The organism is Paracoccus homiensis, assembly GCF_900111675.1.
Classification (GTDB): Bacteria; Pseudomonadota; Alphaproteobacteria; order Rhodobacterales; family Rhodobacteraceae; genus Paracoccus; species Paracoccus homiensis.
Genome location: NZ_FOHO01000006.1, coordinates 1 through 56,230 on the forward strand (window position 1 = coordinate 1; position 56,230 = coordinate 56,230).

Below are 56,230 nucleotides of genomic sequence, written 5' to 3' on the forward strand. Positions count from 1 at the left end.
CCATGACCAGATCGAAGCCAAGATAGTCAAAGGTTTGCCCCGCAGTGATCTCGGTCCTCATGGGTAGCCCTGCAGCATTGACGAGGAGGTGGATCCTGGTCGTGAAGTGGGAGGTGGTCCAGAAAACGATCCGGTGGATCGTTTTCCCACCGGACGCTCTTGAGCGCCCGAAACCCTGTCGCCTTCGCCATGGTCTTGAACCAGTGGCGCCTCATGGCTCAGCCCCCTTTAGCGCCCGCTGCCTGATGGCGGGCGCGAACGACCGTGCCATCTATCATCTGGAGGGCGTGCTGCACTGCCCCGCTTTCGTTCAGGGCGTCCATGATCTTCTCCCAGAGCCACGCCAATGTCCGGCGCTGGAACTGTTGGTAAACGCTAGACCATCTCCCGAACTCTGCCGGGAGGTCCCGCCACGGGGCTCCGGTGCGCGCAATCCAGAAAACCCCAGCTAGAACAAGACGGTGGCTGGTAGGTCTGCGCCCGTTCGGGGCGCGGACTGTCAGGATGAACCGCTCAAAGAACGCCCATTCCTCGTCCGACATCAGGTCTCGTGCCAAGCTGGTCTCCATCGCAGATACCAGCTTGAATCACCCTCGCCAAGCAGTGTGAATCCCTTTCGTCAACATGGCCTAGGTCCCCTCTTGTCGCGTCAAGCTACATACATGTGGCGTAGCAGAAGTTGTTACAGGGCTTCGCGCTTCGCTCTTGGGTTGTCAGGTTCTTCTGCGTAAGGCAGGGATCACGCTTGCCCAAATGATATAGGAAACTCGACGCGGGCCGAAGGACTGAGACTCTACGGTATGCTAATGAATATCTGCTTTGCAATTTGCGTTTGCAGCGTTTGACACTCATGTTGTGTGGCAGCTTTGGGCCGAAACGCCCCCTCCAACCCTCCACCACCTCAGAACACCCTTGGCAGTGCATCGATGAGGGGCTTCAGGAGAGGCAGGGGTGTGCGCTGGCCGTAGCGGCGGTCTTTCTTGGAGCTGATGGCATGGCCCAGCAGGTGGTGGCGCGAGAGGTCGGGCACGTTCTGCCGGTAGCGCAGCTCGTCGGTGACGTAGTGCCGGAACGAGTGGAAGTTCTTCTTTGCGGCATCCTCGCCCAGCTGGGCGCGCAGCAGCTTGTGCCAGTTGAAGCTGATGGCGTCCGACAGCGTGCCGCGCCCCTTGCGGCGCTTCAGGTCGGGGAAGACCTGGCCGGTCTCGGTCTGCGCGACATGCTCCATGAAGCCCAGCTCCAGCAGGTGCGGGTGGATCGGCACCTTGCGCTGCGAGGGGCGGTTCTTCAGGCGCCGGATCTCGGTGGGGCGGAAGTGGAAGGCCGCGATGCCGTCCTCGGTGACGATATCCTCGCGCGCAAGGCCTGCGATCTCCTCGCGCCGCGCGCCGGTATAGGCCGCGATAAGCGGCAGCCAGTAGAGCGCGTCCTTGATGACGAGATCGCCGGGCCGGGTGCGGCGCCCCGCGCTCTGGCAGCCCTGCCAGACGGGGCCTGCGAAGATGCGCCGCAGGTCGTCGCGGCTGAAGGGGGCGACCTTGTCCTGGTCGTCCTCGGGGTCGGTCTCGCGCAGATCGCGCGTGTCCAGAAGCGGATCCAATGACAGACCTTCCGAGCGGGCGTGCTTGATGAGCTGCCCGACGAAGCCGAGATTGCGGTTGATCGTGGCGGCGGACAGGCCCTGTTTCCTGCCTGCGGTTTCCGCGGCCTCGATGATCTGAGGCAGCGTCATGTCCCGCTCCTTCGGCGTCTTGCGATAGGTCGGGGGCAGGGCGTGCATGATGTTGCTGAAGGCCATCAGGTGCTCCTGCCGCAGCTTGCGGATGTCCTCGATGCCGGTGGCCTCGTGCAGCAGTTCGGCGGTCTTGCGGATCTGGTAGGCGGTCTTGTCCGTGGCCCGCCCGCGCTTCTCCTTGCGGCTGGCGAGGCGGTCAGCGACGGCCTGGAGTGCGGGGTCGAAGGCGGGGGTAGGTTCGGGTGTAGGCGGCGGGGCATCCTCGGTCGCCGGCGGCTTCCCCTCCCGCAGCCTGCCCGCCATCGCAATGGCATCGTCGAAGCCCCGGTCCAGCCCCGCCTTGGACGACAGCAGCGCCGCCGCGCGGCCATTGAGCCAGATGCGCTTGGCGTCGAAGAACTCGTGCCCGCTGATGCGCTCCTTGCCCGCCAGATGGTCCTGATGCGCGCTCTCGACCGGGTTGCCTGTCTGCGGCAGGTGGAACGCGGCGCGGTCGCGCCTGGCGGATCGCTCCAGCTCTTCCCGGATGACGGTTTCCAGCCATTCATGCGCCACCTGCGGCGTCAGTCCTTCCATGCCCATTCGGTCGAACACCCTCTCGCTCTCAGCGGTCACGATGACGGCCAGCCTGCGCGCTGTCCACGGGCAAGCGGTCCGCAGCGAGACCTGGAGGTTCGCGGCGGCGGAGGAGGCGCGTTTGGGAATGCGGCGGCGCCAGGTGTAGATCGCGCCCCGGGGAAGACGAAGTTGGCAATGCCCATGGCAGGTCCCTCGATTGGGGACACAGGCTCCATGATGGACAGTGATGATGGACAATGGTCCAGATCGGCTGTCCGTCTTCGATAAGACGATCTTTCTCAACGACTTACTGGAAGTTGGCTGGGGCGGTAGGATTCGAACCTACGGTACACGGTACCAAAAACCGTTGCCTTACCACTTGGCTACGCCCCAACTGTGGAGGCGGATTTAGCCAATGCGGCCGGGGGGTGCAAGTCGAAAATCGAAGAAATCTTGCTGCTAGTGAAAAGCCTTTGTATGCGGGCGCCATGACGCAGGTAGATATCGCTATTCTTGGGGCCGGCGCGGCGGGGCTTTTCTGTGCAGGCAGTGCGCTGTCGCAAGGAAAGCGCGTTCTGGTGCTGGATCATGCCCGCAGGCCGGGGGAAAAAATCCGAATCTCGGGTGGGGGAAGGTGCAATTTCACGAACCTCGCCACAGCGCGGGACCGATTCCTGTCGCAGAACCCGCGGTTCGCAGCTTCGGCCCTGTCGCGATTCGCGCCGCAGGATTTCGTGGCGCTTGTGGACCGGGCGGGAATCGCCTGGCACGAAAAGGCCTTGGGGCAGCTTTTTTGCGACGGAAAGGCCACGCAGATCACGGATATGCTGTTGCGACGGATGGCGGGGGCCGAATTGTGGCTGGAAACCTCGGTCGCGGGTGTTGCGCGGGACGGCGATGGGTTCGTGGTGCAGACCGATCGCGGGATTGTCAGAGCTGGGCGCGTCGTTGTGGCGACTGGCGGCAAGTCGATCCCCAAGATGGGCGCGACGGGTATCGGTTACGAGATCGCGCGCGACTTTGGGCTTCGTCAGGTCGAGACGCGCGCCGGGCTGGTTCCGCTGACCTTCGCGGAGCAGGATCTGTCGCTGTGCAAGCCGCTGGCCGGGGTTTCGGTCGAGGCGGATGTCCGCTGCGGCAAGACCAGCTTTCGCGAACCATTGCTGTTTACGCATCGCGGGATCAGTGGCCCGTCGATCCTGCAGATTTCCAGTTTCTGGGAGGCGGGTGCCGAATTGCGCATCGACCTGTGCCCAGGCACGGATGTCGCCGCAGAGTTGAAACAGGCCCGATCGACTGCGGGTCGGGTGAATGTCGCGACCGCTTTGGGGCGGTTGTTGCCGGATCGCCTGTCGCAGGCGGTGATCGCCGAGATCGGGCTGTCGGACGCACGACTGGCGGATCAGCCGAACAAGCGGATCGAAGCACTTGGGGCCCGGGTCAATGGGTGGCAGGTTCGCCCGGTCGGGACCGAGGGCTATCGCACCGCAGAGGTGACCTTGGGCGGCGTGGACACCCGCGATCTGGATGCGCGGACGATGCAGGCGCGCGATGTGCCGGGCCTGTATTTCATCGGGGAATGTGTCGATGTGACCGGCTGGCTGGGGGGGTACAACTTCCAGTGGGCCTGGGCGTCGGCCCATGCGGCGGGGCTGGATCTGCGCTAACCGCCCGGCTTGGGGCGCGCCGGTTCCAGCAGGTCGCGGCCGTCATTGACGCGGCCGCGATCGACCAGCTGTTCGAAGGCCGCATCGGGGCTGAGGTCGGGTGCCCGTTCGCGTCGCTTGCTGGGGTTGGTATCCGGTTTGTCGGCATCGCGTTCGGTCTGATTTTCGACATGAATGCGATGAACCAGTTCGGGGATGGCAAAGCCCTCGGCGTCCAGTGCCTTGCGCAGCTGCCGATAGGCCTCGCCCCGGGCGAGGTCGAAATCGGTGCCTTCCTGCGACACCCAGCCGCCCGCGCGGATCACGATGAATTCGTTTCCGGATGCTTCGACCCAGGCAACGGGTTCAGGGCGTGCCAGAACGAAGCCCATCCGCGCCAGTTCGCGCAGGACCAGATCGCGCGCCCGGCCAAGATCGGCGGCGGGATCCACAGTCAGGTCGACCAGAAAACGGCGTTCGGGGTTGCGGGTGAAATTCGTCAGGACCGCCTTGTAGATGATCTGGTTGGGAAAACGGATATGGTTTCCGTCCAGCGTCAGAAGGGTTGTGCCGCGACTGGTGAGGCGGATGACGCGCCCGCGTTCGCCGTTGACCTCGATCAGGTCGTTGGGTCGGAAGGGCTGTCGCAGCGACAGAAGGATCGTCGCCACGAACCCTTCGATCGTGTCGCGTGCCGCAAAGCTGAGCGACAGGCCAAAGATGCCGGCCGCACCCAGAAGGGTGTTCAGCAGCGTCGTGGCCTCCATCAGGTCCAGCGCCACGACCAGCGCCACGATCCACGAGGTCAGGCGAATGGTCTGGCTTAGAAACTCGGCGATGAACGGGTTCGGCGCGATCCGGGCCATCGTCTTTTCGCGGCGCGAGATCCAGCCTCCGACAAGAACGATGAGGGCGCCGACGATCAGGCCCAACACCACGAAGGGAAGGCCCGCGACCACCTGATTCATCCGCGCCGCAAAACGCTCGCGTACGGATTCAAGCCGTGTCCCGATATCGGTCGACAGAAGGACGTGATCCTGAATCGCCACCACGCCGTCGATCCGTGCGATCAGCGATTTCAACCGTTCGGTTGCGGATTGTTCGGTGACTTCGCCGCTGAGAGAGACGATGCCGGCGTCGACCTGCACATCGACGCGGTCGAAATCATCGACCTGTCCCAGAATGCTGCCGATCCGGTTCAGGATCGCCAGGTCAGTGGCGGCGTTGTCCTGAACCGAAATCGCGCCGCTGGGGGCGCCTTCGCCTTCGCCATTCTCGCGCGCAAGCGCGGGCATGGCCGTCAGCGCGACAATCAGCAGCAGCCCGGCAAGCAGGCGCTGGATCATAGGGTGATCGGGTCGGCCTTGGCCAAGGCGTCGAACTTCATCAGCGAAGCGATCAGTGCGGGCATCTGATCCAGCGGGATCATGTTCGGCCCGTCCGAAGGGGCATTGTCCGGATCCTCGTGGGTTTCGATAAAGACACCCGCGACACCCAGCGACACCGCGGCTCGCGCCATCACCGGTGCAAATTCGCGCTGCCCGCCCGAGGAACCGCCCTGACCGCCGGGCTGCTGCACGGAATGCGTGGCATCCATGATTACCGGGTAGCCGGTCTTTGCCATTGTCGGCAGCGATCGCATATCCGCGACCAGCGCATTGTAGCCGAAACTGGCGCCACGTTCGGTCAGCAGGATGTTCTGATTGCCGGTCGAGGCGACCTTGTCGGCGACATTCGGCATGTCCCAGGGCGCCAGAAACTGACCTTTCTTGATGTTGACGACGGCGCCGGTCTTGCCTGCCGCCAGCAGCAGATCTGTCTGGCGGCACAGAAATGCCGGGATCTGGATGATGTCGACGACCTTCGCGGCAGCGATGGCCTGTTCGGCATCGTGGATATCGGTCAGGACCGGGCAACCCAGACGTTCGCGCACGGTTTCAAGGATTTTCAGGCCCTCGTCGATCCCGACGCCGCGCCGCCCGCCCAAAGACGTGCGGTTCGCCTTGTCATAGCTGGCCTTGAAGACATATTGCGCCCCGGCATCGGCACAGGCCTTGGCCATCGCCTGACCGATCATCAGGGCATGGTCCAGCGATTCCAGTTGGCAGGGACCGGCGATGACCGTCAGTGGAAGGTCGTTGCCGCAGGTCAGGCTGCCGATCTGGACGTGGCGGGCTTGGGTCATGTCGATACCTGTTCGCGTAGGATGGACGCTGTCAGCGACAGCATCAGATAAATCCCGGAAAAGATCAAAAGGGCGACCAGCGTGTTCTGAAACGCCTTCGGATAGGTCGGCTCGTCCGGGGGCACGGGCGCGACTGACAATGACAGGTAGCGGACCTGCTTGTTCGCTTCAATCCTTGCCGTCTCGACCTGTGCGGCGGCGGCTGAAAGCAGCTCTTGTCGGGTGGTCAGGTCGCTTTCTGCGATCCGCAGCTCGCCTGAAATGGCGGCCAGCGAACTGCGCGTTTCGTTTCCTTCGGTCAGTTCCAGCCGTGTCTGGGCGATCATCGCATTCAGGCGCGAGATGTCGCCGCGCACCGCGTCCACGCGGCTTTGCTGCGGGCGGGCATTCGCCAGCAGCTGCCCCAGCTCCAGTTCCTTTTCGTTCAGCTGGTTTTCCAGCGCGGCGATCTGGCTCATCACGACCGAGCCTTCGGCGACCGGGTCCAGAACGCCCAACCGCTGCTGCAGATCCTGCACCCGGCGTTGCGCGGCCAGCACGCGAGCCTCGGCGTCCTGATAGCTTTCGATCGCGCCCTTCATCTGATCGTCGCGCAGGCGCGAGGTCATCTGATCGACCTGACCTTCGGCATAGCGGATCAGGGCCAGCGAGAAATCGCGGCTGAGATCGGGATCGGGGGCGATGACCTCCAGATCGATCATCCCCTCGGTTGGGTCATAGCTGATCTTGACCGAATCCTGATAGACGCCATAGGCGGCCTCGTTGCTGGCATCGGGCGCAAGGCGCTTGATCTGGTCAAGCGCGGGGTCCTGAAACGCGGCGCGGAAACCCTCTTCGGCATCCAGACGCAACATCGCCTCGCGCGAGGAGAGATAGCTTTGGACCGCAACCGCGTCGGTGTTCGCCTGAATGCCCGACAGGGCATTGCCGGTCGGTGACAGGCCGGATGTGTCCGCGACCTGGATCTGAAACTGCGACTGCGTGGCGTAAAGCGGGGTCGCGACCTTGAAATAGTACCAGCCGGCCACTGCCGTCGGCCCGATCACGAACAGCAGCAGGCGCATCGCCAGCATCATCATCCGGCGGCGGCGGCGGCGGGCCATGTCGCGCTGAATGCGATAGATTTCTGCCGCGCGCCTGTCTTCGGTCAGGGCTTCGCGCGATGGCAGACTGGGTTGCGCAGCTTCCATCGCCGTGGATTTCGGGGCCGCGACAAGGGCGGGCGTGTTCTTTGCCGGCTCTGCCTGACTGCGCGTGCCCTCGGAGGACAGGATCTTTGCCAGCGCCGCCCGGTGTGAGGGGTCGATGCCCTGTTCGCGCAGGCGCAGCACGGCCTCTTCGTCGGATTCGACCTCGATCCGGTGCAATTGCGCGATACGCCGGGCGATGCGCAACTGACGCTCGCCCAAGTTCTCGGCCTTGATCGCGGCCAGCTTCGCGGCAAGATCGGCGTCGGGCGGCGTGCCGGTGGACGGGGTATCGGTGGGCGGTGGCGTCTTGTCGGCACTGCTGGCGGGTTCGGTCAGCCGAAAATCACCGAAACCGTCATCGGTGGGCCCGGTCTGCATCATCCGTTCGCGTGCTGAAACCTCGCGCGCGGCCACGTCGTCGCCGCCGGTTTCGGCCTTCTTCTGCAACTTCAATCGCACGCCGGAACCGCCCTGATCGTCGCGATTGTCGGTGGGTCGGACCGATTCATCGACCGAGGCGTGAAACCGGCGGGCCTTAGGCGGTGTAGTCATAATATTGCTTCGCCTCGTCCAGGGACTCGAACATATACAGTTTGCCGTCGCGCATGATGGCGGCCGAGCGGCAGAATTTCTCGATCGTGGCGGGCTGGTGCGACACGACGATCACGGTGGCGTTGCGCAGACGGTCGAACAGGACCGAACCCGCCTTGCGGTTGAATTCCGCATCGGTCGTCTGCGGCATCCCTTCGTCGATCAGGTAGATGTCGAATTCCAGCGCCAGCAGCAGCGAAAAGACGAACCTTGCGCGCATCCCGGCCGAGTAGGTGCCCACCGGCATGTCGAAATATTCGCTGATATCGGTCAGCCACCGCGCGAAGGCGGACACGTAATCGGGGTCCAGCCCATAGATGCGCGCGATGTGGCGCGAATTTTCATGCGCCGACAGCTTGCCCACGACGCCGCCCATGAAACCCAAGGGGAACGAGACGCGGCAATTGCTGCGAATCTGCCCCTCATCCGGCTTTTCAAGCCCGCACATCATGTTGATCAGTGTCGTCTTGCCCGTGCCGTTCGGGGCAAGGATGCCCAGTGAATGGCCCAGTTCGACCCGGAACGAAGCCTGATCCAGGATGACCTTGCGTCGCTGGCCGGTCCAGAAAGACTTCGAAACATTGTCGAATTCAAGCATGGTTCCTGCGCTAGTCCCTTCCGTTCAGGCGGCCACCATGCCTTAACCTGCTGGTCACAACCATAGGTGTGGGCCACAATGCTGTCCATAATCCAGAACATTATCTGAATATTGGGTGAATCTCGCGCTTCACCTGTCTCACATTTTCATTAGATTTCACTTATGCCCGCCGTGACCGATCAGATTGCCGCATGTCGCCTGTGCCGCGACCGCTTTGCCGCCACGGCAACGCGACATGCGCCGCGCCCCGTGGTGTGGTTTCGACCCGGTGCGCGGATCCTGATCGCGGGGCAGGCACCGGGGATGCGGGTCCATGAAAGCGGCCGGCCCTTCACCGACCGCTCGGGCGAGAGGCTGCGCGACTGGATGGGGGTCGACGAGGCCACTTTCTATGACCGGAACCGGATCGCCATCGTGCCGATGGCCTTCTGCTTTCCGGGATATGACGCCAAAGGGTCGGATCTGCCGCCGCCCCCGATCTGCGCGGAAACCTGGCGCAGCGAGGTCATGGCCCTTTTGCAGCCAAGGCTGACACTTCTGGTGGGCGGGCACGCGATCAGGTGGCATCTGGGACGGCAGTCGGTGACGCCGGCGGTCGAGGCATGGCGCGATCATGCGCCGACGGTCTTTCCGCTGCCCCATCCCTCGTGGCGAAACACTGGATGGTTGCGGCGAAATCCATGGTTCGAACAGCAGCTTTTGCCGGAGCTGCGGCAGGCCGTGGCCGACTGTCTGGCAGCAGAGCATCCGTAGTTCTACGGATTTATCGGAACTGGCGAATCGGAAACTTTCTTAGCTACTATTCATAACCTTCTGGTCTTAATGCTGATTCCAGACGGTTGGGTAATGGGGATTGCCAATCCACGGGACTGCGCTACCGTAATCGTGAACCTGCGCGGACAGCGCGGGGCGTGCGGAACCTATTCCGGACAAACATGGGAGAAAGTTGCATGAGCAAATTCAAACCGTTTCTTCTGACGACGGCCTTTGCGCTGACCGCCAGCACCGCCATGGCGCAGGAAGAACAATTCATCACCATCGGCACCGGTGGCCAGACCGGCGTCTACTATGTCGTGGGTCAGTCGATCTGCCGTCTGGTGAACCGCAATACTGCCGAAACCGGCATCAAATGCACCGCGCCCTCGACCGGGGGCTCGGTCGCCAATGTGAACGCGATCAAGGCGGGTGACATGACCATGGGTGTCGCGCAGTCCGACATTCAGTATCACGCCTATGAAGGCGATGTGCCCGATTTCGAAGGCGACAAGAAGGTCGAAAACCTGCGCGCCGTCTTTTCGGTCCATCCCGAACCGTTCACCGTGGTGGCCCGCAAGGATGCCAGCATCGCAGGGTTCGATGACCTGAAGGGCAAGCGCGTCAATGTCGGCAATCCGGGCTCGGGCCAGCTGGCCACGATGGAAGTCGTGCTGGACGCCAAGGGCTGGTCGATGGACGATTTCTCGCTGGCCTCGCAGCTGAAGCCGGCAGAACAGTCGGCCGCACTGGGTGACAACAAGGTCGACGCCATCGTCTATACCGTTGGCCACCCGAACGGCTCGATCCAGGAAGCCACCTCGACCGTCGAGGCGAATTTGGTGCCGGTCGAAGGCCCCGAGATCGACAAGCTGGTCGACGAAAACCCCTATTACGCCAAGGCGACGATTCCGGGCGGCATGTATGCCGGTACGGATGAGGATACCAACACCTTCGGCGTCAAGGCGACCTTCGTGACCTCGGCCGACGTGTCGGATGAGGTGGTCTATGAAGTCGTGAAAGCGGTCTTTGACAATTTCGACCGCTTCAAGGGCCTGCACCCGGCCTTTGCCAACCTGACCCCCGAAGAGATGGTCAGCGAAGGCAACAGCGCGCCGCTGCATCCGGGCGCCGAGAAATATTATAAGGAACAAGGCTGGGTCGAATAATCCGGCACTGAAAACGGGGCGGCCCTTGGCGGGGCCGCCCCTCGCTCTTGAATGACAAAGACAATAAGCCCGCAAGCAGGGAGAGACGTGATGAGCGAGACCGACAAGAACGAAAGCCGCAAACATGACCAGTTCGAGGCCAGCGCCGTCGAGATGGGCGGGTCCGGACATGGGGGCCTGTCGCAATCCGAACTGGACGAACTTGTCGCCTCGTCCGACACCGGGGCCCGGACCCCGCCCGGCTTTGTCGGCAAGCTGATCCTGACGGTCGCGCTGTGCTGGTCGCTGTTTCAGCTTTGGATCGCCTCGCCCATTCCGTTCATGGTCGGTTTCGGTGTCCTGAACGACACGGAAACCCGTTCGATCCACCTTGCCTTCGCGCTGTTTCTGGCCTTCATGGCCTATCCCGCGGAACGCACCAAGGTGCAGATCGGGCTGGGCGTCGGCATCCCCGCGCTGATGACGGTCCTGTTCATCGTCGGATCGAAAGCCGGGGTGCCGGTCTGGTGGATCCCGATCATCGGTCTTGCGGTCATTGCGGCGGTTCTGCTTGGCAGCCCCAAAAGCTGGGTCCCGCCATGGGAATGGGCGCTGGCGATTCTTGCAGCAATTGCGTCGCTTTACATCTATTTCTTCTACAATGACATCAGCAGCCGCGTGGGCGCGCCGATCCTGCAGGATTACGTTGTGTCAGTGATCGGCATTCTTCTGCTGCTAGAGGCGACGCGCCGCAGCCTTGGGCCTGCGCTGATGATCGTGGCCTCGGTCTTTCTGGTCTATACCTTCCTTGGCCCCTACATGCCGGGGATCATCGCCCACAAGGGCAACACCCTGTCCGAAGTCGTGAACCACCAGTGGATCACCACGGAGGGCGTGTTCGGCATCGCGCTTGGCGTTTCGACCAGCTTCGTCTTCCTGTTCGTCCTGTTCGGGGCGCTGTTGGATAAGGCGGGCGCGGGCAACTACTTTATCCAGGTTGCCTTTTCGCTGATGGGGCATATGCGCGGCGGTCCGGCAAAGGCCGCTGTCGTCAGCTCGGCCATGACGGGGCTGATCTCGGGCTCGTCCATCGCGAATGTGGTCACCACCGGCACCTTCACCATCCCGCTGATGAAGAAGGTGGGCTTCAGTTCCGAAAAGGCCGGCGCGGTCGAGGTCGCGTCCTCGGTCAACGGTCAGATCATGCCGCCCGTGATGGGGGCCGCGGCCTTCCTGATGGTCGAATATGTCGGCATCCCCTATTTCGACGTGGTCAAGCACGCCTTCCTGCCCGCGACGATCAGCTATATCGCGCTGGTCTATATCGTCCATCTTGAGGCGATGAAGGCCGGCATGAAGGGTCTGCCCCGCGCCTATGAACCAAGCCCGCTGATGCGCCGCATGATCGGTTTCCTGTTCGGCGTCGTGGCGATCGCGCTGCTGGGCTTCCTGATGAAATTCACCATGGGCTGGATCCGTCCCGCCTTCGGACCTGCCGCGCCCTACATCATCTTCGGCCTTCTGACCGCTGCCTATATCGGCCTGCTGTATGTCGCGTCGCGCGAAGAGCCGCTGGAACTGGATGATCCGAACGCCCCGGTGACCGAACTGCCCTTGCCGGGGCCGACCGTCCGTTCGGGCCTGCACTTCCTGCTGCCCGTGATCGTTCTGGTTTGGGCGCTGATGGTGGATCGCCTGTCGCCGGGCCTGTCGGCTTTCTGGGCGACGGCCTACATGATCTTCATCCTGCTGACCCAACGTCCGCTGATGGTGATGATGCGCGGCACCGATCGCACCGGCAATGCCAGCACCGGCGCGGCATTCGGCGCAGGTATTGCCGATCTGATCGACGGGTTGATCTCGGGCGCGCGGAACATGATCGGCATCGGCATCGCCACCGCGACCGCCGGTATCATCGTGGGGGCGGTCAGCCAGACCGGCGTCGGCTCCGCCCTTGCCGATGTGGTCGAGGTTCTGTCGGGCGGTCACCTACTGGCGATCCTGTTCCTGACGGCGGTGCTGTCGCTGATCCTGGGCATGGGTCTGCCGACCACGGCAAACTATATCGTCGTCTCCGCATTGCTGGCGCCCGTCATCGTGACGCTTGGCCAGCAGAACGGGCTGATCGTGCCGCTGATCGCGGTCCATCTGTTCGTGTTCTACTTCGGCATCATGGCGGATGTGACGCCGCCCGTGGGGCTTGCCAGCTTTGCGGCGGCGGCGGTTTCGGGTGGCGATCCGATCCGCACAGGGGTGGTCGCGTTTTTCTACAGCCTGCGGACCGCCGCGCTGCCGTTCCTGTTCATCTTCAACACCGATCTGCTGCTGATAAACGTGGACTGGATACACGGCATCTTTGTCTTCGTGACGGCGACATTGGCAATGCTTCTGTTCGCCGCGGCGACGCAGGGCTGGTTCCTGACCCGCAACAAGAGCTGGGAAACGCTGCTGCTGTTGCTGGTCGCCTTCGCGATCTTCCGGCCGGGCTTTTTCATGGACTACCTGTATCCGCCCTATGACGATCTGCCGCCCGCGCAGTTCCAGCAGGCCCTGGCCGAGTCGCGCCCGGGTGATCCGCTGCGCTTGCGCATCGCAGGTCTGAACGAGGTCGGTGACCCGGTCGAGTTCACCGCCCTGCTGGCCGTACCCGAAGGGGCCGATGGCGCCGAGCGTCAGGCCGCGCTGGGGATCGAGACGATCCAGAACGGCGATGAGGTGATGATCGACAACGTCGCCTTCGACAGCCCCGCGCAAGAGGCCGGGCTGGACTGGGATCAGCAGATCATGCTGGTCCGTGCGCCCGCGCCCGCGCCGTCGAAATACTGGATGTATATCCCGGCGGCACTGATCCTTGCGCTGGTCGTCTGGCTGCAACGCCGGCGTGCCGGGCCGGGGCAGGGCGCCACCGCCACCCGCAAGGAAGGGGTTCGCCATGCCTGATCAGGTTTTGTTTCCGATCGATCTTCAGCATCCGGAAAGCTGGGAAAAGGCCTTGCCCGCCGCCATGCGCATGGCGGGCAGCGAGGGCACGATCCATCTGTTGGGGATCGTGCCGGATATCGGCAGTTCGATGGTCGCGACCTTCCTGCCCAAGGGGTACGAGGTGCAGGCGCTTCAGGCGATGAAGGATGCGCTGGACGGTTTTGCCGAACAGCACCTGCCTGACACCCGGGTCAAGACCCATGTCGGTCACGGCCATGTTGCCGAAACGATCCTGAAGCTGGCGAAAAAGACCAAGGCGGATCTGATCGTCATGGCCAGCCACAAGCCTGATGAGTTGCGAAGCATCCTGATCAGCAGCCATGCGAATGCGGTCGTGCGCCATTCGCCCGTGTCCGTCATGGTCGTACGCTAGGCGTGCTGTCCGATATCGAGATCGCGCGCGGCGCCGACAAGCGCCCCATTCAGCAGATCGCGCAGAAGCTGGGGCTTGGGGCGAGGGATATCCTGCCCTACGGCCATGACAAGGCCAAGATCACGCATCGGGCGCTGGCCGGGCTGGCCGATCGGCCGCAGGGCAAGTTGATCCTTGTGACCGCGATCAACCCGACCCCGGCGGGTGAGGGCAAGACGACCACCACCGTCGGGCTGGGCGACGCGCTGAACCGGATCGGAAAGCAGGCGACGATCTGCATCCGCGAGGCCAGTTTGGGCCCGAATTTCGGCATGAAGGGCGGCGCGGCGGGCGGCGGACGCGCCCAGATCGTCCCCATGGAAGAAATGAACCTTCATTTCACCGGCGATTTTCACGCGATCACCAGCGCGCATAACCTGCTGGCCGCGATGATCGACAACCACATCTATTGGGGCAACGCGCTGGATCTGGACACGCGGCGCATCACGTGGCGGCGGGTCATGGACATGAATGACCGCGCCTTGCGCGACGTCGCGATGGGGCTGGGCGGTGTCAGCAATGGCTTTGTCCGGCAGTCGGGTTTCGACATCACCGTCGCGTCCGAGGTGATGGCCATCCTGTGCCTGGCAGACGATCTGGCGGATCTTCAGGACAGGTTGGGCCGGATCATCATCGGCTATACCCGTGACAAGAAACCCGTCACCGCGCATGATATTGGCGCCGCGGGCGCGATGACGGTGCTGTTGAAGGATGCACTGCAGCCCAACCTGGTGCAGACCCTGGAAAACAACCCGGCGCTGGTTCATGGTGGCCCCTTCGCGAATATCGCGCATGGCTGCAACAGCGTGATCGCGACCCGTGCGGCGCTGCGCATGTCGGATTATGTCGTGACCGAAGCGGGGTTCGGCGCCGATCTGGGGGCCGAAAAGTTTCTGAATATCAAATGCCGCATGGCCGGCCTGTCGCCCGCAGCCTGCGTGCTGGTGGCGACGATCCGGGCGCTGAAGATGAATGGCGGTGTCGACAAGCAGGATCTGGGCCGGGAAGATGTCGCGGCTGTCACGCGCGGCTGTGACAATTTGGGCCGTCACATCCAGAACCTGCGCGGCTTTGGCCTGCCGGTCATCGTGGCGGTGAACCATTTCGACGGCGACAGCGCCGCCGAGATCGAGGCGCTGCATGCCTATTGCGCTTCGCATGGCGTTCGCGCGGTTCTGGCCCGCCATTGGGCCGAAGGCGGCGCCGGTGCCGAGGAGCTGGCCCACGCGGTGAGCGAGATTGCCGATGCCGGTGCGGCTGATTTTCATACGCTTTATTCGGATTCGATGCCGCTGTGGCAGAAGATCGAAACGATCTGCACCCGTATCTATCGCGCCAGCCACGCGGAACCCGCAGCCGGCGTCATGCAGCAGCTTGCCGCGTGGGAGGCCGCGGATTTTGCCGATCTGCCGGTCTGCATCGCCAAGACGCCCTATTCCTTCACCACCGATCCCGCGCGTCGCGGTGCGCCCGAAGGTCATGTCGTGCCCGTGCGCGAGGTGCGGCTGTCTGCGGGTGCTGGCTTTGTGGTGGCAATCTGTGGCGAGGTCATGACTATGCCCGGCCTGCCCCGAACCCCCGCCGCCGAGCGCATAGGCCTTGGCCCTGAAGGCCAGATCAGGGGGCTGTTCTAGATCGGCCTGGCGCGGGTGCTGTCGCCCTCGAACACCCAGGCGATCAGGGACATGCGCGCCAGCCGCGCCGATTGGTCCTGCAGCGATTCGGTTGCATCCTCGATCGCGGCCAGATCGCGCAGCATCATCCGGCAGGCGGCGATGCGGATGGCAGGGGTGGTCTGGATCGACTGACAGGCAATGGCTTGGGCACAGCAGGCCAGAAACCCGGCCGGGTCGCCGGATCGGGCCGCGGCGTCCCACGTCTGGATCATCGCGGCATCCGCCGCTGCACCCAGCGTCACGGCAGAGCCGCGCAACCAGTTCAGTGCAGCCTGCATATGCGGGGGCTGTTCTGCATGGTTCAGCGCGGGCCAGGCCGCACCAAGATCAAGACAGGATCGTGCGTGGCGCGCGGCGGTGAAGCTGCCGAACATCAACGGCGCAATGGCAAGGATATCGCGGGCCTGTATTTTCTGGCCCGCCAGCCCCGCAAGCGAAAACCAATCCTCGCCCGTCGCGCAGGATAGGGTGGCCGCCATGCGCAGCCGATCCGGTTTGGGCAATTCGCGCAGATTGTCGCCGCGGCTGACGACGATCGCGGCGGCCATGTCGCGACATCCGTGCAGGGGTTGCGATGTGGGCGCGGCTTCCGCGCCGTTCCAGCGGCGATAGGTCGCCATGTGCAACGCGGCCACGGTCATCAAGGTGGCCCAGACCCCATCGTCCAGTTCCTGACATTCCGTGGAATAGGCGGATCGCGCCGGGAACGATCCGTCGGGCCGCTGATAGGGAATGACCTCGGCCAGCATCGGCGCAATGTCATGGTCGGGATCGATCAGTCGCAGGCAGAAGGCAAGCTGCACGGTCGCGATCAGCGATTGTTCCTTGCGCGCCCATTCGGCGTATCTGAGGCAATTTGCGAAAACCTGACCATAGACACGGGGATGCGAAAATTGCGGCCGACGTGCGCCAAAGCCGTAAAGCCGCATCAGCACCATCGTGAAGCGTTCCAGATAAGCCTGGCTCAGCGCCTCGGACGGCATGGGGGCGACAACGAATTCCTCGGCCAGACGCAGCAGTTCCTCGGCCGGCGGATGTTCGATCGCCAGCCGGTCGCTCAGCGCGTCGGGGGTTTCATCGGTCAGGATCTGCCGCGCCAATTGGTATCGCGGGTCATCGGCAAGAACCGCCTGCGCCGCAAAAACGGATTGCACCAGATCAGAGGACGGATCGGTTTCGCTTTCCGCGATCCGGCGCGCGATCCGCGACAGGATTTCCGGCGACAGCCTGCGTGCGACAATGACCTGAAGGGGCGATTTGCAACCGCGCAAACCCGACAAAATCTCGCCAACCCACGCGGCGGTAGAAAGATGGGGGATGGCAGGGTGTTGCGAGGGCAGGGGGTCGGGCAGTGCCTCGACATGCTGTCGAAGCCATTCAAGCCCCCGGCTGGCCAGCATTTTCAGCAATCGGTCATAGCTTGCATCCAAAGGTGTGCTGACACTCATCGCGGGGACCCTTCAACCTTCAGGAGTAAGTTACACTGACACCAAAGCAACACGAACTGCAAGTTTCTGTGATCATAAACTAATCAGGGCGGGTCAGCACAATCACATTTTCAGACGTTCTTAATAGGAAATTGATTATAAGTATATGCTTTTGATAATCGGAATCTGCGTTATGTGCAATATTAACTAGATATATGTAAATGTGATTGATGCTGCGCGGCAAATGCACAGCGCCACATATAACCGCTGTTGAGCTTCCAAAACAACGCACTGCTTGGCCAAGCTCGAATTTCCCGCCGCCATGCTGGACGGCCAGTCGCGGCGGTAGTGGACATAGTGTCACAAAGCGGGCAACTGCCCAATGCTGACGCAGCGTAGCAATCTTTTCCGGGCGCGGATGCGGCGCGGCAGGGCTGTCGCCTTGCGTTGGCTGCATCGGTATCGGGAATTGCACAGTCGCGCGCGGCAGGCTACATGCCCCAACATGACAAACCGCCCCGAACTTCCGCCCGAAATCGCACGCCGCCGGACCTTCGCGATCATCTCGCATCCGGATGCCGGCAAGACCACGCTGACCGAGAAATTCCTACTGTATGGCGGCGCCATCCAGATGGCCGGACAGGTTCGCGCCAAGGGCGAGGCGCGGCGCACGCGGTCGGACTTCATGAAGATGGAACAGGATCGCGGGATTTCGGTCTCGGCCTCGGCGATGTCCTTCGATTTCGACGGGTTCCGGTTCAACCTGGTGGACACGCCGGGTCACAGCGATTTTTCGGAAGACACCTATCGCACGCTGACGGCGGTGGATGCGGCGATCATGGTCATCGACGGCGCCAAGGGCGTCGAATCCCAGACGCGCAAGCTGTTCGAGGTGTGCCGCCTGCGAGATCTGCCGATCCTGACCTTCTGTAACAAGATGGATCGCGAATCCCGCGAGACCTTCGAGATCATCGACGAGATCCAGGAGAATCTGGCTATCGACGTGGCCCCCGCATCCTGGCCCATCGGGGTCGGCCGCGATTTCCTTGGCTGCTATGACATGCTCAACGACCGGTTGGAACTGATGGACCGCGCCGACCGCAACAAGGTCGCGGAATCCATCGCCATCGACGGTCTGGACGACCCCAAGCTGGCCCAGCACATCCCCGAACACCTGCTGACCCAGCTGCGCGAAGAAATCGAGATGGCGCGCGAGCTGCTGCCGAGCTTCGACCGCCAGTCCTTTCTGGAAGGGCACATGACGCCCATCTGGTTCGGCAGTGCGATCAACAGCTTTGGCGTGCGCGAGTTGATGAAGGGCATCAGCACCTACGGCCCCGAACCCCAGCCGCAGAACAGCGCCGACCGCGAGATCGCCCCCGAAGAAAAGAAGGTCACGGGCTTCGTCTTCAAGGTTCAGGCGAACATGGACCCCAAGCACCGCGACCGCGTGGCCTTCGTCCGTCTTGCCAGCGGGCATTTTGAACGCGGGATGAAGTTGACGCATGTGCGGTCCAAGAAGCCGATGGCCGTCAGCAACCCGGTGCTGTTCCTGGCCGCCGACCGCGAGCTAGCCGAAGAGGCATGGGCCGGCGATATCATCGGCATTCCGAACCACGGCCAGCTGCGCATCGGCGACGCCCTGACCGAGGGCGAGGCCCTGCGTTTCACCGGCATCCCCAGCTTTGCGCCGGAACTGCTGCAATCGGTTCGCGCGACCGACCCGATGAAGGCCAAGCATCTGGAAAAGGCGCTGATGCAATTCGCCGAAGAAGGCGCGGCCAAGGTCTTCAAGCCGATGATCGGCTCGGGCTTTATCGTTGGTGTCGTCGGCGCGCTGCAATTCGAGGTTCTGGCCAGCCGGATCGAGCTGGAATACGGCATCCCCGTCCGCTTCGAGGCCAGCCAGTTCACCAGCGCGCGTTGGGTGGCCGGACCGAAGGACAAGGTCGAGGCGTTCTCGAACGCGAACAAGCAGCACATGGCTCTGGACCATGATGGCGACCTGGTCTTCCTGACCCGCCTGCAATGGGACATCGACCGCGTGGGTCGCGACCATCCCGACCTGTCGCTGACCGCGACCAAGGAAATGATGGTCTGAAACGATGACGCCCGGTCCGACAGGACCGGGCGTTTCGCATTACGCCATCTTGGCGTCCATGGTGATCTCGGCGTTCAGCAGCTTCGAGATCGGGCAGCCGGCCTTGGCCTTGTCGGCGATCTCCATGACCTTGGCCTGATCGGCGTTGGCCTTGATCGAGGTCTTCAGATGGGCCTTCTTGACGGCGAAACCGTCGCCCTCCTTGTCCATCGAGATCTCCGAGGTCGTCTCGATCGCGACGCCCGAAATGCCTTCCTGTTCCAGCATCATCGCCAGCGCCATGGAAAAGCAGGAGGCGTGGGCCGCGCCGATCAGTTCCTCGGGGTTGGTGCCGGGCTTGTCCTCGAAGCGGGTGTTGAAGCCGTAGGGCTGATCGGCCAGGGCACCCGAATGTGTCGAGACCAGGCCCTTGCCCTCTTTCAGGCCGCCTTCCCATTTCGCGGAGCCGGTGCGGGTAATCATGTGAACCTCCTTTGCGTGGGTCAGCCCAGTGAACGCCACCAGTCGCCCGAAGGTTCACCGATTCCGGCGATTATTCCGGGGCGTCCGGGAACAGCCGCAGATGTTCTGCGATGGCATAGCGGTCGGTCATGCCCGCCACGTAGTCCAGCACGATCCGCGCACGTTCGTTCTGGTCGGGTGCCTGTTCGGCCGCACGCTGCCAGCTTGCCGGCATCATCGAGGGGTCGTTCAGGAACAGCGGGAACATCCGGTTCAGGATATCGGTCACGCGGTGGCGTTCATCGACGACCGAGGGCGCGCGATACATGCGGGTGAACAGGAAGGATTTGATCGCCTTGATGTTCTGATACAGCGGCTTGGAAAAGCGGATGATCGGCCCATCCATGTCGCGGATTTCCTGCGCGGATTGCGGTTGCAGGCTGGTCAGGCGATTCTGGGCGACGGCGATGACATCCTCGACCATGACGCCGAACACCCGGCGCAGCGCCTCGTGCCGGCGGCGCATACGGTCAAGATCCGGATACAGGCGATCCACCTCCGCAAAGGCGGGGCCGATGACCGGCAGTTCGGCCAGTTCTTCCTCGGTGAACAGTTCGGCCCGCAGCCCGTCATGCAGATCGTGGTGGTTATAAGCCACGTCATCGGCGACGGCCGCGACCTGCGCCTCGGCGCTGGCATTGGTGTGCAGTTCCAGATCCCAGGCGGCGTTTACCTCGGCCAGGGCATAGGGCAGGTCGGCGGCCACGGCGGCGCCCGTGATGTCCCGTTCCAAGACCGGACCATTGTGTTTGGCGATGCCTTCCAGCGTTTCCCAGGTCAGGTTCAGCCCGTCGAAATCGGCGTAGTGCCGTTCCAGCCGGGTCACGATGCGCAGTGCCTGCGCGTTGTGATCGAATCCGCCATAGGGCTGCATCAGGGCCGCCAGCGCGTCTTCGCCGGTATGGCCGAAGGGGGGATGGCCCAGATCGTGGGCCAGCGCCACGGATTCCGCCAGATCGGTATTCAGGCCAAGCGCGCCCGCGATCGTGCGGGCCACCTGTGCGACCTCGATCGTATGGGTCAGGCGGGTGCGGTAATAGTCGCCGCGATATGCCTCTCCGTCATGTTCGACAAAGACTTGGGTCTTGTGTTTCAGCCGCCGGAACGCGCTGGAATGAATGATCCGGTCGCGATCGCGCTGCCAGGGCGAACGAAAGGTCGAAAGCTGTTCGGGATGCAGACGGCCGCGGCTGTCTTGGGGCTGGCAGGCATATGGGGCTGTCATGTCACGTCCTTTTGGCGATCCTTGCGAGGGATGCGTGCCGACCCTATATTCTGTCGCAACGGACGAAAACGGGAACGCCCCATGAACTTGCCCCCGAAAGTGACCGAACGCGCCTTTGCCCGCCTGGCCGAGATCAACGCAAGCGGTGATGTGAAACCCTTGCGTGTGGCCGTTGCCGGTGGCGGCTGTTCGGGATTTCAGTATGAGATCCGGCTGGATCAGGCCGAAAGCGATGATCTGGTGTTGAAAGGCGGCGGCCAAAGCGTCGTCGTGGACCCTGTGTCCTTGCCCTATCTGGCGGGCGCGGTGATCGACTTCACCGATGAACTGATCGGCGCGCGCTTTACCATCGACAATCCCAACGCCACGTCCAGCTGCGGCTGCGGCACGTCCTTTTCGATCTGATCAGGCGCATAGCCTGTCATAGATCTGCACCTGCTGGTCCAGATAGCGCAGTTTCGGCGCGTCGCGATCGGTCGTGCCGGGCAAGTCCTTGGGATATTCGCGGATCTGGCTGCTGCGGCGCAGGGACTGACACCAGTCCTGCGGGGCGGCCTCGACGATTTTCATGCTGCCGTTTTCTTCGATCAGGGTGACCAGATAGCCGCTGCGCCGCGAGGTGCCGATGACGCGGAAATCCAGCGGTTTGTCGATCTGCGTCCAGCCGGTATCGGGACCGAACAGATCGTCCTGGCCCCGCCAATCGGTGCCATAAGCAAAGCGAAGCAGGTAATTGCCGGGCGGAACAAGCAGGCGAAAGAAGGTGCCGCCACGGATATAGCCTGCTATCGCCGGATCATCGGTGTCGGGATCAACCAGAAACACCACGTAGTCCTTGCCCGGCAGCGTCTTGACCTGCAACGGAAATGTCGCCGGCAGACCGCTTCGGTTCCACAGGATTCCGGCCCGTGGCCGATCCTCGGCCCATGCGGCAAGGGGCATCAGCAACAGACAGATGACGCGCAGCCAGAAATTCATCGCGGACTCCTTTCCTTCTGACAGCCTAGCGGCGCATTGCGTCGGTTGCCAATCACGGTGCCGCTGCTAAAGATGCGGGCATGAAAATCGCAAGCTTCAACATCAATGGCGTCAAGGCGCGGATCGAGGCGCTGACCGCTTGGCTGGCCGGTTCGGATGCCGATGTCGTCGTCCTTCAGGAAATCAAATCCGTGGACGAGGGGTTTCCCCGCGACCATTTCGCCGATCTGGGCTGGAATGTCGAAACCCATGGTCAAAAGGGTTTCAATGGCGTCGCGATCCTGTCCAAACTGCCGTTGGAGGATGTTGCCCGCGGCCTGCCCGGCGATGACAGCGACGAACAGGCCCGCTATATCGAGGCGACGGTCGTGGGCGACCGCGCCGTGCGCATTGCGGGGCTGTATCTGCCCAATGGCAACCCGGCACCGGGGCCGAAATACGACTACAAGCTGGCCTGGATGGAACGGCTGCGCCTGCGTGCCGCCGAACTGCTGACCACCGAAATGCCGGTCGTGATGCTGGGCGATTACAATATCATCCCCCAGCCGCGCGACGCTGCCCATCCGCAGAAATGGGTCGAGGATGCGCTGTTTCGCCCCGAAAGCCGCGCGGCATTTCGCGCGATCCAGTATCAGGGTTGGACCGATGCAATCCGCATCCGCGACCCGTGGTCGACACGCGGGCCCTTTACCTTCTGGGATTATCAGGCCGGGGCGTGGAACAAGGATGATGGCATCCGTATCGACCATCTGATGCTGTCGCCGCAGGCGGCCGATCTGATGGTCGAAACCGGGGTCGACCGCGAGGCGCGCGCCGGAGAAAAGCCAAGCGACCACGTTCCCGTCTGGATCAGACTGGCGGCCTGACGTTGACGTGATGCGATGTGAGAGGCGGCCATCTCGACCTGCGGGGCGTTTTCCGGGATTTTGCACCTCATGAAGACACTGCGCATCCTGATGATCCTGGCCCTGACCCTGGCGGTGCTGCCTTGGGGTGCCTATGCTGCGCATGGGCCGGGGCACCGCATCGATGCCGCTGTTCAGGTATCGCAGCTGGCTGATGTTGCCACACAGGGCGAGGCCGCGCAGATGCGTGCGGCGCGGCTGTGCAAGGGCGGAATGATGTCCGGTTGCGCCGCCGATCTGGCAGTGCTGCCAGCCGATGCCTTGCCACCTGCCGGCGGCAGCGCAGAGGCGCGGCGCCCTGCACCGGGGCGCGTATTGCAGGGAATTACGCCGCTGGGGTCAACCGACCCACCGCGCCGGGGATAGCAGTTTCGTTGCGCCTTGTGGTGCCGAATTTTGTCTCCATTTCAGGAATATGAAAATGAAACGTCGAAACTTTATGCTGGCCGTGTCGGCCGCGGCACTGGCGGCTTGCGCCAAGAAGGAAACCAAGCCGGTAGCCACGCTGCCCCCGACCACGGTCGAATTCCTGCCCGCCCATTACGGCGCGGTGACGGATGAACCCTTCCCGATTCCGGCCGTGCCGTCGGGCGTCGTATCGCCCGATCTGCTGCGTCAGGAGGTCGCCAATCCCTATCCCGATCAGCCCGCCGGAACGGTTGTGGTCGATCCCGACCGCGCCTTCATGCATCTGGTGCAGGGCGACGGCAAGGCGATCCGCTATGGCGTCGGTGTCGGCGCGGCGGGCTTTGGCTGGGACGGCGATGCCGTGATGCAGTTCAAGCGGAAATGGCCGCGCTGGACCCCCCCCGATGAGATGGTCGCCCGCCGCCCCGACCTGGAGCCCTATTCCATCGCGAATGGCGGCATGGATCCGGGGCCGGGCAACCCGCTGGGGTCGCGCGCGCTGTATCTGTTCCAGAACGGCAAGGACACGCTGTATCGCATCCACGGTGCTTGCGAGCCGCAGTTTCTGGGTCAGGCCGTGTCGTCGGGCTGTATCCGGCTGCTGGATCAGGATGCCATCGACATCTATGAGCGTGTGCCGAACGGGGCCAAGGTCGTCGTCCTGCCCTCGGTCTGGAAAGAGGGCGCGCGCGGGATCTTCTGATCGCCCGCGCGGCCAAGGCGGATCACAGGACCAGCACGCCCGAGTGTTTGGCCTTGTGGTCCGGTTCGACATGGATGGTGATTTCCACATCCCCCAGCGCCATGCGCAACGATTGCTCGATCCGGTCGCAGATGTCATGCGCGGCCTCGACCGTGATCGACCCGTCGACGACCAGATGAAAATCGATAAAGGTCTTGGTTCCGGCATGACGGGTGCGCAGGTCATGCGCCTCGATCGCGCCGGTGGCCTTGTCTGAAATGATCGCGCGGATCTGGTCCATGGTCCGGTCCGAGACCGCTTCGTCCATCAACCCGCTGAGCGAGGTTGCCATGACCTTCCATCCCGACCAGAGGATGTTGACGGCCACGACGCCCGCAAGGATCGGGTCCAGAATTGCCCAACCCGTCAACGCCGCCAGCGCCACCCCGATCACCACCCCGCCCGAGGTGATGACATCGGTCAACAGGTGGTGGCCGTCGGCCAGCAGGGCGGGCGATTTCAGCCGGCGCCCGCGCGTGATCAGCACCCAGCACCAGACCGCGTTGATGAGCCCGGCGAAGATGTTGATCGCCAGCCCGTCGAACGCCGCGTTCAGCGGCGCGGGGTCCAGAATGCCGTGCCAGGCCTCGCGCAGGATCACCAGCGCCGCGACGATGATCATCACGCCTTCCAGAACCGCGCTGAAGAATTCGGCCTTGTCATGACCATAGGGATGGCCCGCATCGGCGGGGCGCGCGGCGACGCGAATGGCGATCAGCGCGGCCAGCGCCGTCGCGACATTGACCGTGCTTTCCAGGGCGTCCGACAACAGCGCGACCGATCCTGTCAGCCACCATGCCAGCAGCTTCAATCCCAGAACCAGAAGCCCGACAAAGATGCTGCCGACAGCGATTTTCAGGGTAGGGGACATGCGGCGGGTTCCTGCTGGGGGTCAGGCGGCGGGACTTGTCAGATCAGCACCCAAAGCGCAAGCGCGACAGATCGGCATCCTGCCGGTCCTGCGGGCGGGCGCCCAAAGAAAAACGCCCGGCCTTACGGGGCCGGGCGTCGGGATCAGTCATCGTCCTCGTCGTCGCCATCATCGCCAAAGCGGGCGTCGTCGTTGAATTCGTCCTCGCCTTCATTGACGTATTTCGAACTCAGCTTGATCGAGTGGTTGTCATGGATCGGGTCCATGACGATGTCGGACGGGATCTCGCCGGCCAGCCATTCGCGTAGCTCGTCGCGGATCTCGGCGGCGTCCTGTTCCGTCACCTCGGCCAGATAGGCGATAAAGGCGCGCTGGTCGCCGTCGATCTCGTCCAGTTCGGCCTCGTCAACCTCGGGCCACTTGTCCTGGATCGCCTCGTAGAACGCGGGCCAGTTGTCCTGAACGTGGTGCCATTTCATCAGTAGGGGCTCCCTCCAATTCCTGCTTGGGCCCATCGCGCGGTGCCGGTGATATCCTCACCCACGCCTGCGACGGTATTGCATCCGCTCAGCAACGCACTGGCCAGCAGAATGGTTACAACTGCTCTCATTTTTTTGCCTCCTGCCACCAGACCTCGGGTAGAAACCCGGGCCAGTCTCCGTAAAGGGGAACGCGGTCAGGGTAATGCAGGTCGGATGAATGGGCCAGCCTCGAGACCGGCGAGAAACCCACTGGAATCACATATCTTCCTGCTGTGAGAACACGATCCAGTGCGCGGACGGCGGATGTGAACTGTTCATCGCCCTTCGCCGCCAGCATCGCGTCGATCATGGCATCCGCCGCAGGGCTTTTCATGCCCATCCAGTTGCGGCTGCCGGGCTGATCGGCGGCCTCGGTGCCCCAGTAAAGCCGCTGTTCATTGCCCGGCGACAGCGACAGGGCGCGTTCATACCAGGTCATGTCGAACTGAAAATTGTTGGTACGTTCGACGAATTGCGCCGAATCCAGCTGCGTGACGCGCGGCGTGATGCCCAGACGGCGCAGCGCCTCGATATAGATATCGACGATCTGTTGCGTTTCCGAGGCCGAGCGCATCGAGCTGCCCGACTGGTTCAGCAGGATCTCGAAGGCAAAGGGGCGCCCCTCGGCGTTCTTCAGGCTGCCATCCTGAACCGTCCAGCCGGCCTGTTCCAGCAGCTTCAGCGCCTTGCGCAGCCCCTGCCGGTCCAGCACGCGGTCGCTACCCTGAGGCAATTCATAGCCGTCCAGCGTGCCGGGCGGCAGATCATCGGCAAAGGGTTGCAGCAGGTCCCGGACCCGTCCCGTTGCGGCGCCGGGCTGCATCGCCAGCGTCGAGTTGGAAAAATAGCTTGTGATCCGCGGGTCCTTGCCACCGTTCAGGGTCGCGTTGATGAACTGATAGTTGAACGCCTCGATCAAAGCCTGCCGGACCCGCCAGTCGGCAAAGATCGGGTTGCGGGTGTTCATCACCAGCCCCATGATCCCCGACGGGCGCTGATTGGCGATCTGGGTCTTTTCGACCTGTCCGCCGGTCAACAGCGGGAAATTGTATTCGGTTTCCCATTTCTGGGCCGAAAGTTCGCGCCAGACATCGACCTCGCCCGCCTTGAAGGCCTGAAACATCGCGTTGCCGTCGCCGAAATAGTCAAAGCGGATCTCGTCGGCGTTATCCATTCCGCGCTTCAGCGGCAGATCCTTGCCCCAGTAATCCGGGTTGCGGCGGAAGGTGATCGCGCGACCCGGATCGACCTTGTCGACGATATAGGGGCCGGACCCGATGGGCGGTGTCAGGCTGGACTGGCTGAAATCCTGCCCCTGCCATTGTGCCTTTTGCAGGATGGGGCGCATCCCCATCAGCATCACCAGTTCGCGATCCGGTTCGACAAAGGTAAAGCGGATGCTGCGTGGGCCGGTCTGTTCCATCCGGTCGATCTTTTTCCAGGCCGACAGATAGCGGGGATGGCCCTGGGTGCCCAGGGTTTCATAGGACCACATCACATCCTCGACCGTGACCGGCGCGCCGTCGGAAAAGCGGGCATCCTCGCGCAGCGTGAATTCGACCCAGGATCGCGCGTCATCGGTTTCGATGGTTTCGGCCAGCAGACCATACAGTGAGAATGGCTCGTCAATCGACCGATACATCAGCGTTTCGGTCAGCAATCCGGGCTGAAACATGATCGGCCAGACGGGATTTCCCTTCAGAACCCAAGGTTTCAGGGAATCAAAGCTGCCCGGTTCGGCAAAGCGAATCGTGCCGCCTTTCGGGGCGCCGGGGTTGGCATAGGGCAGGTGGTCGAACCCGGCCGGCAGGGCAGGTTCTCCATACATTGCAATACCATGCACCGGTTCAGCGAGGGTTGCCAGCGGCATTGCTGCAACACCGCAAATCGCCAGCGCCGGAAGAACGCAGATGCGTTTGATCTCGCATTTGTTAAGGATTTTGAAGATTCGCATTGCCCGCCGCCTTGCCGTTTTTTCTTTGTCCATGACTTCAACAGGCTGACCGAAGGCCCGTCAATGCGGCCGGGAACTTCTATATTGGACTCGGGCGGGGAGTCGCGTATAAATAACTCACTGCTCGATAGGTTTCTTGCCTGTATGAAACCTGCCTCATGACTTGCGCCCGCCTTGTGCGGGCGCTTTTTTTTGCGATGATCGCGGTTTTGTTGCCCTTGCAGGGCTGCCATGCGGGAACGCGGTGATTTTGTCTTGCGTTCCAAGGGTGCTCGCTGCGATGCAGCAGAGGCAGAACGCGCCGGGGCTGTCCGGCGCGCGGCCAGCGGGCCGCCATCACGGGTTTGGAGGATCTTATGTTCGAGAAATTTCTGGCAGGCAAAACCGCCGTCGTGACCGGGTCGAATTCCGGCATCGGGCTGGGTGTGGCGCATCAGCTGGCCAAGGCGGGCGCCGATCTGGTTCTGAACAGTTTCACCGACCGCGACGAAGATCACGCGCTGGCCGCAGAGTTGGCGGAAACCCACGGTGTCAGCGTTCGTTATATCAAGGCCGACATGTCCAAGGGCGATGAATGCCGTGCGCTGATCGAACAGGCGGGCCGCTGCGACATTCTGGTGAACAATGCCGGCATTCAGCATGTCGCGCCGATCCCCGATTTCCCGGCCGAGAAATGGGACGCGATCATCGCGATCAACATGTCATCGGCCTTTCACACCACGGCCGCCGCACTGCCGATGATGCGCAAGGCGGGCTGGGGGCGCGTGGTCAATATCGCCTCGGCGCATGGTCTGACGGCAAGCCCGTTCAAATCGGCCTATGTCGCCGCCAAGCATGGCGTCGTCGGCCTGACCAAGGTCACCGCGCTGGAAACGGCCGAGGAAAAGATCACCAGCAACGCGATCTGTCCGGGCTATGTCCTGACCCCGCTGGTCGAGGCGCAGATCCCCGACACGATGAAGGAATACAACCTGTCGCGCGACGAGGTGGTACGCGATGTCCTGCTAAAGCGTCAGCCCTCGAAAGAATTCGCGACCGTGGATGAGATCGGGGACACCGCCGTTTTCCTGTGCAGCGACGCTGCCGCCCAGATCACCGGCACCACGATCAGCGTCGATGGCGGCTGGACCGCATTGTAGGTCGAACGATAGCCGGACATGCGAAACGCCGCCCATACGGGGCGGCGTTTTTCGTCAGTGGCAGCCCTCGCAGAAGGCGCGGATACGGTCGATCGCCTGCGTCAGCTGTGCGTCGCTGGTCGCATAGGAAATCCGGAAATGCGGGCTAAGGCCGAAGGCCGCCCCAAAGACCACCGCGACGCCCTGTTCGTCCAGCAGCGCATTGGCGAAGGCCTCGTCATTCTCGATCCGGGTGCCTGCCGCGCTTGTCGTGCCGATCAGATCGCGGATCGAGGGATAGACATAGAACGCGCCCTGCGGCGTGGGGCAGGTGATGCCGGGACATGCGTTCAGCCCCGCCACCACCAGATCGCGCCGCCGTTGAAAGACCGCGCGGCTGTCGGTGATATAGTCCTGCGGACCGGTCAACGCGGCCTCGGCGGCAAACTGGCTGATCGAGCAGGGGTTCGAGGTCGATTGCGATTGCAGCTTGGCCATCGCCCGGATCAGCGTTTCCGGCCCCGCACCATAGCCGATGCGCCAGCCGGTCATGGCATAGGCCTTGCTGACCCCGTTCATCGTCAGCACGCGATCCTTCAGGCGCGGCTCGATCTGGGCCGGGGTGACAAAGCGGAAGCCGTCAAAGACCAGGTGTTCGTAGATATCGTCCGACAGGATCCAGATATCGGGATGCTGCAACAGAACATCGGTCAGCGCCCGCATCTGATCGGCATCATAGCCCGCGCCCGACGGGTTCGAAGGGGAATTCAGAATCACCCATTTCGTGCGCGGGGTGATCGCCTGCGTCAGCGCCTCGGGGGTCAGCCGGAAGCCGCTGTCGATATCGCAGGGCACGATCACCGGGCTGCCGCCACCCAGCAGGACCATATCCGGATAGCTGACCCAGTAGGGCGCCGGGATGATGACCTCATCGCCGGGATTCAACGTGGCCAGCAGGGCGTTGAACAGGATCTGCTTGCCTCCGGTGCCGACGGTGATCTGGGCGGGCGTGTAGTCCAGCCCGTTTTCGCGCTGGAACTTGTCGCAGATCGCGCGTTTCAGGGACGGCGTGCCGTCCACCGCGGTATAGCGCGTACGCCCTGCGTCGATCGCGTCCTTGCCGGCCTGGCGGATATGGTCGGGCGTGTCGAAATCTGGCTCGCCGGCGGACAGGCCGATAATGTCATGGCCCTGCGCGCGCAGCTCGGCGGCGCGGTTCGTCATGGCGATGGTCGGCGAAGGTTTGACCCGTGCCAGATTGTCGGAAAGAAACGCCATGGCCATGCCCTCTGTTTGAACTGGTCTGCGGCATGGCTTACGCTGATGCGACGAAGGCCACAAGCGAGGCAGGAATGGCAGATCAGGGTTATGGCGATGACGAGGCCACATTGGGCGACCGGCTGACCGCCGCGCGCGAGGGTGCGGGCCTGTCACTGGATGATCTGGCCGACAAGCTTGGCGTCAGGGTCGAGAAGCTGTCCGAATGGGAAGGCGATCAGGACGAGCCCCGCGCCGTCTATATGGGGCGGCTGTCCGGGATGCTGGGGGTTTCCTTGCGCTGGCTGATGACGGGCGAAGGCAGCGGTCCCAGCGCAGGGGATGCGTTGCAGGCGGCACGGGCCGAAGCTGCCCGGTTGCAACAATTGCTGGCCGAGGCTACGCAGCGCCTGAACCGCCTAGAGGAGATTTTGGCCAATGGCTGATACCGTCGAAACCCCCGAAACCCGTCTGCGTCGCCTGCGCATGCGCAGCTGGCGCCGGGGGATGAAAGAGATGGACCTGATCCTTGGCCCCTTCGCGGACGGCCCCCTTGCCGATCTGAACGAGGCTGACTTCGCCGATTACGAGCGGTTGATGGAAGAAAACGATCAGGATCTGTATCGCTGGATCACCGCGCGGGTCACCGCATCCGATCAGGGCAGTCGTGGCCCCGATGATCTGTCGGCAATTCTGGACCGGATCGCGGGCCATGCGGGCGGACGTTTCGCGGAATTCGGGACCCGCTGACGCACGGGATTCGCCGGGATCCGAAAAAGACGAAAAAAATCTAACGAAATTAACGGAAGATTCGGATTGTTCGTGCAACGTTCCTGTCATGAGACGCAAGACAGGATCGGAACCCGACATGTTTCCGCACATCAAACAGATTGAACCGACGCGCCAGGATGCGCCGATTGGCGACTATATCTCGGACAAGACCGAGGCATATTTTGACGCGCTGCAATTGCTGGAACGGATGCACCGGCTGATGCTGGATCTGGTCAAGGACGAGTTCGAGCGTCTTGGCCGCAACGATTTGACCCCGGTACAGGTGCTGATCCTGTATAATCTGGGCGAGGCCGAGGTCAGCGCGGGCGAGCTGCGGTCCCGCGGCATGTATCAGGGCTCGAATGTCAGTTATAACCTGAAAAAGCTGGTCACCATGGGCTATGTCAGCCACGAACGCAGCGACATGGACCGGCGCTCGGTCAGGGTCAAACTGACGGATGAGGGGCTTGAGGTCCGCGAAATCGTGCAGCAGCTGTTTTTGCGTCATGCCGAGGGGCTGGCGATGTCGGGCGTGCTGGACGATCCGCCCCTTGAACAGGTCAACATGCAGAACCGCCGGATCGAGCGTTTCTGGTCGGAACAGATCCGCTATATCTATTGATCGGCGCGCGCCCACCGCGATACGGCGGGCGCGGCGACAGCTTTACCAATGGCCGGTGTTTTCCATGCTGGCCCAGGGTTCCTGCGGCGGCAGGTGATCGCCTTCCTGCAACAGCTCGATCGAGATGTTGTCGGGGCTGCGCACGAAAGCCATGTGGCCGTCACGCGGAGGGCGATTGATGGTGATGCCGGCATCCATCAGTTTCTGGCACATGTCGTAGATATTCTCGACGCGATAGGCCAGATGACCGAAATGGCGGCTGTCCGAGGGCAGGCCCTCGTCGCCGTCCCAGTTATAGGTCAGCTCGACCGGGCATTCCGGCTGGCCCGAAGGCGCCATGAAGATCAACGAGAAGCGGCCCTTGTCATTGTCGATGCGGCGGGTTTCTTCCAGACCCAGAAGACGAAAGAATTCCATCGTCTTGTCCAGATCCTTCACGCGCACCATCGTGTGCAGATAGCGGATATTCATGGGTATCTCCTGTGATTTCGCGGTCAGACTCGCATGCGTAACGCGGGCCTGCAAGCTTGCGATCCGTGCGATCATGCGGCAAATGAGAAGCCACAAGCTTGAAAGGATCGCCATGCCCCTGACACCGGAACAGCAGGCCGAAATCGATGCCCTGCGCGACGCCCCGCAACAAACGCTGCGTGCCACCGTTCCCGGCATGGAAAAGCATCTTTATGTCGCGCATCAGGTTCTGGATCACGGTCTGGTTCGGGTCATCGATTACATGGGTGACGATGCCGCGATCTGCCAGGCCGCCCGCGTCAGCTATGGCCGGGGCACGAAATCGGTGCAGAATGACGAAGGCCTGATCCGCTATCTGATGCGGCACTGGCACTCGACCCCGTTCGAGATGTGCGAGGTCAAGTTTCACGTCAAGCTGCCGGTTTTCGTCGCGCGCCAGTGGATCCGTCACCGGACCGCGAATGTGAACGAATATTCGGCGCGCTATTCGATTCTCGACCGCGAATTCTACATCCCCGCGCCCGAGCATCTGGCCGCGCAGTCCAGCCAGAACAATCAGGGCCGGGGCGAGATCCTGCAGGGCGAAGAGGCGCAGCGTGTCCTGCGTCTGCTGCAGGAAGACGCGATGCGAAGCTATGACCATTACGAAGACATGCTGAGCCAGGATGGCCAGCAGGGGTTGGCACGCGAATTGGCGCGGATGAACCTGCCCGCCAATGTCTATACGCAGTGGTACTGGAAGGTCGATCTGCACAATCTTCTGCATTTCCTGCGTCTGCGCGCCGATTCCCATGCCCAATACGAGATTCGCGCCTATGCCGACGCCATGTGCCAGATCGTGGCCGATTGGGTGCCGGCGGCCTTTGCCGCGTTCCGCGATTATCGGATGGATGCGGTCAGCCTGTCGGCGCAGGCGGTTGCCGTGCTGAAGCGGCGTCTTGCGGGCGAGGTCGTGACCAAGGACGATTCCGGCATGGGCGCCCGCGAATGGCGTGAATTCGAAGAGATCTGGGGCAACTGAACCTCTGCGATCGGGTCGCGCCGTCAACGTCGCGCGGCCCGATCTGACAGGCGATTGCACACGGCAAGCGACGCCAGCGATCAATCAACGATTTCAGGGAAAAGGGTGAGAGGCTGGACAGCGACCCAAACGGGACTCGTTGCGGCTGCTTCCTTCCGGACCTGACCGGGTTGGCGAGACGCTTGCCCGCGCCAACCTCTCGCGGCCTATTTATGTGGCATGGCGGTCAGATGCAACCCGTCAGAAACGCAAAGACAGTTGCAGATGGCCGCTATCGTCATGGCCTGCGATGGACGCGCGATACTGCGCGGGCAGCAGGTCAAGATGGCGCGCGGCGGCCGGACCGGTCGGATAGCTGACCTTGCTTTGGGGTGGGGCCAGCAGGCGCAGCCCAAGCCCGGGGTCCAGCGCGATTCGCCGGCGTCTGCGCACATATTGGCGCAGGACCTGACGCACCATCGGGCCTTCGCTGATCAGCGGGCGCATCTGGGTTGCCAGCGGCGCATAAAGGCCGCAGGTGGCCAGGCGATAGCTGCTGGTGGCCAGAATGAAGCGATCGTCCGGGCGCACAGGATTTCCCTGCAATCGCAGATCGCGGATGCGACCGGGGCCATGCTGCGCAGGCTCGCCCCACGGGTCGTAAAGCGCGGGGCGGGTCAGGTCGATCTGCCAGGTCAGCCCTTCGATCACGTCGAAGTTGTAGCCCGGAAAGTCCGGATTCATCAGCGGTTGACCATCCGACCTGTCGGTGATCTGGCAATAGGCGCCCGCCGCGCGTTCCAGCCAATCGGCCAGCTGCGCGCCGGTGGCCAGCAGGGCGCAGGCGTGATTGGGAAAGACATAGATATCGGCCAGCGCCCGCAGGGTCAGCGGGCCGGGCGCGACATCGGTAAAGGCGTTGGCCCCGGCGCGTCCGCCCGACCGGAACGGAGCCGCGGCCGCCAGTACGGGCAGGTCCCTCCAGGGCGTCTTGGCCAGTTGCTGCCGCACATGCCAGCGCTGGGCCATGTTCACCAGCCGCAGCCCGGCATCGACCCCAAGCGCGGTGAAATAGCTGTTCAGCGGTGTCTGGCTGTGCCCCACGCGCCGACGATAGTGACGCAGCGTGTGGCGATGGGCCGCCAATGCAGGGGCCGACAGATCAGGGCTGGACGTCGTGGTCCCCGACACGGGCACCGCCTTTGCCCCGAAATCGGCCAGCCGCCACGCGCCCGCGTGGTCGCGGTTTAGCCGCAGGTCGATCACCCCCAGATGCGAACCGCCATAGCCCGGCATGACCGCAGGCTTTCCCGCCAGCGTTCCACGTATCGGATCGACGCCCGGCGTGGCAGGGACATGCGGGCCGGGAAAGACATTATGCGTATGCCCTGCGATCACGGCGTCGATGCCGTCAATCGCGGCCAGCGCGGTCGCGGCATGTTCCATTCCGGGGCGATGGTCCAGCGGGCCGATGCCGCAATGTGCCAGCGCGATGATGATCTGCGCCCCCTGTGCTTGCATCCGCGGAATCAGGTGTCGCGCCGTCTCGACGATGTCGTGGCATTCGACATGCTGGCGCAGATCGCGGTCCCAATGGCTGGTCTGCGGGGGCAGCAGGCCGATGACGCCGACCCGGATCTGGAGGGTCTGCCCGCAGCGCGTCGTCACCTCGCGCGGCAGGATGACATAGTCGCCGAATTGCGGGCCGCTGCGCAGGCGCATATTCGCGGCAAGGCCGGGAAAATTTGCGTGGCGCAGCGTGCGTCGCAGAAACCCCAGCCCATAGTTGAAATCGTGGTTGCCCAGGGCGATCGCGTCATATCGCAGTGCGTTCAGCAGCGCGATGGCCGGGTGGATCTGGGCCGTGGCCTGCGGTGCCTCGGCCAGATAGTCGCCCATCGGGTTTCCCTGCAGAAGATCCCCGTTGTCGAACAAAAGCGTGTTGGGATGTTCCTGCCGAATCGCGCCGATCAGGCCTGCCAGTTGCGTCAGGCTGCGATCGGTGCAGGGACGACCGGCCAGATAGTCATAGGGCAGCAGCTGCATGTGAAGATCGCTGGTCGCCATGATCCGAAGATCGACCGTGACGTCGGCATCGGATCGGGCGTAAATGCCATGTTCACAGGACGTTCCGTCGGGCATCAGGGTTTGACCTTCTGGTCTGGGCAGCGGCGGGCGGGGCGGAATAAGCGAAAATTCGCCTATTCAGTTCTGCAACCTTGGATTGTGTATCGCAACCTTTAATTTCGCGGATCTTCGATTGGCGAGGAAACGTGTCCTTCGCGTCACGCAATTTCTTTCGGGCGAGTTCGGCAGATAGTGCCGGTTGAAGCATGTCATGGCTTGGGGTTAGGTGGTCGTCAGTGTATTGCCACTTCCCAAATCTCGGTTTGCCTGATGAAATTTTCGACCCGCCTTGATCGCGACCTGTCAGCGGACCAGTTGTTCGACGCCATTTCCGATCTGCCACGGATCGAACGTTTGTTGATGCGCCGGGGCGTTCAGGTTCAGCGGATCGAGCCGGATATGCCGCAGGCGGGCGCATTCGGGTGGGATCTGGCCTTTGACTGGCGCGGCAAGGAACGGCGCTTGCAACTGTCCCCGACAAAGCTGGAACGCCCCGAGCGGATGTCCATGCGCGGCAGTTCCGAGTCGCTGGACCTGACGCTGGACGCGACCGTCGTGGCGTTGTCGCGGCAGCGGGCGCGCCTGATCTTCGAAACCGAGATCCGTCCGCGCAACATGCGCGCACGCCTGATGATCCAGACCGCCAAGCTGGGCAAGGCGCAGCTGGATCGTCGTTTCGAGCGCCGGATCCTCGATCTGGTCGAGGCGCTTCAGGGCTGACGCATCAGCCGTTGCGCGTCTGCGTTTCTCGCAGCGGGTCTGCCGGATAGGTGCCCAGAATGTTCAGTGTCGAGGTGAAATAGCCCAGCTCGTCCAGGGCGCGGCGCACCTCGGGGTCGTCGGGATGACCTTCGATATCGGCATAGAACTGGGTCGCGGTGAAAACGCCATCGACCATATAGCTTTCCAGCTTGGTCATGTTGACGCCATTGGTCGCAAAGCCGCCCATCGCCTTGTACAGCGCCGCCGGGATGTTGCGGACCCGAAAGACAAAGCTGGTCAGCATCTTTTCGGCACGGCGTTCATGATCGGGTTGGCGCGACATCAGCAGAAAGCGCGTCGTGTTGTTCTGACGATCCTCGATTTCGTCTGCCAGACGGTCCAGGCCATAGATCTCGCCGGCCAGCGGCGATGCCAGCGCCGCAAGCGCGGGCTGATTGCGTTCCGCGACGATTTTGGCCGAACCGGCCGTGTCCGCGCCGGTGATGCCGTGAATGCCGTGGTCACGCATGAAGCCCCGGCACTGGCCCAGAAGGACGGTGTGGCTCATGGCTTCGCGGATATCGGACAGTTGGGTACCAGGGACCGCCAACAGGCTGATATGCACCCGGACAAAGGCCTCGGCGATGATGTGCAGGCCCGATTCCGGCAGCAGGTGATGAATATCGGCCACACGTCCATAGGTCGAGTTTTCGACCGGCAGCATCGCCAGGTCGGCCTGATGGTTGCGCACCGCATCGATGACATCCTCGAAGGTGCGGCAGGGCAGGGCCTCCATGTCCGGGCGTGCCTTGCGGCATGCTTCGTGGCTGTAGGCGCCGGGCTCACCCTGAAATGCGATACGATTCGTGGCCATCGTCAACTTCCGATGTCGGTTTTTGATTGTCTTAAAGGTAACTATACCTTGATCCCGGAAAGCGAAAGCGGATAGATACCGGGCGAATTGACGAGCTTACCAAGGCGGGGATCGCACGCGATGTTCAACACCATGACCGTGACCAAAGCGGCCGGCGCGCTGATCGGCGCACTGCTGTTTCTTATGCTGGCGAACTGGGCTGCCAGCGGCCTGTATCATGTCGGGGACTCCGGTCATGGCGGCCATGGCGAAGAACACGCACAGGCCTATTCGATCCCGGTCGAGGACAGCAGCGAAGGCGGCGCCGAAGAAGAAGAGCAGATCGACTTCGCCGCCCTGATGGAGGCCGCAGACCCCGCCGCCGGTGAAAAGGGCTTTGGCAAATGCAAGGCCTGCCACAAGCTGGACGGCAGCGACGGCGTCGGACCGCATCTGAACGGCGTTGTCGGACGTCCGGTCGCGGGCATCGACGGCTTTGCCTATTCCGACGCGATGGTCGCCCATGCCGGCGAAGCGCCCGATTGGACCCCCGAGGCGCTGCAGGAATTCCTGGAAAACCCCAAGGGCGTCGTCAGCGGCACCAAGATGTCCTTTGCCGGTCTGAAAAAGCCCGAAGACCGCGCGGACCTGATCGCCTATCTGCAATCGGTCCAGTAAGTCACTGCAAAATCGCAGGAATGGGGCGTGGCCGCGGTCGCGCCCTTTTTCGTGGCCCATTGCCATCCTCACGAAAACGCGGCTTGATCCCGCGCGGCGCCCCGTCCTAGCCTTGCCGACGATGTTCGCAACAGGAGGCCGCCGATGCGCCATTTCGTTCTGTCCACATGTGTTGCCTTGGGCTGTTCCGCCTTGCCCGTCATGGCCCAGCAGGACGAAACCGGCGACGCACAGGTGATCCGCGCGCATGGGATCGGGGTCTTCGACGAACTCAAGCTGCCCGCCGATTTTCAGCAGCTGCCCTATGTGAATGCCGACGCCCCCAAAGGCGGTGAAATCGCCGAGGCGATTCCGAATTCCAGCGGCTTTGACAATTACAACCCCTTCACCTTTCGCGGACGGGCCGCGGTGCTGTCCACGATCATGCTGGAAAGCATCCTGACCGGAACCGCGGACGAGGTTGGCGCCGCCTATTGCCTGCTGTGCGAAAGCCTTGAATATCCCGAAAGCCGCGACTGGGTGATCTTCCACCTGCGTCCCGAAGCCAGGTTCAGCGACGGCACGCCGCTGACCGCGCAGGACGTGCTGTTCAGCTATGAGACGCTGCGCGACAAAGGGCTGTCCTCGTTTCGGGTCGTGATCGGCCAACAGGTCCGAAAGGCCGAGGTGATCGACGATCACACGATCAAATTCATCTTCACCGAGGACTATCCCCGCCGCGACGTGATTCAGTCGGTCGGCAGCCTGCCGGTGTTCAGTCGCAAGGATTTCGCCGAGAATGACCGCGATCTGGAACAGCCCTCGCAGGCGGCTTTCATCGGCTCCGGTCCCTATGTCTTTGACAGCGCCGACATCAATCGCAAGGTCGTCTATCGGCGCGATCCCGAATACTGGGGTAAGGATCTGCCGATCAATGTCGGGCGGCACAATTTCGACCGTATCCGGTTCGAATATTTCTCGGATTACGATGCCGCGTTCGAGGCGTTCAAGGCCGGCGAATACACCTTCCGCCGCGAGGTCAGCAGCATCATCTGGGCGACGCGCTATGACTTTCCGTCGCTGCAAAAGGGCTGGGTGGTCAAGGAAACGCTGGACGATGGCAATATCGCCTCGGGTCAGGCCTGGGTGCTGAACCTGCGCCGCGACAAGTGGCAGGATATTCGCGTACGTCAGGCGATCGGTCTGATGTTCAACTTCGAATGGTCGAATGACGCGCTGTTCTACGGGCTTTACGACCGCGTGAACAGTTTCTGGGACAACAGCGATCTGGCCGCGACCGGCACCCCTTCGCCGCAGGAACTGGACCTGTTGACGCCTTTGGCCGACGATCTGCCGCAGGGCATTCTGACTGATGAGGTCGCGATGGCCCCTGCCAGCGGTGAACGCCAGCTGGATCGCCGCAATCTGCGTCAGGCGGCCAGGTTGCTGGACGAAGCTGGCTGGACGGTCGGCGATGACGGAATGCGCCGCAACAGCGAAGGGCGGGCGCTGACGCTGGAGATCCTGAACGACAGCCAGACCTTTGATCGCGTGATCAATCCCTTTGTCCAGAACCTGCGGGCGCTGGGGGTCGATGCCCGCAATGTGCGTGTCGACAATGCCGAATACGAAAACCGCAAGCGCAGCCATGATTTCGACCTGATCTCGGACCATCTGGGCCAGGATGCGATCCCCGGCGCGGGCCTGCAGCAATATTTCGGATCGGCCAATGTCGGGGATGTGTTCAACGCGATGGGGCTGGCCAATCCCGCCATCGACACCCTGATCACCAGCGTCGAGGCCGCCGAGACGCAGGCCGATCTGACCACGCGGGTGCACGCGTTGGACCGGGCGCTGCGCAGCCTGCATTTCTGGGTGCCGCAATGGTATAACGGTCACCACCTTGTCGCCTATTACGACCAGTTCGGCCGCCCCGAGACACTGCCGCCCTTCGATCTGGGTGAGCTGGATTTCTGGTGGTATGACAAGGACAAGGCGGACAAACTTCGTGCGGAAGGTGCGCTGCGCTAGGTCAATTCGCTTGATTTTCGCGGCGCGAATGGCCAGAACACGGATCAATCGAACAAGGGCCGCAAAGGCCCGGAATGTCCCACGGGGCGCGGGCAGAAGGACAGGCTGATGGGCGCCTATATCCTGCGGCGTTTGCTGCTGATCATCCCGACCTTGATCGGCATCATGCTGGTCAATTTCACACTGACGCAATTCGTCCCCGGCGGGCCGATCGAACAGATTGCCGCCCAGATCCAGGGCGAAGGCGACGCATTCCGCAACATCGCCGGCGGCGGCAACGAGGCGGGCAGCGGCCAGATGCAGGGCGACTACGAAGGCGCCCGCGGTCTGCCGCCCGAATTCATTGCCCAGCTTGAAAAGGAATTCGGCTTCGACAAACCCCCGCTGGAACGGTTCCTGTCGATGCTGTGGAACTATATGCGCTTTGATTTCGGGACCAGCTGGTTCCGGTCGATCAGCGTGGTCGATCTGGTGATCGAGAAGATGCCGGTCTCGATCACGTTGGGACTGTGGTCGACCCTTCTGGCCTATCTGATTTCGATCCCGCTGGGGATCCGCAAGGCGGTGCGCGACGGTTCGCGTTTCGATACATGGACGTCGGGCGTCATCATCATGGGATACGCGATCCCCGCTTTCCTGTTCGCGGTGCTGCTGATGGTGCTGTTCGCGGGCGGCAGCTATTGGAAGATCTTTCCCCTGCGCGGTCTGGTCAGCGACAATTTCGACAGCCTGTCCACCTGGGGCCAGATCAAGGATTACGCCTGGCACGTGACCCTGCCGGTGATCGCCTCGACGATTTCCAGCTTTGCGACATTGACCCTGCTGACCAAGAACAGCTTTCTGGACGAGATCAACAAGCAATATGTCATGACGGCGCGCGCCAAGGGCCTGACCGAACGGCGGGTGCTGTACGGCCATGTCTTCCGCAACGCGATGCTGATCGTGATCGCGGGCTTTCCGGCGATGTTCCTGGGCGTATTCTTCGGCGCGTCGATCCTGATCGAGACGATCTTCTCGCTGGACGGGCTGGGGCGTCTGGGCTTTGAGGCGGCGGTGCAGCGCGATTACCCGGTAATCTTCGGCACGCTGTATGTCTTTGGCCTGATGAGCCTGATCGTCGGCATCCTGTCGGATCTGATGTATGTCTTTGTCGATCCGCGCATCGACTTTGAATCGAGGGCGGGCTGATGGCGCTGTCGGAACTGAACAAGCGTCGCTGGCGCAGTTTTCGCCGCAACGGACGCGCCTTCTGGTCGCTGATCATCTTTGCGATCCTGTTCGTGGTCGCCATGCTGGCCGAGGTGGTGGCCAATGACAAACCCATCGTCGTCAGCTATCGCGGCGAGCTGTTCTTTCCCGCCTACAAGTTCTATCCCGAAACCGCCTTCGGGGGGGATTTCGGGACCGAGGCGATCTATCGCGACGAGGCCGTGCAATGCCTGATCGTCACCGGCGGACGTCAGGATTGCTGGGACTATCCCGAAGACATGATCGCCGCGGTCGATGACGGCAGCAGCGATGTGCCGCAGGATGAACAGGGCTGGATGATCTGGCCGCCGATCCCTTATCATTACAAGACCATCAACAATGTCGGCACCGCCCCCAGCGCGCCGGATGGCGATCATTGGCTGGGCACCGACGACACCGCCCGCGATGTCCTGGCGCGGGTGATCTACGGATTTCGGTTGTCGATCCTGTTCACGCTGATCGTGACCATCGTCGCCTCATCCATCGGCATCGCGGCGGGCGCGGTTCAGGGCTATTTCGGCGGGCGGACCGACCTGATCTTTCAGCGCGTTCTGGAAATCTGGGCCTCGACGCCGGGTCTGTATGTCATCATCATCCTGTTCGCCATTCTGGGGCGCAGTTTCTGGTTGCTGGTCTTTGTGACGATCCTGTTCGGCTGGCCGGCGCTGGTCGGGGTGGTGCGCGCAGAATTCCTGCGGGCGCGGAATTTCGAATATGTCCGCGCCGCACGGGCATTGGGGGTCAGCGACCGCAAGATCATGTTCCGCCACATCCTGCCCAACGCGATGGTCGCCACGCTGACCATGCTGCCCTTCGTGGTCACCGGCACGATCAGTGGCCTGGCCGCGCTGGATTATCTGGGCTACGGGCTGCCGGCCTCGGCACCGTCCTTGGGTGAGCTGGCGCTGCAGGCGAAACAGAACCTGCAGGCGCCCTGGCTGGCCTTCACCGCGTTCTTTACCTTTGCCATCATGCTGTCGCTGCTTGTCTTCATCTTCGAAGGCGTGCGCGATGCGTTCGACCCGCGAAAGACCTTCAAATGAGCGCTGACGAGGACGCCGAACTGCACCCGACCCACCCCGCCATCGGGGCCGCCGCCGCGGTGGCCGAGGATCACGGCACCGCGCAGGGCATTCCGGGCAATCCGCAGGGTCGCGCGACGCGTCCGGCGCCCGGAGGCAAGGTGTTGTCGGTGCGCGATCTGCGCATCAGCTTTTCGCAGGAAGGGCGCATCATTCCCGCCGTCAAGGGTGTCAGCTTTGACATCGGGCAGGGGGAAACGGTCGCGCTGGTGGGCGAATCCGGGTCCGGCAAATCGGTGACCGCGTTGTCGACGGTTCAGCTGCTGGGCGGTGCCGCGATGGTCGAGGGATCGGTCAGCTACGAGGGGCGCGAGATGGTCGGCGCCTCGGACCGGACCCTGCGCGAGATCCGTGGCAATGACATCAGCTTCATCTTCCAAGAGCCGATGACCTCGCTGAACCCGCTGCACACGCTGGAAAAACAGCTTTCCGAAAGCATCGCGCTGCATCAGGGGCTGACCGGCGACAAGGCGCGCGCGCGGATCATCGAACTGCTGACCCGCGTGGGGATCCGCGACCCCGAAACAAGGCTGGCCGATTACCCCCATCAGTTGTCGGGCGGTCAGCGACAGCGTGTGATGATCGCGATGGCGCTGGCGAACGGGCCGCATCTGTTGATCGCGGATGAGCCGACAACCGCGCTGGACGTGACGATCCAGGCCCAGATCCTGGACCTGCTGGCCGAGCTGAAACAGCAGGAACGCCTGTCGATGCTGTTCATCAGCCACGATCTGGGCATCGTGCGCCGCATCGCGGACCGGGTCTGCGTGATGAAGGATGGCGAGATTGTCGAGCAGGGCCCGGTCGAGGCCATCTTCGCCAATCCCCGGCACGCCTACACCCGCAAGCTGCTGGCAGCCGAACCGACCGGCGCCGCCGATCCGATCCCCGCAGGCGCGAAAACCCTTGTCCGGACGCAGGATCTGAAGGTCTGGTTCCCGATCCAGCGCGGGTTGCTGCGCAAGACCGTAGGCCATGTGAAGGCCGTGAACGGCGCGACCCTGTCGGTGCGGGCGGGCGAGACGCTTGGCATCGTGGGCGAATCGGGCTCGGGCAAGACGACGCTGGCACTTGCGATCATGCGCCTGATCGACAGCGACGGCCCGATCATCTTCATGGGGCAGGACATCGCCGGCTGGGGCGCCAAACAGCTGCGCCGCCTGCGCCGCGACATGCAGATCGTGTTTCAGGACCCGTTCGGCAGCCTCAGCCCGCGCATGACGGTCGAACAGATCATCGCCGAGGGGCTGGGCGTCCACGGGATCGACAAGGATCAGGACCGTCGCCAGTTGGTGGCCGAGATCATGGCCGAGGTCGGATTGAGGCCCGAGACCATGCACCGCTATCCGCATGAATTCAGTGGCGGCCAGCGACAGCGCATCGCCATTGCCCGTGCGATGATCCTGCGCCCGAAGGTCGTCGTTCTGGACGAACCGACCAGCGCCCTGGACATGACGGTTCAGGTCCAGATCGTCGATCTGCTGCGCGGCCTGCAACAGAAATACGGGCTTGCCTTCCTGTTCATCAGCCACGACCTGCGCGTCGTGCGCGCCATGTCGCATCAGATCATGGTGATGCGCGCGGGCGAGGTCATCGAACAGGGAACCGCCGCCGAGGTGTTCGACACCCCGCGCACCGATTACACAAAGACTTTGCTGAAGGCGGCTTTCCCCGATCGCGCATGAAAATTCTATTTGTCCATCAGAACTTTCCCGGCCAGTTTCCGCATCTTGCCCCGGCGCTGGCCCGCCGCGGTCATCAGGTTCTGGCGCTGACCGATGAAAAGAACGAACGCCCCAGTCCGGTCAACACGGTCCGCTACAAGGCGCCCGAACCGGTGCAGACCAACGGCGTTCTGGGCCGGACCTATTCCGATTTCGCCGAACGCGGCCTGCTGGCGGCACGCGGCGCGCGGGCGCTGCGCGACCGGCACGGGTTTTCGCCCGATGTGATCGTGGGGCATTCGGGCTGGGGCGAGACGCTGTTTCTGAAGGAAATCTGGCCCGAGGCGAAACTGCTGGTCTATGCCGAACTGATGTATCGCACGCGCGGACATGATGTCGGTTTCGATGCCGAGATGCATCCCGACAGCGACGAGGCGCGTTTCATGACGGTGGCGCGATCCGCGCATCTGATACAGGGCATCGTTCAGGCCGATGCCGCCATCGCGCCGACCCGCTATCAGGCCGACAGCTTTCCGCCCGAACTGCGCCAGAAGATCACCGTGATCCATGACGGCATCGACACGGCCCGCGTCTGTCCGAACCCGGATGCAAACCTGACGCTGCCGAACGGGCAGGTGCTGGACAAAGACAGCGAAGTGCTGAGCTTCGTGTCCCGCTCGCTTGAGCCGTATCGCGGGTTTCACGTGTTCATGCGCGCGCTGCCTGCGGTTCTGAAGGAACGGCCGCAGGCGCAGGTGGTGCTGGTCGGGGGCGAGGGGGTCAGCTATGGCAGCCCGTCGCGCGATGGGCGCAGCTGGAAGGACATCCTGCTGGCCGAGGTCGGACCCTCGCTTGATCTGGACCGGGTGCATTTTGTCGGGCGGCTGGCCTATGCCGAATATCTGTCGCTGATCCAGTTGGCCAAGGTGCATTGCTATCTGACCTATCCCTTCGTCCTGTCCTGGTCGCTGACCGAGGCGCTGTCGGCGGGGGGCTATGTCGTCGGATCGGACACGGCGCCGGTGCGTGAACTGATCACCGATGGGCAGAACGGGCGGCTGGTGCCGTTCTTCGATGTTCCGGCCCTGTCCGCGGCGCTGATCCACGGGTTGGCGGGCGACCCCGACGCCGCCCGCCTGCGCGAGGCGGCGCGGCAGACCATCGTCAACGGCTATGATCTGCAACGCTTCAGCCTGCCGCGCCAGATCGAATGGGTGGAAAGCGCGGGGCTGATGGGCTAAGCCGCCCCGACGTTCAGAGCAGAGGCGCATCATGGTCGAGATCCGGCTGACGAATACCCGTACGCGGAAGAAGGAAAGCTTCACCCCGCTGGACCCGCGAAATGTCCGGCTGTATCTGTGCGGGCCGACCGTCTATGACCGCGCCCATCTGGGCAATGCGCGGCCGGTTCTGGTCTTTGACGTGCTGGTGCGTCTGCTGCGGCAGGTCTATGGCGCGGGTCACGTGACCTATGTGCGCAACTTCACCGACGTGGATGACAAGATCAACGCCAAGGCCGCAGCCACCGGGCGCCCGATCCGCGACATCACCGAGGAAACCATCGGCTGGTATCACGCCGACATGGACGCGCTGGGGGCCGATCGCCCCGATCACGAGCCGCGCGCGACCGATTACATCACCCAGATGATCGCGATGATCGAAAATCTGATCACGCGCCGCCACGCCTATGTGGCCGAAGGGCATGTCCTGTTCGACGTGCGGTCCTTTCCCGATTACGGGCGGCTGTCGGGCCGATCGGTCGATGACATGATCGCGGGCGCACGGGTCGAGGTTGCCCCGTTCAAGCGCGATCCGATGGATTTCGTGCTGTGGAAACCCTCGGGCGAGGGGCAGCCGGGATGGGACAGCCCATGGGGCAATGGGCGTCCGGGCTGGCATATCGAATGCTCGGCCATGTCGGCGGCCCTTCTGGGGCCCAGTTTCGACATTCACGGCGGCGGCATCGATCTGCAGTTTCCGCATCACGAAAACGAGGTGGCGCAAAGCTGCTGCGCCCATCCGGATGGCGATTTCGCCCATGTCTGGCTGCATAACGAGATGTTGCAGGTTGAGGGCAAGAAGATGTCCAAATCCCTGGGCAATTTCTTTACCGTTCGCGATCTTCTGGATCAGGGGGTCCCGGGCGAGGTGATCCGCTTTGTCATGCTGTCGACGCATTATCGCAAACCGATGGACTGGACCGAGGCCAAGGCGCGGGATGCCGAAGCTGTGCTTCGGCGGTGGCGGGGGCTTGCAGCGGGCATCGAGCCCGCAGCAAGCCCCGCGCCCGCGGTGATCGAGGCGCTTGGCGACGACCTGAACACGGCGGGCGCGATTGCGGCGTTGCACGAAATGGTGGCGGGCGATGATCTGCCGCTGTTCGTGGCTTCCGCGCGGATGCTGGGCTTTCTGACGCCCGAACTGGGGGCCTGGGCCGAGGCCGGGGATGAGACCGCCGCGTTGATCGAGGCGCTGCTGGCCGCCCGTGGCGAGGCCCGGAAGGCCCGCGATTTCGCCAGGGCGGATGCCATTCGCGACGGGTTCAAATCGGCGGGTGTCGAGGTCAAGGACACGGCGTCCGGGGCAGAATGGTCGTTGGCCGCCGGGTTTGACGCCGCGCGATTGGCCGATCTGGCAAAAGCGGTCGGCGCGTGACGCTTGAGGTCTGCACCGAGGCGGTAAGACAGCAGGATCCGGACCGCTTTGGCGCGGCTTTGGTCGCACCGCCGAAGTCGCGTCCGGGCCTGATCACGCTATATGCGCTGAACCTTGAAATCGCACGTGCGCCGTTTCAATCGGCCGAGCCGATGCTGGCCGAGATGCGGCTGCAATGGTGGGTCGATCGGCTGGCCGAGATGGGCAGGGGGACGGCACCGCCGCTGCACGATGTCCTGACCCCCTTGTGGCAGGAATGGGGCAGCGAGGCGGGCGCGTTGGTCGGGCTGGCCGAGGCGCGGCGCCGGGATGCGGGGCGCGATGCCTTTGACAGCGTGGACGAGGTTGTCCCCTATATCGATGCAACGGCAGGCGGGTTGATGTGGGCGGCGGCGCGTCATCTGGGCGCGAAGGCGCAGCAGGTGATCGCGGCACAGGCGCGGGGCGCAGGCATCGCCGCCTGGCTGCGGGCCTTGCCGCAATTGCGGGCGCTGGGGCTTGGCCTGCGACATGACGGCGCGGCCGAGGTGCAGGAACTGGCGCGGATCGGCCTGCAGGGGTTTGCCACCGCGCGTCGGCAACACCGGCAGGTCGCCAGATCGGCTGCGGCGGCGCTTTATCCGGGGCCGGGGGCGGGCGCATTCCTGCGCGGCGTCGCAAGGTCCGGGCTGGACCAGCCGCCGGTGACGCCCTTCGCGCGGCGCGGATCGCTTGCGTGGCTGGCGCTGACCGGGCGGTGGTGGATCTAGCGCGGTTCCAGTCGGATGCGGATGCCATCTTCTCCGCGCACCGTCAGGCGGGCGACCGGGACCGGAATGTCGTCCGTTGGCGTCAGGCGGAAGGCCGCGGTCAGGCGGGCCAGCATCACCACACCTTCGATCATCGCGAAACCTGCGCCGGGACAGACGCGCGCCCCGGCTGAAAACGGCAGGTAACCGTCGCGGGCGGCGCTGCGACCGTGATCCGTGAACCAGCGGCCCGGATCGAAATCGTCGGGCGCATCCCACAGGCGCGGGCTGCGCTGGATATGCCAGGGCGACAGGACCAGTTGCGCACCGGCAGGTACAGGGCGGTCGCGAAATCGTTCGGGCATGGTGGCCTGCCGCACCATCATCGGGACGGGCGGATAAAGCCGCAGCGTTTCGCGAAAGACCGCCTGCGTATCCTTCAACCCGGAAAGCGCCGCGAAATCGGGTCGCAGCGCCGCGCCCTCGGCTGCGACGCGATCCTGCCAATCCGGGTTCGCCGCCAGCAGCCACAATGCCCATGCCAGGGCCGAGGCGCTGGTCTCGTGCCCGGCCAGAAAGAAGATCGCGACCTGATCGACCATCTGATCGCGATCAAAGCACAGCCCGGTTTCGGGGTCCGGGGTCGTCATGATCTTTGTTGCCAGATCGTCGGGGGCGCGGCCCTCGCGGATCGCCAGCAGACGGGCATCGACCAGATCGCGGATCAGTTGCCGGATCTGCTGCGCGGTCCGCCGCGTCCGGCGCGAATGCAGGCGGGGCACCCAGCGCGGCATCGGCAGCAGGGCCGCCAGATTGACGATGGGCTGCGCGTGCTGATGTTCGCGGAAGGCCGCAAAGACCTGTGCGGCCAGTTCATGTTCGATGGGCAGTGAAAACAGGGCGCGGAAGATGACATCGGCGGCGGCATGGCTGCATTCGGGCTCGATATCCTGCGGGCCGGGACGCAGACGCGCAATGGCCGCATCGGCGGCATCCCAGATCGCCGGGAACACCTGCCGCAGACGACCACCTTCGAAGGCAGGGTCGATGATGCGGCGCTGGCTGCGCCAGACCTCTCCGTTGGTGACGAAGATCGAATTGCCCAGAAGTGGTGCCAGACCTTCGCGCAGCCGGTCGGATTTCGGGAAATCCTGCGGTCGTTCCTTCAGGATCAGCCGCACAAGCGCGGGGTCGTTGCACAGAAAGCTGTGGATCAGCGGGGTACGGAATTCGGCCATGCGCGCGCCGTAAAGATGGCCGGGCAGGGCCGATAAAAGATCGCGGCGAAACCCGCGGATCAGCCGGGTGAGTGAGCCCCTGCGCCCCGATGCGGCGGGCTTCGGCGGCCTCATGGCAGGCCCGGACCGGCGGGCGTGGCGATCCGCCCGGGCGAGGGGGCGCGGCCCGCAAACCGTTCGGCCAAGGGGACTGGGCCGGTCGTGATCGCGAAATAGTCGTAATCGCCGGGCTGGTCGAAGGCGCACAGGTATTGGAAATGCAGCCTGAACCAGCGGTTGCGCAGTTCCTTCCGTCGCGCATCCGACAGCGTCTGGGTGAAGGCCGCCGACAGGACCAGCGGCCAGCGTTGGTCGGGCCCCGCGACGCCAGTGACCGCGACCGGATCGCAAAGGCCAAAGCAGCAGGCATCGCCCGGTGCGGTCACATCCAGCCAGAAGATCCCGTCCGCCGTCGCAAGCTGTGCCAGATCGGCCCGCAGCGCCCGGGCACGGGGCAGGAAAGAGGCCATCGGGACCACATGACCAAGTGTCAGAAGGGACAGCGGCGCGGGCGGTGCACCCTTGTCGCGCAGGTATCGCGCCACGACCGAGGCCGCCAGATATGCGCCCGAACTGTGGCCGACGACCAGAACCTCGTCCGGGTTTTCGGCAAGCGCGTCGCGCAGGCGTTCGGCGAACTGCTCCACCCGGTGATCCAGCGCCGTCGGGTAGGCACCGCGATGCATGGCGGTGAAGGCATAATCATGCATCAGATAATAGGCGAACAGGCGATGATCGATGCGCCGGAACCCGGCCAGAACGGCATAGCCCGCCAGTGCCGCAGGGATCAGCGCGAATGCCCAGGGCAGGACCCGCGCGGCCAGCACGCCTGTCAGCCACGCCGCCAACCCTGCCAGCATCAGTTGCAGCAGCAGCACGACAATCGGATACAGCGCCGCCAGGACCGGGCCCCGGCGCAGCCGCATCAGCCGGAAGAACGCGCCCGAGAAGATATAGGCATGGACCGTCATCAGCAGTTGCAGATAGGTCGCGCCGATCCCCTGGCTCATCGAGGCCTGCACCAGATCGTCCCAGACCAGAACCTCAAACTCGGTCTGGACGCTGCGGTCGCCGAACTGCCCGGTCGCCAGCCAGCCAAAGCCCGTGCCGTGACGGCGTGGCCGGGTCTGGATCCGATAGCCGGATATATCGGCCTGCATCGCGGATTCACGGCGGAACAATTCGCGGTAGCGGCGCGGGGGGAAGGGGTCAAAGCCCGGAATATACAATACCTTGCGGCGAAAATCTGATGGCATTCAATGGCCTCGTTCGACACAGGTCAGAATAGGCCAATCATGCCGCAGGGCAAGTCATTCACCCGGTGACCAGCGGTCGCGATGTGCGGTGATCGCCTGAATGCGGCGCTTGGTCGGGGGGTGCGACATCAGCCAAGCCGGGGTTCCCGACAGGCCGCGCCCGGTCAGCGCGTCAAGTTTCTGAAACAGGGAAATCTGCGGATCGGTGCCCAGACCCGCCTTGATCATCAGCGCGCTGGCGAAACGGTCGGCCTCGAATTCGTCCTGACGCGACAACCGGGCCGCCACCGCGCTGGCCACGATCGAGGCAAGCCATGCGCCCAGCCCCGGAAGGAACCGGCCCAGCACCGTCGCCAGCGCGACGCGGATGGCGTTCTGACCCGCGAAATCGATCATCCGGCGGCGGGCATGGCCATGGGCGACATGGCCCAGTTCATGGGCGATGACGCTGGCCAGTTCCTCGGGGGTGACCTCGCAGGCGTCCAGTTTGCGGATGAAGCCGCGGGTCAGGAAGATGCGGCCATCGGGGGCGGCGAGGCCGTTGATCGGCTCGACCTCGTAGATATGGGCGGTGATCGGGGGCAGGTCCATCGCCCGGCCCAGCCGTTCCAGCATCGGGGTCAGGCGCGGATGTTTCAGCGGGGTCGAATTCTGATCCAGATCGCGGCGCAGGCGCCATGCCGAAAACATCCACATCACGGCCAGATAGGCGAACAGCAGCAGGATCGGGGTGAATTTCAACATGGGATTCAGGTGGGGTCCGTGGGGCGCGAATGCCAGTGGATGTCCGGCATCACCCCAGAACCCGCATCGCCTGTGTCAGCCCGTCCAGCGTCAGCGGCATCATCCGCTGTTCAAAGATCTGGCCGATCATGGCGATGGATTGGGTATGGCCCCAGTGGCGTTCGGGCACCGGGTTCAGCCAGACATGGTTGGGCCATGTCTCGCAGGCGCGGCGCAACCAGACTTCGCCCGCCTCCTGGTTCCAGTGTTCATTCGCGCCGCCTGGGGCGGCGATCTCGTAGGGCGACATCGAGGCATCGCCGACAAAGATGCATTTGTAATCCGCACCATAGCGATGCATCACGTCCCATGTCGGCGTCTGTTCGGTCCAGCGGCGGCGATTGTCTTTCCAGACGCCTTCATACAGGCAGTTATGGAAGTAGAAATGTTCCATATGCTTGAATTCCGCCCGCGCGGCCGAGAACAGTTCATCGACCAGCCGCGTGTGGTCATCCATGCTGCCGCCCACATCCAGAAACAGCAGCACCTTGACCGCGTTTCGCCGTTCGGGACGGGTCTGCACGTCGATATAGCCGTGATCGGCGGTGGCGCGGATGGTTGCGGGCAGGTCCAGTTCATCGGCGGCGCCGTGCCGCGCCCATTGCCGCAGCCGTTTCAGCGCGACCTTGATATTGCGGGTGCCCAGTTCGACCGAATCGTCGAAATCGCGAAACTCGCGCTTGTCCCAGACCTTGACCGCGCGGCGATGGCGGCTTTCATCCTGACCGATCCGCACGCCTTCGGGGTTGTAGCCATAGGCACCGAAGGGCGAGGTGCCGGCCGTACCGATCCATTTATTGCCGCCCTGATGGCGCGATTGCTGTTCGGCCAGCCTTTCGCGCAGCTTTTTCATCAGCTCTTCAAAACTGCCGCTGCCTTCCATCGCGGCACGCTCGTCCTCGGACAGCAGCTTTTCGGCCAGCTTTTCCAGCCAGTCGCGCGGGATGGTCTGTTCATGGACCAGGGCCTCGACCGGGATCTGTTCCAACCCGGCAAAGCTTTCGGAAAAGGCGCGGTCAAAGCGGTCAAGATGGCGTTCATCCTTGACCAGACACAGGCGCGCGAAATGATAGAACCCCTCGACTGATTGGCCGGGCAGATCGGCCTGCATCCCGGCCATCAGGTCCAGCCATTCGCGCAGGGATACTGGAACCCCTTGCCTGCGCAGCGCGTCAAGGAAGGGGATGAACATCAGAAGGACCGGTCAAGCAGAACGGTGGCGAACAGCGCAAGTATCGCAAAGCCAAGCGCGAAGGCCGCGGCATATTGCGCCTTGTCGCGCCGATCGCCGCCCAGCTTTGCAGCGCGACGCCAGCCCAGAAGGGACCCGACAACAAGGGCAGCGATGACGATCATGGATACCTCGGAGAATGCGTTCCTGAATCAGATAACCGCCCGGTCGGCATCGCGCAACCGACCGGGCGCGAAACCGTCGCGGCCTAGTTTGCCATCCAGCCCTGATCGTACCAGTTCGACACATCGCCCGGCCATGTCAGCGGCTGGCCATCCGCGTCGCGCAACACGCCGCTGTCGTAAAGGAACTGCGCCATGGTCGAAAATCGCTGGGCGTCGATCTGCCCCACCGGCGTGGTCCCGTCGGTCAGATAGCCGCCCGCGTCGATCACCCGCATCGAGCCACGGACCAGATCCTCGTTCGGGAAATCGCCGTTGTCGATCAGGATCTGCGCGGCCTCGGCGGGGTTTTCGGCGGCCCATTCATATCCGCGCTGGGTTGCGGTCATGAAGGCGCGAACGGTGTCGGGTTCGTCTGCCAGCATCCCCGATTGCGTGCCGATATAGCCGCCCTGCTGATCGGGCACGCCGTAATCGGCATAGGTGAAATGCGCCTGCTTGCGGTTCAGCAATTCGCTGTTCACGCCTTCCCATGTGGCGACTTCCAGCGTGAAATCGACCGCGCCCGTGGCCAGTGCCTCGTAGGCGCCGGTGCCAAGCGTCACGGTGTCGTATTCGGGCGTCCCGCCGTCATTGCGGATCATGGTCGAGATCAGCGCGTCTTCCCAGGCGCTGCCGAAACCGGCATAGGTCTTGCCCGCCAGATCAGCGGGGCGGGTGATGTCACGATTTTCCGAGTTGTAGACCAGCCGCCCGGCCTCGCGCTGCATGGTGACCCACAGGGCGGTGATGTCGGCGCCACCGGCCTTCGCGCTCATGAAGCCAAGCGAGGTCATATAGGCGAAATCAACAGCCCCCGCCGCCAGAAGCGCAGTCGAGGCGCTGTCGGAATAGGGCAGGATATCGACTTGCAGGCCGGCCTCGTCAAAGAAACCCTTCTGCTGCGCGACGACCAGCCCGATATGGTTGGTGTTCAATGTCCAGTCCAGCGCGATGCTGACCTGATCGGCGCTGGCGGTGGTGGCGATCAGACCGGCGGCAAGGCCAAGGGGCAGGATATTCATTCGGTGTCCTTCAACAGCATGGATTTCAGCCGCGACCGGGTCTCGGCCAGATTGGCCTCGGTCCGGTCGCGTCGGGGCGTGGTGATGGGAAGATCGGCGGTGATGCGGCCCGGTGCGGCGGCCATGACCAGCACGCGGTCGGCGATCTGCGTCGCCTCGAACAGGTCATGCGTGACCATCAGTACGGCGCGGGGGTTTTCATCCAGTCGCGCGACAAGCCAATCCTGCATCCGCAGTCGCGTCACCGCATCCAGCGCCGAGAAGGGTTCATCCAGCAGCAGAAGACCCGCATCCTGAACCATCGTGCGCAGGAACGCCGCGCGTTGCCGCATCCCACCGGACAATTGATCGGGAAAGCTGTCCTCGTGTCCCTGGAGCCCGAAAACGGGGAACATGGAACGCAGCCTGTCGTGGGCCGCCGCCTTGCGCGCGCTACGGACTTCAAGGCCAAGGGAAGCGTTCTCAAGGATCGTCAGCCAGGGAAACAGCGTGTCCTGCTGTGGCTGATAGGCGATACGGGCGTGGGGCGGCACCAGCGGCGCGCCGTCCAGACCTGCGCGGCCCTTGACCCGCAATTCATCCGCCAGCACCCCCGCCAGCCATTTCACGACCGAGCTTTTGCCGCAGCCCGACGGCCCGATCAGGCAGGTCAGTTGCCCCGCCTGCAATGTCAGGGAAAGGTCATCGACCAGCAGCCGGTCCCCGGCGCGGATGGTCAGGCTGTCGATCTCAAGCATGGGTTTGCCTGCGATATCTGCGCCCCGTGGCGCGATCGAGGATCTGGATCAGGCCCAGCAGGCCAAGCGTCAGCAGCGCCGAAACAAAGACCGCCGACAGCACCAGATCGGCGCGGAAATTGTTCTTGGCGGTCAGGATATAGATCCCCAGACCCTGCCGCGCGCCGGCATATTCGGAAAAGATCGTCGCGACGATCGCATAGGTTGCCGAAATGCGAAGCCCGGCGAAGAAATGCCCCCGCGCCGATGGCAGGGTCGCGCGGCGAAACACCGTCCAGCCACCCGCCCCCATCGACACCAGTTGATCGCGAAAGGCGCGGGGCAGGGTCGCGTATCCGGCGGTCAGGCTGACGACCATCGGAAAGAAGGTGACAAGAATGACCAGCAGCACCTTTGGCAGCAGGCCGAAGCCGAACCACAGCACCATCAGCGGGGCCAGCGCGACAATGGGCACGGTCTGGCTGGCGATCAGCAGCGGCATGACCCCACGCCGCAGCCAACCTGCGAAATGCAGCGCGACGGATACAAGAAACGCAAAGGCGACCGACAGGCCGAACCCGATTGCCGCGACGCGGATCGTCGCCGCCGCGTGTCGCGCGATCTGGGCGCGTTCAACCATGATGCCGTTCATCACGTCGCTGGGCGCGGGAAGGATCAGCGGCGATGCGCCCGACGCCGCGACATAGCCTTCCCAGCCGCCCAGGAACAGGGCGGCCAGAATGGTTGGCGGAAGGATATGCCTGACGAATACCATGCGTCACCACATGCCGATCCCGTGCCGCGAAAGGCGACGGATCAGCGCGGGCTGGGGCTGTTGGCCGAAGCGGTCAGGTCGATGGTCACATGACCCTCGGCCGGACCGAAACGCAGGAAGGCCTGGCGCAGCGTTTCAAAGACGGCTCCGGCATCACCGCGCAGGCGGGTGCAGAAGTTCTTGCTTTTCAGAAAGGTGCCGCGGTTCTTCAGAAAATCGATACAGCCATAGATTTCGGCCATGTGGTCGCCTTCGCCCATCACGTAAAGCGAGAACTGCACATCGATCCCGACACCCAGATCCGGCGCCGCCTGCACCGCCTCGGCCGCAAGCGCCTGTCGTTCGGACAGGGATTGATGCTGGGCACGTTGCAGCGTCTCGCAACGGCAGGTCGGATCGTCGGGCTCGCCGGGGCAGCCGCGCGACAGGGTGACATGCATGGTCACATGTTCGGGGCGGCGGGCCGCGGCGGCGAACAGGTCGCGGATCGCGCCGAACAGCGGTTCGGGCGCACCCACCATCAGGGTCGAGATGTCGTCCGTCTCGATCCGCAGATCGCCGCGATAGGGATCAATCGCCTGCAGCCCCGACGTGATGACCCCGACGAAATCCGAGGTCATCGGATATAGTGATACTTGTGCGCCTATGAACATGCTGAACCTCGCTCCGCTGGTATTACCCAGATCAGCTGTGAAAGGGTTCGCGCCTTCGCGCATCTCAGCCCCTGTCGGAGCACCCCCGGTGATTGCCGCGCAACGTGGGTGAGAAACACGACCTTGTCAACCAAGCGTGATGCCGCGTCGTCTTGCAGCGAAAGCAAGCCCTGGAGGCGGTTGATATTGGTCGGCGCGCGGCCGATCCGATCAAACAGGCCGTAGCCGTCATACGCCACCCGCATCACGTAAAGATCGCGCCCCGCGTCTTGGGCAGGATACAAAGCTGTTACCGGTTATTCTTGCGGTTCATGCGCGTGCGGCGCTGGGCGTCGGGCGGGGCGTGTCCATCGCTTGACAGGTTTCATCGCGCCGCCTAGGGACGTCGGCCCTGTGGGTCACAAGGAACACGACAATGGCGCAAAGATCACCCGGGCTGGGCGTGGATTTCGGCACGTCGAACACGGCTGCCGGTTACATGCAGGATGGCCAGCCGCACCTGATCCAGCTTGCGCCGGGTCAGACCACGATGCCCACCACCTTCTTTTTCGACTACGAGGCGCGCAGGACGTTGATGGGCGAACCCGCAAATCACGCCCTGATCGACGGTATCGAAGGCCGTTTCATGCGGGCTTTGAAGCGCGTCCTTGGCACCAGCCTGATGCATGAGCGCCGGCAGATCCTGAATGAGCGGGTGACCTTCGTCGATATCATCGCGCGTTTTCTGGCGCAGGTGAAAACGCGGGCCGAGGCCGAAACCGGCAAGACCTTCGACAGCGTCCTTTCGGGACGGCCGGTGGTGTTTCACGGGGCGGGCGACCCGCGCGAGGCCGCGGCCGAGGCGGATCTGCGGGCGTGCTATCTGGCGGCGGGGTTCCGCGAGGTGGCGTTCATGCCCGAACCGCAGGCCGCCGCCATCGCCAGCGGCGCCCTGGCGGAACAGGGGTCGATCGGGCTTATCGTCGATGTCGGGGGCGGGACATCGGATTTCTCGTTGTTCCGGTCGGATGGCAACGGCGTCGCCATTCTTGCCAATCATGGCGTTCGCATCGGCGGGACCGATTTTGACCGTGCGATCAGCATCGATCACGTGATGCCGCATTTCGGCAAGGGGACCGAACTGCGCAAGGCGATGGGGCCCGGCAGTTCGCCCACGCCGAATGCCATCTTCAACGATCTGGCCACGTGGGAGAAGATCCCCTTTCTCTATACCCCGCAGAACCGTCGGCTGGCGGCCGAGATGGTGCGGCTGGCGCATGAACCCGACAAGCTGTCCCGGCTGGCGACGGTTCTGGATGACGAGTTGGGCCATGATCTGAGCTTTGCCGTCGAGCGGGGCAAGATTGCGGCCAATGCCGGGGATCGGGCGTCCATCCTGCTGGATCAGGTCGAACCCGGACTGGCCGTGCCGCTTTCGGCCGAAGCGCTGGCCGAAAGCCTGGCGCGCCATGCCGACGCATTGGCCGAGGCCGCCCAGGAAACGCTGAAACTTGCCGATCTGGATGTCGCCCGCGTCCAGAAGGTGGTCTATGTCGGGGGCTCCAGCCTGATGTCGATGGTGTCGCAGGTGATGCGACAGCAGTTCCCGCAGGCCGTCCATTCCTTCAGCGAGGTCTTTACGGCGGTCGCGGATGGCCTTGCCATTGCGGCCGCCGACCCGGCGATGAGCCAGGCCGGCTGACGCCACCCGCCTGCCTGTGGTCATTGCGCCGCCCATCGCCGTTGCGACGATGGGCCAAGGGTTCAGGGTCGTGCCCGACCCAGCATGCCGAACAGGTCGCGCGGATCGTCCGGGTCCGCCAGCAGGTCCAGTTCGACATAGAGATCGGTGCCCTGAATGGCACGGTGGATATAGCGCAGCGCCGAGAAATCCTCGATTGCAAAGCCGACGCTGTCGAACAGCGTGATCTGGCGCCCATCTCTGCGACCGGGTTTCTGTCCGGTGATGACCTGCCACAGTTCGGTCGTGGGATGGTCGGGGTCCAGCTGCTGGATCTCACCCTCGACGCGGGTCTGCGGCGGGTATTCCACGAAGATGTCCGATCGCATCAGAATGTCGCGATGCAGTTCGGTCTTGCCGGGACAATCGCCGCCGATGGCGTTGATATGCACGCCGCTGCCGATCATGTTGTCGGTCAGGATCGTGGCATATTGCTTGTCGGCGGTGCAGGTGGTGATGATCTGCGCGCCCTCGATCGCCTCCTGGCTGCTTTTGCATGTGATGACCGTCAGACCGCTGTCCTGCAGGTTGCGGGCTGCC

At 63.3% G+C, this 56,230-nt stretch carries 52 protein-coding genes, 1 tRNA gene, 1 other RNA gene, 1 pseudogene and 1 riboswitch (1 of these 56 cut by a window edge); of the genes and pseudogenes, 26 read left to right on the forward strand and 29 right to left on the reverse strand.

Going from position 1 to position 56,230, the window contains the following annotated elements:
• From BMX67_RS09620 to BMX67_RS09630, 3 genes and pseudogenes are all read right to left on the reverse strand, one after another.
• Positions 1-569, reverse strand: a pseudogene (locus BMX67_RS09620) (IS5 family transposase); the annotation flags it as partial.
• Between the two features lie 332 nt (positions 570-901).
• Positions 902-2,596 (reverse strand): DUF6538 domain-containing protein, encoded by a 1,695-nt coding sequence (locus BMX67_RS09625; RefSeq protein WP_342707917.1) that lies wholly within the window; start codon positions 2,594-2,596, stop codon positions 902-904.
• 15 nt (positions 2,597-2,611) lie between these two features.
• A tRNA-Gln gene (locus BMX67_RS09630) sits at positions 2,612-2,686 on the reverse strand.
• A gap of 95 nt (positions 2,687-2,781) precedes the next feature.
• Here BMX67_RS09630 and BMX67_RS09635 point away from each other — a divergent pair.
• A complete protein-coding gene (locus BMX67_RS09635; RefSeq protein WP_090734770.1) occupies positions 2,782-3,960 on the forward strand; it encodes a BaiN/RdsA family NAD(P)/FAD-dependent oxidoreductase in 1,179 nt (392 codons plus the stop codon).
• Here the strand turns inward: BMX67_RS09635 and BMX67_RS09640 are convergent.
• Genes BMX67_RS09640 through BMX67_RS09655 form a run of 4 tightly spaced genes read right to left on the reverse strand, consistent with a single transcriptional unit; the run spans position 3,957 to position 8,503 of the window.
• The gene (locus BMX67_RS09640) at positions 3,957-5,285 is read right to left on the reverse strand and encodes a mechanosensitive ion channel family protein (protein WP_090734437.1); all 1,329 of its coding nucleotides are present in this window, start codon (positions 5,283-5,285) and stop codon (positions 3,957-3,959) included. The two genes, BMX67_RS09635 and BMX67_RS09640, sit on opposite strands and share 4 nt — an antisense overlap.
• The gene (gene kdsA / locus BMX67_RS09645) at positions 5,282-6,124 is read right to left on the reverse strand and encodes a 3-deoxy-8-phosphooctulonate synthase (RefSeq protein ID WP_090734439.1); all 843 of its coding nucleotides are present in this window, start codon (positions 6,122-6,124) and stop codon (positions 5,282-5,284) included. Before kdsA ends, BMX67_RS09640 begins: the two co-directional genes overlap by 4 nt.
• Positions 6,121-7,866, reverse strand: a complete 1,746-nt coding sequence (locus tag BMX67_RS09650; protein WP_090734440.1) for a KpsE/RkpR family capsule polysaccharide export protein — start codon at positions 7,864-7,866, stop codon at positions 6,121-6,123. The genes kdsA and BMX67_RS09650 overlap by 4 nt, the downstream gene beginning before the upstream one ends.
• Positions 7,850-8,503 (reverse strand): ABC transporter ATP-binding protein, encoded by a 654-nt coding sequence (locus tag BMX67_RS09655; protein ID WP_090734442.1) that lies wholly within the window; start codon positions 8,501-8,503, stop codon positions 7,850-7,852. The genes BMX67_RS09650 and BMX67_RS09655 overlap by 17 nt, the downstream gene beginning before the upstream one ends.
• A 162-nt stretch (positions 8,504-8,665) precedes the next feature.
• Between BMX67_RS09655 and BMX67_RS09660 the strand changes: the two genes are divergently transcribed.
• From BMX67_RS09660 to BMX67_RS09680, 5 genes are all read left to right on the forward strand, one after another.
• Positions 8,666-9,256: a uracil-DNA glycosylase family protein gene (locus BMX67_RS09660; protein WP_090734443.1), complete on the forward strand. Its 591-nt coding sequence runs from the start codon at positions 8,666-8,668 to the stop codon at positions 9,254-9,256.
• A 197-nt stretch (positions 9,257-9,453) separates the two neighbouring features.
• Positions 9,454-10,425 (forward strand): TAXI family TRAP transporter solute-binding subunit, encoded by a 972-nt coding sequence (locus BMX67_RS09665; RefSeq protein WP_090734445.1) that lies wholly within the window; start codon positions 9,454-9,456, stop codon positions 10,423-10,425.
• 90 nt (positions 10,426-10,515) lie between these two features.
• Positions 10,516-13,344, forward strand: coding sequence for a TRAP transporter permease (locus BMX67_RS09670; protein ID WP_090734446.1), 2,829 nt, complete (start codon positions 10,516-10,518; stop codon positions 13,342-13,344).
• A complete protein-coding gene (locus BMX67_RS09675) occupies positions 13,337-13,759 on the forward strand; it encodes a universal stress protein (RefSeq protein WP_090734448.1) in 423 nt (140 codons plus the stop codon). The genes BMX67_RS09670 and BMX67_RS09675 overlap by 8 nt, the downstream gene beginning before the upstream one ends.
• Before the next feature lie 2 nt (positions 13,760-13,761).
• Positions 13,762-15,432, forward strand: coding sequence for a formate--tetrahydrofolate ligase (locus BMX67_RS09680; RefSeq protein ID WP_090734450.1), 1,671 nt, complete (start codon positions 13,762-13,764; stop codon positions 15,430-15,432).
• On the opposite strand, the gene BMX67_RS09685 is transcribed toward BMX67_RS09680, so the two are convergent.
• Complete coding sequence (locus BMX67_RS09685) at positions 15,429-16,922, reverse strand: hypothetical protein (protein ID WP_090734452.1); 1,494 nt, start codon at positions 16,920-16,922, stop codon at positions 15,429-15,431. The genes BMX67_RS09680 and BMX67_RS09685 overlap by 4 nt on opposite strands.
• A 484-nt stretch (positions 16,923-17,406) precedes the next feature.
• Between BMX67_RS09685 and BMX67_RS09690 the strand changes: the two genes are divergently transcribed.
• Positions 17,407-19,002, forward strand: a complete 1,596-nt coding sequence (locus tag BMX67_RS09690) for a peptide chain release factor 3 (protein ID WP_090734453.1) — start codon at positions 17,407-17,409, stop codon at positions 19,000-19,002.
• Between the two features lie 39 nt (positions 19,003-19,041).
• On the opposite strand, the gene BMX67_RS09695 is transcribed toward BMX67_RS09690, so the two are convergent.
• Both BMX67_RS09695 and BMX67_RS09700 read right to left on the reverse strand, forming a co-directional pair.
• Positions 19,042-19,464 carry an OsmC family protein gene (locus tag BMX67_RS09695; protein ID WP_090734455.1) on the reverse strand — a complete coding sequence of 141 codons (423 nt, stop codon included), beginning with the start codon at positions 19,462-19,464 and terminating at the stop codon, positions 19,042-19,044.
• A 70-nt stretch (positions 19,465-19,534) separates the two neighbouring features.
• Positions 19,535-20,728 carry a deoxyguanosinetriphosphate triphosphohydrolase gene (locus BMX67_RS09700; protein WP_090734456.1) on the reverse strand — a complete coding sequence of 398 codons (1,194 nt, stop codon included), beginning with the start codon at positions 20,726-20,728 and terminating at the stop codon, positions 19,535-19,537.
• Between the two features lie 81 nt (positions 20,729-20,809).
• Here BMX67_RS09700 and BMX67_RS09705 point away from each other — a divergent pair, with 81 nt between their 5' ends.
• Positions 20,810-21,133: a HesB/IscA family protein gene (locus BMX67_RS09705; protein WP_090734458.1), complete on the forward strand. Its 324-nt coding sequence runs from the start codon at positions 20,810-20,812 to the stop codon at positions 21,131-21,133.
• Here BMX67_RS09705 and BMX67_RS09710 read toward each other — a convergent pair whose 3' ends face one another.
• Entirely contained in the window at positions 21,134-21,706 is a 573-nt protein-coding gene (locus tag BMX67_RS09710; protein WP_090734459.1) for a hypothetical protein, read from the reverse strand.
• Between the two features lie 80 nt (positions 21,707-21,786).
• Here BMX67_RS09710 and xth point away from each other — a divergent pair, with 80 nt between their 5' ends.
• The 3 genes from xth to BMX67_RS09725 all read left to right on the forward strand — a co-directional run bounded on the left by xth (position 21,787) and on the right by BMX67_RS09725 (position 23,722).
• Entirely contained in the window at positions 21,787-22,572 is a 786-nt protein-coding gene (gene xth, locus BMX67_RS09715; RefSeq protein WP_090734461.1) for an exodeoxyribonuclease III, read from the forward strand.
• A gap of 69 nt (positions 22,573-22,641) precedes the next feature.
• Positions 22,642-22,977, forward strand: a complete 336-nt coding sequence (locus BMX67_RS09720) for a hypothetical protein (RefSeq protein ID WP_090734462.1) — start codon at positions 22,642-22,644, stop codon at positions 22,975-22,977.
• A 55-nt stretch (positions 22,978-23,032) separates the two neighbouring features.
• Positions 23,033-23,722, forward strand: a complete 690-nt coding sequence (locus BMX67_RS09725; protein WP_090734463.1) for a L,D-transpeptidase — start codon at positions 23,033-23,035, stop codon at positions 23,720-23,722.
• Positions 23,723-23,744: 22 nt separating this feature from the next.
• Here the strand turns inward: BMX67_RS09725 and BMX67_RS09730 are convergent, their stop codons facing one another.
• From BMX67_RS09730 to BMX67_RS09740, 3 genes are all read right to left on the reverse strand, one after another.
• Positions 23,745-24,632, reverse strand: a complete 888-nt coding sequence (locus BMX67_RS09730; protein WP_090734465.1) for a cation diffusion facilitator family transporter — start codon at positions 24,630-24,632, stop codon at positions 23,745-23,747.
• Between the two features lie 143 nt (positions 24,633-24,775).
• Positions 24,776-25,111, reverse strand: a complete 336-nt coding sequence (locus BMX67_RS09735; protein WP_090734466.1) for a hypothetical protein — start codon at positions 25,109-25,111, stop codon at positions 24,776-24,778.
• Positions 25,112-25,238: 127 nt separating this feature from the next.
• A complete protein-coding gene (locus BMX67_RS09740; RefSeq protein WP_090734468.1) occupies positions 25,239-27,107 on the reverse strand; it encodes an extracellular solute-binding protein in 1,869 nt (622 codons plus the stop codon).
• 356 nt (positions 27,108-27,463) lie between these two features.
• Between BMX67_RS09740 and BMX67_RS09745 the strand changes: the two genes are divergently transcribed.
• Positions 27,464-28,246 (forward strand): 3-hydroxybutyrate dehydrogenase, encoded by a 783-nt coding sequence (locus BMX67_RS09745; protein WP_090734469.1) that lies wholly within the window; start codon positions 27,464-27,466, stop codon positions 28,244-28,246.
• Between the two features lie 54 nt (positions 28,247-28,300).
• On the opposite strand, the gene BMX67_RS09750 is transcribed toward BMX67_RS09745, so the two are convergent.
• The gene (locus BMX67_RS09750) at positions 28,301-29,503 is read right to left on the reverse strand and encodes a pyridoxal phosphate-dependent aminotransferase (RefSeq protein ID WP_090734772.1); all 1,203 of its coding nucleotides are present in this window, start codon (positions 29,501-29,503) and stop codon (positions 28,301-28,303) included.
• A 32-nt stretch (positions 29,504-29,535) separates the two neighbouring features.
• On the opposite strand from BMX67_RS09750, the gene BMX67_RS09755 reads away from it, so the two are divergent.
• The 3 genes from BMX67_RS09755 (at position 29,536) to BMX67_RS09765 (ending at position 30,875) form a co-directional block, all read left to right on the forward strand.
• On the forward strand, positions 29,536-29,928 hold the full coding sequence (locus BMX67_RS09755; RefSeq protein WP_245739390.1) for a helix-turn-helix domain-containing protein: 393 nt from the start codon (positions 29,536-29,538) through the stop codon (positions 29,926-29,928).
• Positions 29,921-30,232 (forward strand): FAD assembly factor SdhE, encoded by a 312-nt coding sequence (locus BMX67_RS09760; RefSeq protein WP_245739392.1) that lies wholly within the window; start codon positions 29,921-29,923, stop codon positions 30,230-30,232. The genes BMX67_RS09755 and BMX67_RS09760 overlap by 8 nt, the downstream gene beginning before the upstream one ends.
• Positions 30,233-30,461: 229 nt before the next feature.
• Positions 30,462-30,875 carry a winged helix DNA-binding protein gene (locus BMX67_RS09765; RefSeq protein WP_245739421.1) on the forward strand — a complete coding sequence of 138 codons (414 nt, stop codon included), beginning with the start codon at positions 30,462-30,464 and terminating at the stop codon, positions 30,873-30,875.
• A gap of 42 nt (positions 30,876-30,917) precedes the next feature.
• Here BMX67_RS09765 and BMX67_RS09770 read toward each other — a convergent pair whose 3' ends face one another.
• Positions 30,918-31,346: a VOC family protein gene (locus BMX67_RS09770; RefSeq protein ID WP_090734474.1), complete on the reverse strand. Its 429-nt coding sequence runs from the start codon at positions 31,344-31,346 to the stop codon at positions 30,918-30,920.
• Between the two features lie 112 nt (positions 31,347-31,458).
• Between BMX67_RS09770 and thyX the strand changes: the two genes are divergently transcribed.
• Complete coding sequence (thyX, locus tag BMX67_RS09775; RefSeq protein ID WP_090734476.1) at positions 31,459-32,367, forward strand: FAD-dependent thymidylate synthase; 909 nt, start codon at positions 31,459-31,461, stop codon at positions 32,365-32,367.
• A 104-nt stretch (positions 32,368-32,471) separates the two neighbouring features.
• Here thyX and ffs read toward each other — a convergent pair.
• Both ffs and BMX67_RS09785 read right to left on the reverse strand, forming a co-directional pair.
• Positions 32,472-32,568: signal recognition particle sRNA small type (gene ffs / locus BMX67_RS09780), an RNA gene on the reverse strand.
• Positions 32,569-32,607: 39 nt separating this feature from the next.
• The gene (locus BMX67_RS09785) at positions 32,608-34,488 is read right to left on the reverse strand and encodes a bifunctional 2',3'-cyclic-nucleotide 2'-phosphodiesterase/3'-nucleotidase (protein ID WP_090734478.1); all 1,881 of its coding nucleotides are present in this window, start codon (positions 34,486-34,488) and stop codon (positions 32,608-32,610) included.
• A gap of 255 nt (positions 34,489-34,743) precedes the next feature.
• Between BMX67_RS09785 and BMX67_RS09790 the strand changes: the two genes are divergently transcribed.
• Positions 34,744-35,193: an SRPBCC family protein gene (locus BMX67_RS09790; RefSeq protein WP_090734479.1), complete on the forward strand. Its 450-nt coding sequence runs from the start codon at positions 34,744-34,746 to the stop codon at positions 35,191-35,193.
• A 4-nt stretch (positions 35,194-35,197) separates the two neighbouring features.
• Here BMX67_RS09790 and BMX67_RS09795 read toward each other — a convergent pair whose 3' ends face one another.
• On the reverse strand, positions 35,198-36,049 hold the full coding sequence (locus BMX67_RS09795; RefSeq protein ID WP_090734481.1) for a prephenate dehydratase: 852 nt from the start codon (positions 36,047-36,049) through the stop codon (positions 35,198-35,200).
• Between the two features lie 120 nt (positions 36,050-36,169).
• On the opposite strand from BMX67_RS09795, the gene BMX67_RS09800 reads away from it, so the two are divergent.
• The 8 genes from BMX67_RS09800 (at position 36,170) to BMX67_RS09835 (ending at position 46,114) form a co-directional block, all read left to right on the forward strand.
• Positions 36,170-36,706: a c-type cytochrome gene (locus tag BMX67_RS09800; RefSeq protein WP_090734482.1), complete on the forward strand. Its 537-nt coding sequence runs from the start codon at positions 36,170-36,172 to the stop codon at positions 36,704-36,706.
• A 144-nt stretch (positions 36,707-36,850) separates the two neighbouring features.
• Positions 36,851-38,716, forward strand: a complete 1,866-nt coding sequence (locus tag BMX67_RS09805) for an extracellular solute-binding protein (RefSeq protein ID WP_090734484.1) — start codon at positions 36,851-36,853, stop codon at positions 38,714-38,716.
• Positions 38,717-38,824: 108 nt separating this feature from the next.
• On the forward strand, positions 38,825-39,904 hold the full coding sequence (locus BMX67_RS09810; RefSeq protein WP_090734485.1) for a microcin C ABC transporter permease YejB: 1,080 nt from the start codon (positions 38,825-38,827) through the stop codon (positions 39,902-39,904).
• The gene (locus tag BMX67_RS09815; RefSeq protein WP_090734487.1) at positions 39,904-41,007 is read left to right on the forward strand and encodes an ABC transporter permease; all 1,104 of its coding nucleotides are present in this window, start codon (positions 39,904-39,906) and stop codon (positions 41,005-41,007) included. Before BMX67_RS09810 ends, BMX67_RS09815 begins: the two co-directional genes overlap by 1 nt.
• Positions 41,004-42,731 carry an ABC transporter ATP-binding protein gene (locus tag BMX67_RS09820; protein ID WP_090734488.1) on the forward strand — a complete coding sequence of 576 codons (1,728 nt, stop codon included), beginning with the start codon at positions 41,004-41,006 and terminating at the stop codon, positions 42,729-42,731. Before BMX67_RS09815 ends, BMX67_RS09820 begins: the two co-directional genes overlap by 4 nt.
• The gene (locus BMX67_RS09825) at positions 42,728-43,951 is read left to right on the forward strand and encodes a glycosyltransferase (protein ID WP_090734490.1); all 1,224 of its coding nucleotides are present in this window, start codon (positions 42,728-42,730) and stop codon (positions 43,949-43,951) included. The genes BMX67_RS09820 and BMX67_RS09825 overlap by 4 nt, the downstream gene beginning before the upstream one ends.
• A 31-nt stretch (positions 43,952-43,982) precedes the next feature.
• On the forward strand, positions 43,983-45,365 hold the full coding sequence (gene cysS, locus BMX67_RS09830; RefSeq protein ID WP_090734492.1) for a cysteine--tRNA ligase: 1,383 nt from the start codon (positions 43,983-43,985) through the stop codon (positions 45,363-45,365).
• On the forward strand, positions 45,362-46,114 hold the full coding sequence (locus BMX67_RS09835) for a squalene/phytoene synthase family protein (protein WP_175479871.1): 753 nt from the start codon (positions 45,362-45,364) through the stop codon (positions 46,112-46,114). Before cysS ends, BMX67_RS09835 begins: the two co-directional genes overlap by 4 nt.
• On the opposite strand, the gene BMX67_RS09840 is transcribed toward BMX67_RS09835, so the two are convergent.
• The 9 genes from BMX67_RS09840 to BMX67_RS09875 form a co-directional block, all read right to left on the reverse strand.
• A complete protein-coding gene (locus BMX67_RS09840) occupies positions 46,111-47,445 on the reverse strand; it encodes a cytochrome P450 (protein ID WP_090734495.1) in 1,335 nt (444 codons plus the stop codon). The two genes, BMX67_RS09835 and BMX67_RS09840, sit on opposite strands and share 4 nt — an antisense overlap.
• Positions 47,442-48,626: an alpha/beta hydrolase gene (locus BMX67_RS09845; RefSeq protein WP_090734497.1), complete on the reverse strand. Its 1,185-nt coding sequence runs from the start codon at positions 48,624-48,626 to the stop codon at positions 47,442-47,444. The genes BMX67_RS09840 and BMX67_RS09845 overlap by 4 nt, the downstream gene beginning before the upstream one ends.
• A 54-nt stretch (positions 48,627-48,680) precedes the next feature.
• Positions 48,681-49,370, reverse strand: a complete 690-nt coding sequence (locus BMX67_RS09850; RefSeq protein WP_090734499.1) for a M48 family metallopeptidase — start codon at positions 49,368-49,370, stop codon at positions 48,681-48,683.
• Between the two features lie 49 nt (positions 49,371-49,419).
• Entirely contained in the window at positions 49,420-50,601 is a 1,182-nt protein-coding gene (locus BMX67_RS09855) for a vWA domain-containing protein (RefSeq protein ID WP_090734501.1), read from the reverse strand.
• Positions 50,601-50,765, reverse strand: coding sequence for a hypothetical protein (locus BMX67_RS19575; RefSeq protein ID WP_175479872.1), 165 nt, complete (start codon positions 50,763-50,765; stop codon positions 50,601-50,603). The genes BMX67_RS09855 and BMX67_RS19575 overlap by 1 nt, the downstream gene beginning before the upstream one ends.
• An 83-nt stretch (positions 50,766-50,848) precedes the next feature.
• The gene (locus BMX67_RS09860) at positions 50,849-51,826 is read right to left on the reverse strand and encodes an ABC transporter substrate-binding protein (RefSeq protein ID WP_090734503.1); all 978 of its coding nucleotides are present in this window, start codon (positions 51,824-51,826) and stop codon (positions 50,849-50,851) included.
• Positions 51,823-52,563: an ABC transporter ATP-binding protein gene (locus tag BMX67_RS09865; protein WP_090734504.1), complete on the reverse strand. Its 741-nt coding sequence runs from the start codon at positions 52,561-52,563 to the stop codon at positions 51,823-51,825. Before BMX67_RS09865 ends, BMX67_RS09860 begins: the two co-directional genes overlap by 4 nt.
• Entirely contained in the window at positions 52,556-53,317 is a 762-nt protein-coding gene (locus BMX67_RS09870; protein ID WP_090734506.1) for an ABC transporter permease, read from the reverse strand. Before BMX67_RS09870 ends, BMX67_RS09865 begins: the two co-directional genes overlap by 8 nt.
• Before the next feature lie 41 nt (positions 53,318-53,358).
• On the reverse strand, positions 53,359-53,970 hold the full coding sequence (locus tag BMX67_RS09875; RefSeq protein ID WP_090734775.1) for a YkoF family thiamine/hydroxymethylpyrimidine-binding protein: 612 nt from the start codon (positions 53,968-53,970) through the stop codon (positions 53,359-53,361).
• Positions 53,962-54,067, reverse strand: a riboswitch (TPP riboswitch). Its footprint overlaps the gene before it by 9 nt.
• A gap of 318 nt (positions 54,068-54,385) precedes the next feature.
• Between BMX67_RS09875 and BMX67_RS09880 the strand changes: the two genes are divergently transcribed.
• A complete protein-coding gene (locus BMX67_RS09880; protein ID WP_090734507.1) occupies positions 54,386-55,651 on the forward strand; it encodes an Hsp70 family protein in 1,266 nt (421 codons plus the stop codon).
• Between the two features lie 62 nt (positions 55,652-55,713).
• Here BMX67_RS09880 and BMX67_RS09885 read toward each other — a convergent pair whose 3' ends face one another.
• Positions 55,714-56,230, reverse strand: partial view of an ornithine cyclodeaminase gene (locus BMX67_RS09885; protein WP_217645832.1) — the 3' end only. Its footprint extends 533 nt past the window's final position; only the last 517 of its 1,050 coding nucleotides appear in the window; its start codon lies off the right edge, out of view; its stop codon occupies positions 55,714-55,716.

Coding starts and splice junctions, on each gene's coding strand:
- BMX67_RS09705 (WP_090734458.1), top strand. CDS start 20,810: ATGAACTTGCCCCCGAAAGTGACCGAACGCGCCTTTGCCCGCCTGGCC.
- BMX67_RS09855 (WP_090734501.1), bottom strand. CDS start 50,601: ATGTTCATCCCCTTCCTTGACGCGCTGCGCAGGCAAGGGGTTCCAGTA.
- cysS (WP_090734492.1), top strand. CDS start 43,983: ATGGTCGAGATCCGGCTGACGAATACCCGTACGCGGAAGAAGGAAAGC.
- BMX67_RS19575 (WP_175479872.1), bottom strand. CDS start 50,765: ATGATCGTCATCGCTGCCCTTGTTGTCGGGTCCCTTCTGGGCTGGCGT.
- BMX67_RS09690 (WP_090734453.1), top strand. CDS start 17,407: ATGACAAACCGCCCCGAACTTCCGCCCGAAATCGCACGCCGCCGGACC.
- BMX67_RS09760 (WP_245739392.1), top strand. CDS start 29,921: ATGGCTGATACCGTCGAAACCCCCGAAACCCGTCTGCGTCGCCTGCGC.
- kdsA (WP_090734439.1), bottom strand. CDS start 6,124: ATGACCCAAGCCCGCCACGTCCAGATCGGCAGCCTGACCTGCGGCAAC.
- BMX67_RS09660 (WP_090734443.1), top strand. CDS start 8,666: ATGCCCGCCGTGACCGATCAGATTGCCGCATGTCGCCTGTGCCGCGAC.
- BMX67_RS09745 (WP_090734469.1), top strand. CDS start 27,464: ATGTTCGAGAAATTTCTGGCAGGCAAAACCGCCGTCGTGACCGGGTCG.
- BMX67_RS09755 (WP_245739390.1), top strand. CDS start 29,536: ATGGCTTACGCTGATGCGACGAAGGCCACAAGCGAGGCAGGAATGGCA.
- BMX67_RS09735 (WP_090734466.1), bottom strand. CDS start 25,111: ATGAAATGGCACCACGTTCAGGACAACTGGCCCGCGTTCTACGAGGCG.
- BMX67_RS09795 (WP_090734481.1), bottom strand. CDS start 36,049: ATGGCCACGAATCGTATCGCATTTCAGGGTGAGCCCGGCGCCTACAGC.
- BMX67_RS09870 (WP_090734506.1), bottom strand. CDS start 53,317: ATGGTATTCGTCAGGCATATCCTTCCGCCAACCATTCTGGCCGCCCTG.
- BMX67_RS09785 (WP_090734478.1), bottom strand. CDS start 34,488: ATGCCCGACGGAACGTCCTGTGAACATGGCATTTACGCCCGATCCGAT.
- BMX67_RS09700 (WP_090734456.1), bottom strand. CDS start 20,728: ATGACAGCCCCATATGCCTGCCAGCCCCAAGACAGCCGCGGCCGTCTG.
- BMX67_RS09800 (WP_090734482.1), top strand. CDS start 36,170: ATGTTCAACACCATGACCGTGACCAAAGCGGCCGGCGCGCTGATCGGC.
- BMX67_RS09750 (WP_090734772.1), bottom strand. CDS start 29,503: ATGGCGTTTCTTTCCGACAATCTGGCACGGGTCAAACCTTCGCCGACC.
- BMX67_RS09685 (WP_090734452.1), bottom strand. CDS start 16,922: ATGAGTGTCAGCACACCTTTGGATGCAAGCTATGACCGATTGCTGAAA.
- BMX67_RS09665 (WP_090734445.1), top strand. CDS start 9,454: ATGAGCAAATTCAAACCGTTTCTTCTGACGACGGCCTTTGCGCTGACC.
- BMX67_RS09640 (WP_090734437.1), bottom strand. CDS start 5,285: ATGATCCAGCGCCTGCTTGCCGGGCTGCTGCTGATTGTCGCGCTGACG.
- BMX67_RS09875 (WP_090734775.1), bottom strand. CDS start 53,970: ATGTTCATAGGCGCACAAGTATCACTATATCCGATGACCTCGGATTTC.
- BMX67_RS09635 (WP_090734770.1), top strand. CDS start 2,782: ATGACGCAGGTAGATATCGCTATTCTTGGGGCCGGCGCGGCGGGGCTT.
- BMX67_RS09805 (WP_090734484.1), top strand. CDS start 36,851: ATGCGCCATTTCGTTCTGTCCACATGTGTTGCCTTGGGCTGTTCCGCC.
- thyX (WP_090734476.1), top strand. CDS start 31,459: ATGCCCCTGACACCGGAACAGCAGGCCGAAATCGATGCCCTGCGCGAC.
- BMX67_RS09845 (WP_090734497.1), bottom strand. CDS start 48,626: ATGCCATCAGATTTTCGCCGCAAGGTATTGTATATTCCGGGCTTTGAC.
- BMX67_RS09710 (WP_090734459.1), bottom strand. CDS start 21,706: ATGAATTTCTGGCTGCGCGTCATCTGTCTGTTGCTGATGCCCCTTGCC.
- BMX67_RS09725 (WP_090734463.1), top strand. CDS start 23,033: ATGAAACGTCGAAACTTTATGCTGGCCGTGTCGGCCGCGGCACTGGCG.
- BMX67_RS09730 (WP_090734465.1), bottom strand. CDS start 24,632: ATGTCCCCTACCCTGAAAATCGCTGTCGGCAGCATCTTTGTCGGGCTT.
- BMX67_RS09815 (WP_090734487.1), top strand. CDS start 39,904: ATGGCGCTGTCGGAACTGAACAAGCGTCGCTGGCGCAGTTTTCGCCGC.
- BMX67_RS09720 (WP_090734462.1), top strand. CDS start 22,642: ATGAAGACACTGCGCATCCTGATGATCCTGGCCCTGACCCTGGCGGTG.
- BMX67_RS09825 (WP_090734490.1), top strand. CDS start 42,728: ATGAAAATTCTATTTGTCCATCAGAACTTTCCCGGCCAGTTTCCGCAT.
- BMX67_RS09740 (WP_090734468.1), bottom strand. CDS start 27,107: ATGCGAATCTTCAAAATCCTTAACAAATGCGAGATCAAACGCATCTGC.
- BMX67_RS09860 (WP_090734503.1), bottom strand. CDS start 51,826: ATGAATATCCTGCCCCTTGGCCTTGCCGCCGGTCTGATCGCCACCACC.
- BMX67_RS09850 (WP_090734499.1), bottom strand. CDS start 49,370: ATGTTGAAATTCACCCCGATCCTGCTGCTGTTCGCCTATCTGGCCGTG.
- BMX67_RS09865 (WP_090734504.1), bottom strand. CDS start 52,563: ATGCTTGAGATCGACAGCCTGACCATCCGCGCCGGGGACCGGCTGCTG.
- BMX67_RS09820 (WP_090734488.1), top strand. CDS start 41,004: ATGAGCGCTGACGAGGACGCCGAACTGCACCCGACCCACCCCGCCATC.
- BMX67_RS09675 (WP_090734448.1), top strand. CDS start 13,337: ATGCCTGATCAGGTTTTGTTTCCGATCGATCTTCAGCATCCGGAAAGC.
- BMX67_RS09790 (WP_090734479.1), top strand. CDS start 34,744: ATGAAATTTTCGACCCGCCTTGATCGCGACCTGTCAGCGGACCAGTTG.
- BMX67_RS09770 (WP_090734474.1), bottom strand. CDS start 31,346: ATGAATATCCGCTATCTGCACACGATGGTGCGCGTGAAGGATCTGGAC.
- BMX67_RS09765 (WP_245739421.1), top strand. CDS start 30,462: ATGCACCGGCTGATGCTGGATCTGGTCAAGGACGAGTTCGAGCGTCTT.
- BMX67_RS09650 (WP_090734440.1), bottom strand. CDS start 7,866: ATGACTACACCGCCTAAGGCCCGCCGGTTTCACGCCTCGGTCGATGAA.
- BMX67_RS09695 (WP_090734455.1), bottom strand. CDS start 19,464: ATGATTACCCGCACCGGCTCCGCGAAATGGGAAGGCGGCCTGAAAGAG.
- BMX67_RS09840 (WP_090734495.1), bottom strand. CDS start 47,445: ATGAGGCCGCCGAAGCCCGCCGCATCGGGGCGCAGGGGCTCACTCACC.
- BMX67_RS09810 (WP_090734485.1), top strand. CDS start 38,825: ATGGGCGCCTATATCCTGCGGCGTTTGCTGCTGATCATCCCGACCTTG.
- BMX67_RS09670 (WP_090734446.1), top strand. CDS start 10,516: ATGAGCGAGACCGACAAGAACGAAAGCCGCAAACATGACCAGTTCGAG.
- xth (WP_090734461.1), top strand. CDS start 21,787: ATGAAAATCGCAAGCTTCAACATCAATGGCGTCAAGGCGCGGATCGAG.
- BMX67_RS09655 (WP_090734442.1), bottom strand. CDS start 8,503: ATGCTTGAATTCGACAATGTTTCGAAGTCTTTCTGGACCGGCCAGCGA.
- BMX67_RS09880 (WP_090734507.1), top strand. CDS start 54,386: ATGGCGCAAAGATCACCCGGGCTGGGCGTGGATTTCGGCACGTCGAAC.